The sequence below is a fragment of the Verrucomicrobiia bacterium genome, assembly GCA_036405135.1.
Classification (GTDB): Bacteria; Verrucomicrobiota; Verrucomicrobiia; order Limisphaerales; family JAEYXS01; genus JAEYXS01.
Genome location: DASWYF010000049.1, coordinates 115,344 through 173,014, shown reverse-complemented (window position 1 = coordinate 173,014; position 57,671 = coordinate 115,344). Strand labels below are relative to the sequence as shown.

At 55.2% G+C, this 57,671-nt stretch carries 45 protein-coding genes and 1 tRNA gene (1 of these 46 only partly in view); 21 read left to right on the top strand and 25 right to left on the bottom strand.

The features are described 5' to 3' along the window. Together VGH19_23760 and VGH19_23755 are read left to right on the top strand one after the other, a co-directional pair. On the top strand, position 1 holds a 1-nt sliver of the coding sequence (locus tag VGH19_23760) for a DUF2071 domain-containing protein (protein ID HEY1174402.1). 740 nt of this gene lie to the left of the window's left edge; just 1 of its 741 coding nucleotides falls inside the window; its start codon lies off the left edge, out of view; its stop codon straddles the left edge of the window (only 1 of its three bases is visible, at position 1). Positions 2 to 79: 78 nt separating this feature from the next. Next, positions 80 to 167 (top strand) — tRNA-Leu (locus tag VGH19_23755). Between the two features lie 107 nt (positions 168 to 274). On the opposite strand, the gene VGH19_23750 is transcribed toward VGH19_23755, so the two are convergent. From VGH19_23750 to VGH19_23720, 7 genes are all read right to left on the bottom strand, one after another. Beyond that, positions 275 to 1,120: a type II secretion system protein gene (locus VGH19_23750; protein HEY1174401.1), complete on the bottom strand. Its 846-nt coding sequence runs from the start codon at positions 1,118 to 1,120 to the stop codon at positions 275 to 277. Between the two features lie 57 nt (positions 1,121 to 1,177). After that, positions 1,178 to 1,651, bottom strand: coding sequence for a hypothetical protein (locus tag VGH19_23745; GenBank protein HEY1174400.1), 474 nt, complete (start codon positions 1,649 to 1,651; stop codon positions 1,178 to 1,180). Positions 1,652 to 1,672: 21 nt separating this feature from the next. Further along, positions 1,673 to 2,776 carry a hypothetical protein gene (locus VGH19_23740; GenBank protein ID HEY1174399.1) on the bottom strand — a complete coding sequence of 368 codons (1,104 nt, stop codon included), beginning with the start codon at positions 2,774 to 2,776 and terminating at the stop codon, positions 1,673 to 1,675. A 79-nt stretch (positions 2,777 to 2,855) separates the two neighbouring features. Further along, on the bottom strand, positions 2,856 to 3,932 hold the full coding sequence (locus VGH19_23735; GenBank protein HEY1174398.1) for a hypothetical protein: 1,077 nt from the start codon (positions 3,930 to 3,932) through the stop codon (positions 2,856 to 2,858). Continuing rightward, positions 3,929 to 5,332, bottom strand: coding sequence for a DUF1552 domain-containing protein (locus tag VGH19_23730; protein ID HEY1174397.1), 1,404 nt, complete (start codon positions 5,330 to 5,332; stop codon positions 3,929 to 3,931). Before VGH19_23730 ends, VGH19_23735 begins: the two co-directional genes overlap by 4 nt. 27 nt (positions 5,333 to 5,359) lie before the next feature. Beyond that, on the bottom strand, positions 5,360 to 7,708 hold the full coding sequence (locus VGH19_23725; GenBank protein HEY1174396.1) for a DUF1592 domain-containing protein: 2,349 nt from the start codon (positions 7,706 to 7,708) through the stop codon (positions 5,360 to 5,362). Between the two features lie 13 nt (positions 7,709 to 7,721). After that, complete coding sequence (locus tag VGH19_23720) at positions 7,722 to 8,195, bottom strand: hypothetical protein (protein ID HEY1174395.1); 474 nt, start codon at positions 8,193 to 8,195, stop codon at positions 7,722 to 7,724. Between VGH19_23720 and VGH19_23715 the strand changes: the two genes are divergently transcribed. Both VGH19_23715 and VGH19_23710 read left to right on the top strand, forming a co-directional pair. Next, positions 8,194 to 10,158, top strand: a complete 1,965-nt coding sequence (locus VGH19_23715; protein HEY1174394.1) for an ATP-binding protein — start codon at positions 8,194 to 8,196, stop codon at positions 10,156 to 10,158. The two genes, VGH19_23720 and VGH19_23715, sit on opposite strands and share 2 nt — an antisense overlap. Further along, positions 10,148 to 10,825: a response regulator transcription factor gene (locus VGH19_23710; GenBank protein ID HEY1174393.1), complete on the top strand. Its 678-nt coding sequence runs from the start codon at positions 10,148 to 10,150 to the stop codon at positions 10,823 to 10,825. Before VGH19_23715 ends, VGH19_23710 begins: the two co-directional genes overlap by 11 nt. A 58-nt stretch (positions 10,826 to 10,883) precedes the next feature. On the opposite strand, the gene VGH19_23705 is transcribed toward VGH19_23710, so the two are convergent. Further along, a complete protein-coding gene (locus VGH19_23705) occupies positions 10,884 to 12,257 on the bottom strand; it encodes an aconitase family protein (GenBank protein HEY1174392.1) in 1,374 nt (457 codons plus the stop codon). Between the two features lie 1,448 nt (positions 12,258 to 13,705). Here VGH19_23705 and VGH19_23700 point away from each other — a divergent pair. The 6 genes from VGH19_23700 to VGH19_23675 all read left to right on the top strand — a co-directional run bounded on the left by VGH19_23700 (position 13,706) and on the right by VGH19_23675 (position 22,873). Next, the gene (locus VGH19_23700) at positions 13,706 to 14,854 is read left to right on the top strand and encodes a DNA adenine methylase (protein ID HEY1174391.1); all 1,149 of its coding nucleotides are present in this window, start codon (positions 13,706 to 13,708) and stop codon (positions 14,852 to 14,854) included. A 5-nt stretch (positions 14,855 to 14,859) separates the two neighbouring features. Continuing rightward, on the top strand, positions 14,860 to 15,564 hold the full coding sequence (locus tag VGH19_23695; protein ID HEY1174390.1) for a hypothetical protein: 705 nt from the start codon (positions 14,860 to 14,862) through the stop codon (positions 15,562 to 15,564). Next, complete coding sequence (locus VGH19_23690) at positions 15,545 to 16,525, top strand: beta-ribofuranosylaminobenzene 5'-phosphate synthase family protein (protein HEY1174389.1); 981 nt, start codon at positions 15,545 to 15,547, stop codon at positions 16,523 to 16,525. Before VGH19_23695 ends, VGH19_23690 begins: the two co-directional genes overlap by 20 nt. After that, entirely contained in the window at positions 16,522 to 18,102 is a 1,581-nt protein-coding gene (locus tag VGH19_23685) for a non-canonical purine NTP pyrophosphatase (protein ID HEY1174388.1), read from the top strand. The genes VGH19_23690 and VGH19_23685 overlap by 4 nt, the downstream gene beginning before the upstream one ends. A 289-nt stretch (positions 18,103 to 18,391) precedes the next feature. Continuing rightward, positions 18,392 to 19,660: a class I SAM-dependent rRNA methyltransferase gene (locus VGH19_23680; GenBank protein HEY1174387.1), complete on the top strand. Its 1,269-nt coding sequence runs from the start codon at positions 18,392 to 18,394 to the stop codon at positions 19,658 to 19,660. 186 nt (positions 19,661 to 19,846) lie between these two features. Next, positions 19,847 to 22,873, top strand: coding sequence for a protein kinase (locus tag VGH19_23675; protein ID HEY1174386.1), 3,027 nt, complete (start codon positions 19,847 to 19,849; stop codon positions 22,871 to 22,873). A gap of 12 nt (positions 22,874 to 22,885) precedes the next feature. Here the strand turns inward: VGH19_23675 and VGH19_23670 are convergent, their stop codons facing one another. Beyond that, a complete protein-coding gene (locus VGH19_23670; protein ID HEY1174385.1) occupies positions 22,886 to 25,612 on the bottom strand; it encodes a right-handed parallel beta-helix repeat-containing protein in 2,727 nt (908 codons plus the stop codon). Positions 25,613 to 25,829: 217 nt separating this feature from the next. Next, the gene (locus VGH19_23665; GenBank protein ID HEY1174384.1) at positions 25,830 to 26,888 is read right to left on the bottom strand and encodes an HRDC domain-containing protein; all 1,059 of its coding nucleotides are present in this window, start codon (positions 26,886 to 26,888) and stop codon (positions 25,830 to 25,832) included. Positions 26,889 to 27,087: 199 nt separating this feature from the next. Here VGH19_23665 and VGH19_23660 point away from each other — a divergent pair, with 199 nt between their 5' ends. Continuing rightward, positions 27,088 to 27,543 (top strand): DUF2721 domain-containing protein, encoded by a 456-nt coding sequence (locus VGH19_23660; GenBank protein HEY1174383.1) that lies wholly within the window; start codon positions 27,088 to 27,090, stop codon positions 27,541 to 27,543. A 160-nt stretch (positions 27,544 to 27,703) separates the two neighbouring features. On the opposite strand, the gene VGH19_23655 is transcribed toward VGH19_23660, so the two are convergent. The 4 genes from VGH19_23655 to VGH19_23640 form a co-directional block, all read right to left on the bottom strand. Continuing rightward, positions 27,704 to 29,125, bottom strand: coding sequence for a DUF1501 domain-containing protein (locus tag VGH19_23655; protein HEY1174382.1), 1,422 nt, complete (start codon positions 29,123 to 29,125; stop codon positions 27,704 to 27,706). Positions 29,126 to 29,132: 7 nt separating this feature from the next. Further along, a complete protein-coding gene (locus VGH19_23650; protein HEY1174381.1) occupies positions 29,133 to 33,239 on the bottom strand; it encodes a DUF1553 domain-containing protein in 4,107 nt (1,368 codons plus the stop codon). After that, positions 33,236 to 34,057 carry an IclR family transcriptional regulator gene (locus VGH19_23645; GenBank protein ID HEY1174380.1) on the bottom strand — a complete coding sequence of 274 codons (822 nt, stop codon included), beginning with the start codon at positions 34,055 to 34,057 and terminating at the stop codon, positions 33,236 to 33,238. The genes VGH19_23650 and VGH19_23645 overlap by 4 nt, the downstream gene beginning before the upstream one ends. Positions 34,058 to 34,206: 149 nt before the next feature. Continuing rightward, positions 34,207 to 34,395, bottom strand: a complete 189-nt coding sequence (locus VGH19_23640; protein ID HEY1174379.1) for a hypothetical protein — start codon at positions 34,393 to 34,395, stop codon at positions 34,207 to 34,209. A 293-nt stretch (positions 34,396 to 34,688) separates the two neighbouring features. Here VGH19_23640 and VGH19_23635 point away from each other — a divergent pair, with 293 nt between their 5' ends. Continuing rightward, entirely contained in the window at positions 34,689 to 34,961 is a 273-nt protein-coding gene (locus VGH19_23635) for a zinc ribbon domain-containing protein (GenBank protein HEY1174378.1), read from the top strand. A gap of 122 nt (positions 34,962 to 35,083) precedes the next feature. Here VGH19_23635 and VGH19_23630 read toward each other — a convergent pair whose 3' ends face one another. From VGH19_23630 to VGH19_23585, 10 genes are all read right to left on the bottom strand, one after another. Beyond that, a complete protein-coding gene (locus VGH19_23630; protein HEY1174377.1) occupies positions 35,084 to 36,256 on the bottom strand; it encodes a hypothetical protein in 1,173 nt (390 codons plus the stop codon). A 140-nt stretch (positions 36,257 to 36,396) separates the two neighbouring features. Then, positions 36,397 to 37,278 (bottom strand): cycloisomerase, encoded by an 882-nt coding sequence (locus VGH19_23625; protein ID HEY1174376.1) that lies wholly within the window; start codon positions 37,276 to 37,278, stop codon positions 36,397 to 36,399. Between the two features lie 52 nt (positions 37,279 to 37,330). Next, complete coding sequence (locus VGH19_23620; protein HEY1174375.1) at positions 37,331 to 38,263, bottom strand: DUF4886 domain-containing protein; 933 nt, start codon at positions 38,261 to 38,263, stop codon at positions 37,331 to 37,333. Between the two features lie 61 nt (positions 38,264 to 38,324). Then, on the bottom strand, positions 38,325 to 38,786 hold the full coding sequence (locus tag VGH19_23615; protein ID HEY1174374.1) for a hypothetical protein: 462 nt from the start codon (positions 38,784 to 38,786) through the stop codon (positions 38,325 to 38,327). Between the two features lie 12 nt (positions 38,787 to 38,798). After that, entirely contained in the window at positions 38,799 to 39,974 is a 1,176-nt protein-coding gene (locus VGH19_23610; GenBank protein HEY1174373.1) for a sialidase family protein, read from the bottom strand. Between the two features lie 28 nt (positions 39,975 to 40,002). After that, positions 40,003 to 40,899, bottom strand: coding sequence for a GxxExxY protein (locus VGH19_23605; GenBank protein ID HEY1174372.1), 897 nt, complete (start codon positions 40,897 to 40,899; stop codon positions 40,003 to 40,005). A gap of 57 nt (positions 40,900 to 40,956) precedes the next feature. Then, positions 40,957 to 42,213, bottom strand: coding sequence for a hypothetical protein (locus tag VGH19_23600; GenBank protein ID HEY1174371.1), 1,257 nt, complete (start codon positions 42,211 to 42,213; stop codon positions 40,957 to 40,959). 141 nt (positions 42,214 to 42,354) lie between these two features. After that, positions 42,355 to 43,536 (bottom strand): sialidase family protein, encoded by a 1,182-nt coding sequence (locus VGH19_23595; GenBank protein ID HEY1174370.1) that lies wholly within the window; start codon positions 43,534 to 43,536, stop codon positions 42,355 to 42,357. Between the two features lie 17 nt (positions 43,537 to 43,553). Continuing rightward, positions 43,554 to 44,933, bottom strand: coding sequence for a sulfatase (locus VGH19_23590; GenBank protein HEY1174369.1), 1,380 nt, complete (start codon positions 44,931 to 44,933; stop codon positions 43,554 to 43,556). 311 nt (positions 44,934 to 45,244) lie between these two features. Then, positions 45,245 to 46,165 (bottom strand): sugar phosphate isomerase/epimerase family protein, encoded by a 921-nt coding sequence (locus tag VGH19_23585; GenBank protein HEY1174368.1) that lies wholly within the window; start codon positions 46,163 to 46,165, stop codon positions 45,245 to 45,247. Positions 46,166 to 46,368: 203 nt separating this feature from the next. On the opposite strand from VGH19_23585, the gene VGH19_23580 reads away from it, so the two are divergent. Both VGH19_23580 and VGH19_23575 read left to right on the top strand, forming a co-directional pair. Then, positions 46,369 to 46,839: a phosphoglycerate mutase family protein gene (locus VGH19_23580; protein HEY1174367.1), complete on the top strand. Its 471-nt coding sequence runs from the start codon at positions 46,369 to 46,371 to the stop codon at positions 46,837 to 46,839. Then, a complete protein-coding gene (locus VGH19_23575) occupies positions 46,836 to 47,168 on the top strand; it encodes a hypothetical protein (protein HEY1174366.1) in 333 nt (110 codons plus the stop codon). The genes VGH19_23580 and VGH19_23575 overlap by 4 nt, the downstream gene beginning before the upstream one ends. 55 nt (positions 47,169 to 47,223) lie before the next feature. On the opposite strand, the gene VGH19_23570 is transcribed toward VGH19_23575, so the two are convergent. Next, positions 47,224 to 48,216 carry a deoxyhypusine synthase family protein gene (locus tag VGH19_23570; GenBank protein HEY1174365.1) on the bottom strand — a complete coding sequence of 331 codons (993 nt, stop codon included), beginning with the start codon at positions 48,214 to 48,216 and terminating at the stop codon, positions 47,224 to 47,226. 164 nt (positions 48,217 to 48,380) lie between these two features. Here VGH19_23570 and VGH19_23565 point away from each other — a divergent pair, with 164 nt between their 5' ends. The 7 genes from VGH19_23565 (at position 48,381) to VGH19_23535 (ending at position 57,659) form a co-directional block, all read left to right on the top strand. Then, entirely contained in the window at positions 48,381 to 49,823 is a 1,443-nt protein-coding gene (locus VGH19_23565) for a trypsin-like peptidase domain-containing protein (protein HEY1174364.1), read from the top strand. Between the two features lie 20 nt (positions 49,824 to 49,843). Continuing rightward, positions 49,844 to 51,313: a serine protease gene (locus VGH19_23560; protein ID HEY1174363.1), complete on the top strand. Its 1,470-nt coding sequence runs from the start codon at positions 49,844 to 49,846 to the stop codon at positions 51,311 to 51,313. A 451-nt stretch (positions 51,314 to 51,764) separates the two neighbouring features. After that, a complete protein-coding gene (locus tag VGH19_23555; GenBank protein HEY1174362.1) occupies positions 51,765 to 52,391 on the top strand; it encodes a site-2 protease family protein in 627 nt (208 codons plus the stop codon). Between the two features lie 14 nt (positions 52,392 to 52,405). After that, on the top strand, positions 52,406 to 53,443 hold the full coding sequence (locus tag VGH19_23550) for an NAD-dependent epimerase/dehydratase family protein (protein HEY1174361.1): 1,038 nt from the start codon (positions 52,406 to 52,408) through the stop codon (positions 53,441 to 53,443). A 3-nt stretch (positions 53,444 to 53,446) separates the two neighbouring features. Then, the gene (locus VGH19_23545; GenBank protein ID HEY1174360.1) at positions 53,447 to 54,502 is read left to right on the top strand and encodes a dihydrodipicolinate synthase family protein; all 1,056 of its coding nucleotides are present in this window, start codon (positions 53,447 to 53,449) and stop codon (positions 54,500 to 54,502) included. A 288-nt stretch (positions 54,503 to 54,790) separates the two neighbouring features. Continuing rightward, positions 54,791 to 55,312: a hypothetical protein gene (locus VGH19_23540; GenBank protein ID HEY1174359.1), complete on the top strand. Its 522-nt coding sequence runs from the start codon at positions 54,791 to 54,793 to the stop codon at positions 55,310 to 55,312. A gap of 205 nt (positions 55,313 to 55,517) precedes the next feature. Then, the gene (locus VGH19_23535) at positions 55,518 to 57,659 is read left to right on the top strand and encodes a TonB-dependent receptor (GenBank protein HEY1174358.1); all 2,142 of its coding nucleotides are present in this window, start codon (positions 55,518 to 55,520) and stop codon (positions 57,657 to 57,659) included. The last annotated feature ends 12 nt before the right edge of the window (positions 57,660 to 57,671 follow it).

The following is a 57,671-nucleotide window of genomic DNA, read 5'->3' as shown; positions in this document are numbered from 1 at the left end:
ACGCTGAATCATTTTAATGGGTCGCTTGCACCCGTGCCTGACCTTCTGATAGTTTGCGTCCACATTTGCAGTTCACACCGCCAGTGTGGCGAAATGGCAGACGCACGGGACTTAAAATCCCGGGACCTTAAAAAGTCGTGCGGGTTCGAGTCCCGCCACTGGCACCAATGTTATTTTCTCCCCATACCCTAAAAGCACTAGCACCCAGATCACGCATCGAAGCATGCGTGAAGTGGGTGCATGGCCGGACCTCTGCCCCAGGAAAGATTCCGGATCAGAAACCATGGGCCAATCCCGAAGTGCGGCGCATGTAGTATTTCTCGTTTTGACCTTTCCAGAGCGGGGTTCCGGTCTTGCAATCGCCGAAATCACGCATGTCATTCCATGAAACTCCTGAAGTTCCGGTAGCAAATCCGCCCGCTGTTCCGATGCCCGCCGGCATATTGGTGACTTCAGGGATACGGACAAAGTCAGCATGACCATCGGCCAGGATGACGTTGGAGCCATCCAAGTGGCGCAGCAAAGCGCGAGTCTGACGGATGCTTGAGGTGGAGAGCGGATCGGTGCGCAGCACATTCATGCCCGCATAGTGCCAGTCATAGGCATTGGAAGTGCGGTCACCTTCCATGAGGATCACGTATTCCTCAGGTTTGTCGAGCTGAGAGGTATACATTGGGCGGCCGAAATTCTTTTTATTACGGAAGATGTAGCGGTTGATCATGAAGTCGACCGCGTAAGGGGTGTTCACATATTTGGTCGTCTGCTGTTGTGAGGGACAGGCGAGCGCGTTGGTATTGGAGATGTAGGGCATCAGTGTGAAATAGTATTGGCCGCGGTTGGTGCAATCGGCGTTGGAAGCCGGTACCGGTGAATAGGGATACATCTCCTTCCAGTCCGTAGCATACATAATCGAGGCAAGGCCGACCTGCCGGGAGTTCGAAAGGCATTTTGTCTGCTGAGCCTTCTGCCTGCCACGAGCCAAAGCTGGCAGAAGCATGCCAGCCAGGATGCCGATAATGGCGATCACGACCAACAGTTCGATCAGCGTGAAGCCATATGTCCGGGTGCGTCCGGCCCGCGAGGGCTGCGGGTCTGAGGTCATTGCATGGTCAAGTTTCATAATTGGGCGGGTTGGGGTTGATTGTTTCTTTGGAGATGCGGCGCTGCATTCATTGCGTTAGCGGGCGGCGACGAGTTCGAGAAGTCCGGTCTTCTGGTTCACGATCAATTTGGAGCCTTTCGGCGGGACGGGCATGAACATCAAGAATTTTTCCTGGACGAGTTGTTCGACGTCTTTCGGTATTTTCACTTTGCGGCCTTCTTCATCCGTGCCGTAGAGCGCCACGGCTTCGTTCAATGCGGCCAATGCTTCCGCATTCAGAGGTGCATACTTTGTAGTTCCCGTTTGTTCGGCGGGCGCTTCCGGTTCCACTGAAAGATGAGCACCGGGTGGAGGAGCAACCACGGAAACCGCATCCAAAGCGGTAATATCCGGTGCGATGCTGGGAGCCGGTGCAGGAGTTGCATCCGGTTCCGGCTCTGAACAGCCCAAGCAGCCGAGCATCAGACTCAGTGCCATCATGCCATGCAAGACAGGGCGAAACGACGCAGCCTCTGTTTTTCCAGTGTTGTAATGATTTGAGGTCTTCATATGAGTTTGGAGCTTTAAAAATCATTGGCGAGGAATGGGGAGCGCGAAAGGGAGTGTAAGCATAGGTTCTTTGGGCAGTCCGCCGATGTCCGGGAGATTGAACAGATCCCAAGGATAAAGGCGCTCCTCCCGTGGCAACTCATGCACCGGCCAGCCTTCCGCCCAGGCCCGCACTGAACGGCCTGGGCGAAAGCCTTCCAACATGACGCGCGCCTGACAGGTAAGTTTCACGATCTCTTCGCCCAGTGAATTCTTCGAGAGTTCCACTTTCTCCACATTGGCGGCCACCCGGTCCACGCCCTGGCCGTAGGTTCTCAGGCGCTCATCTGCTGCTGCGATGCAGATGAGTGAGCCTTCCTTGAACTGGGTGCGCAAGGAACTGTCAGCGCCAGCGTATAGTGTGATCTCAAGAGTGTTACGCGTGGTGGCACCAACCTGGGCAGGCAGACCGCGCAGGGTGAGGTAGCGTACGTAATTCGTCCGCGTCTGTTCGATCGCACGATCAATACTGGCGGTGCCCAGCCAGATCTCGGAGCATAGATTGGCGCCTTTGCTCTTCGGCTGGAAATTGATCTTCACTTCCTGCCCGGCTTGCAGGTCGTTCAACGTTCCTTTCTCTGTCCCCTTCCAGATAACGGTGTCGTTGTTGGCGGCGAATTCTGTTTGCCCTGAAGAAACGGTCAGCAAGGTTGTTTCACCACGTTTCACCTGTTCCAGGCGGCTGGACTGGTTCAAGCGGATTTGCTGAGCGAGGTCGTCCACGAGATGATAGACGCGGGTGATCTTCTTTTCTTCATCCCGCTGGATGAAAGCCAGCATGCGGGCTCCCACGGGCACGTAACGGATGTCTGTGTAGCCGCCGCGATACTGAACAGTGCCCTCAGGCAGCATGGCGAAGCGGTTGGTTTCACCGGTCGCCTCGACACGCAATCGACCGAGGCGGTTGACGCCGTCCACTTCCAGCATCTCCACCACTTGCAAAACCAGGTGGCGATCGGGTGCCAGACCTTTCGCCCATGCCTGAAGTTCTGCGCTCACCGCCTGCCCGCCAGCGGCAGGAAGAGGAGAACCTGACAGTGCAGGTGCGAGCATGCTCAGCAATAAATACGTGACGGCAACACGCATACTTCGGGTGGTTTCAGAAATTACTGTATAAAAATTTGTCCATCCGTCATCCCCCGAACTTTAGGGGGACGTTTGGTGCTTACGGAATCTTTGCTTCCACATCGTCCGCCTTATGCCAAACCACCCGCACGAATGTGCCTGGCTGGGCTGAAACGATCGTGCCAGTAACGTCGAAAATCATGCGGATACCACTGCTGCCATAACCCTCGACCGGCACGCTCTTGAGTTCGCGCACGTTGCTTACGGCGATGACCCGGCTGGGGCGCAAACGATCATCGGTTTTCACGAGTGATACCTCCTTGCCCGGCTTGAACTTATCGGTGACGAAGGTCTTGAAATCCTTCTTGGCATTAGAGAACAGCATGACGCTCAACTGGCCATCCTTGTTCTCTTCCACCCAGGCAGGAAGTCCTTCTTTCAGCATGGTCTCAGTCCGTTTCGACCATTGATCCAGGGTGACTCGAGCGTGCGTGTTCGTACCCACCCATATGTCGGTGCAGCGCGGTACACTGGCGGCGGTCTTGCCAGTCACGTTCATGAGCAACAGATCGCCCAGCACCAGGTCTTCCGGTTCGATGCGATCATCTTCCTTCCATATCTGGGTCTGCTCATCGATCAGCAGTTCGCTTTTACCGAGATCCAGCTGATTTTTTGAGAGCTTCTGCTTGGTGATGGAAATTTTCTTCGCCTTCAGGTCCACCGCATCCAGACGCTGGGTCCATCCGTGGCTGGCTAGGACGGTATACTCATCGATCATCTGGGAGACACGGTTCAGATTCCCCTGCCCGTCCTCATAAAGGAAAAACAGCATCTGTGTCCCTAGAGGAATATCACGGAGATCACATTCAGCATTCAGATATCGTGCCGTGCCGAAAGGCAGCATCGTGAAGTCCACGACTTCACCAGTCGTAGTCTTGCGAAACTGGCCAGAGCGGTTGGCAGCATCCATCTTGATAAGTTCGCCGGAGATGCGGCGATCCGAATGATCCGGTGGAAACTTGCCCGGAGTGATCTGATACCAGGCCAAATGGTCATTCGCCCAAGTCAGGCGATAGGGATAACGGGCGTCCAGCTTGGCGGCCGGTTTCGCAGCGGGTTCTGCTGCCATCAAGCCGATGGCCCCCAATTGAATCAATAAATACGTCAATGTTTTCAAGCGAGCACCTCAGAAATAGGGTTAATACTGTCAGCAAAACGGTCCGTGCGCACCCCCATGCGTTGCTGCATGGTGAGCAGCAAGTTGGACATGCGGGCCTTATCATCCATCGGCCTACGGCAAACGTGCAGATACGTGCTGTGATCGGTGAGATCGTATTTTTCGATCTTGGGCAGATTGTAATCGATGTGCTGCCCATGCTTGAGTCCGAGCGCCTGACCACCGGCAAAAATGGTCGGTATGTTGGCAGTCTGATGACTGTGCCCATAGCTCATACCACTGCCGTAGAGCACCATGGTGCGTTGGAGCAACGGCTCGTCCCCGTCTTTCACCGTCTGCAGCCGGTCCAAGAACCACGCGAACTGTTGCGATAGGAAGATGTCGCTCTTCGTCAACACTTCCATCACCGCTGGATCATTGTTGTGATGGGACAGTTCGTGGCGTGTGTGTTTAATGCCGATCTCGGGAATCGCCAACCCTTTGTTCTCGCTACCGGTCGCATACGTGACCACCCGCGTCGTGTCCGTGCGCAAGGCGAGCACGATAAGCTCAAACATCGTGCGGTAATAGTCACCGGCCTCGGCTTGCGTCACATTCCGTTGGAAGAACGCGATCTCTTTCTTGTCCAGAACCGGCTTGGGCACATTCAGCCAGGATTCGATGCGCTCTGTACGCTGCTCCACTTCACGCACAGCCTGCAGATATTCATCCAGCTTGGTCTGATCATCCTTGCCCAGCGTCATCCGCATAGACTTGGCATCTGATAGCACGGCATCCATCACGCTGCGTTGCTGCGCCAGACGCCGCCGTTGATCTTCCTTGCTAGTTCCGCCTTCCGCGCTGAAGAGCCGGTTGAAGACCACGCGCGGATTCTCTTCTGCCGGGAGGTGCACACCATCCCGGGAGAATGCGAGCGTGGTTGTTCCAAACGGTTTGCCGATGCCGGAAGAAACGGAAAGCTCCAGTGAAGGGATGCGCGTTTCCTTGCCCGTCAATTCGGCCATGACCTGATCGCAGGAGACGCTATTGCGATACACAGGTCCCAGGACTTGATTGATCCGGGCCGTCGTCAGCCAGGTATCAATGCAACTGTGCGCCTGCCCTGCGCCGTTCGGATGATGCAAGCCGCTGAAGATCGTGATGTTTTGCCGATGCTTCTCCAGCGGTTTCATGCCTTGGGAAAATTCGAAATCGCGGCCCGCCTTAGTGACTTGCCACGTCAATACATTTACCCCGTTCGGGATGTAAATGAACACGCTGCGTGCGGGTTTTGCCGTGGTGGCTGCTTTGGCATTCATCGGCACCATCGCGTCCAATAGCGGCAAAGCCACGGCGGCACCCATGCCGCGCAGGAAAGTGCGCCGGTCCAACAACCAATTTTGTCTGAGGATGTTACTCATGATACGTATAGGGGTTACTGCTGCGGTTCACCGTTTGCGGAAGAGGTCACTGAGGATCAGGCTCTCCACCATGTCCTGTAATTTGTAGCCATCCGCTTTTTCTTTGGCGGCGATCTGGGCCAGTTCAGCACGATCCGAAAAGGTCATGCTGCGACGCGTGGCATAGGTGGCGAGCTTTTGCGTAAAGACGATGGCAAACTGGTCCAAATCTTGGGCCATCAATTGTTTCAACTGCTCCGGTCCGCTGAACTTGCGACCATCCGGCAATTCACCACTGGCATCGATCGTCGGACTGACACCTTTACCATCGTTGATCCTCTCCACTGTGCGCCAGGCACCGACGGCGTCGAAGTTCTCGAATGTGAGGCCATACGGATCAATTTTTTGATGGCAACCGGCACAGGCGGCATCATTGCGATGCGCTTCCAATTTCTCACGTAACGAGCGTTTGGGTTGGTTTGCCGAAGCAGCTTCGATCTCGCCGACATTGGCAGGCGGTGGTGGTGGTGTTTTCCCAAGAATGGTTTCCATCACCCACTTGCCGCGATGCACCGGGCGTGTCCGCTGGCCATCGGAAGTCTGGCTTAGAATCGCCGCCTGCGTCAGCAATCCCCCACGTTGCGTTTCCGGCTTGAGAACCACCGGGCGAAACTCCTGCCCTTTCACGTCCTTAATGCCGTAATGGTCCGCCAAACGGTCATTCAGCATCGTCCAGTCAGACTTGAGGAAATCACGGATGCTCAGATTCTTTTGCAACACCTCCTGGAAGAAACCAGTCGTCTCATTCACCATGCATTTCTCCAGGTAATCCGTGTATTTCGGATAAAGTCCCTTATCTGGCGGGAACATGCCTACGTTCCGCAATTGCAGCCATTGGCGGGCAAATGAATCCGAGAAATGCTTCGCCTTGGGATCTTTCAGCATCCGTTGCGCTTCTGCCTTTAGCACATCGGGCTGGCTCAACTTCCCTGCCCTCGCGAGATCAAACAACTTATCATCCGGCATCGTGCTCCACAGGAAATAGGAGAGGCGTGAGGCCAGCTCCCAATCATTCAAACGGGTAGCTGTGTTCGCTGTAGAACCTTCCACCAGATAGAGGAAATCTTTCGAGCAAAGGACACTCATCAAGCCCAGCTTCACCGCATTCTCAAATGCTTCACCACGTTTCAACTCCTTCTCCACCACCTTGGCTATCAGTTCCACTTCGTTACCCTGCACCGGCCGCCGATAGGCTCGTTCCATGAACTTCTGCAGGATTCCCCGCGCATAGTTCATGTCTTTCGCGGTATTTTCATTGCCGTAAAAGATTCGCTGATACGCCACAGTTGGCCACGTCTCATACACTGGCCCTTCCCACTCCACATAATCCATCAACAACATGGGCACGACTGCTTGGTAATGGTCATCTGTCAGCTTGAGCTGCCACGGCGGACGTTTGTCGAAGCCCGTGAAGGCGAACGTCATGTGATCACCCGAAATGCGGGGCGACATCGCTGCGCCAGGGATCATGTTGTTGAATCCAACGCGATGCGCCCCCGCAGGCAAGTGGGCTTTGAACTCCAAGATGATCGGCTGGTCCTCCGCAGTATCCACGTCTGTCTCCAACAGCACGCGATCCAAATCCGCAAGATAGACTTGAAAACGTGGTGCCGGACCGCCCTTGGGCCGCAAGCCACTGAGCTTGATCCGTACATTGTAGATGCCCGCGCGCTTGATGAGGAGGTCCAAGGTGCCAGCGATGTTGCTGAGGGAGGTATTGCCCGGTTGGATATCTACGCGAACTTTATCCACATCTCCCCATTTAGTATGGGCTTTGCGCAACCGGTCACCCCACTTGGGGCGAAGATCAAATGGATCCCAACGCACCGTCTCGGAAACAGGCCTTTCACCAGAGACCATAGCCTCATCCAACACCACGGACGCCGCTTGCAGATACTTTTCCACATGCGTGGGCGAAATGCTGAGAACAGAACCGATACGCTCGAAGCCCTGCCAATCCGGCTCCTCTGGTAATCCTTGAGGTCCCTTGACCTCATAAGTCACGCCCAGCAAATCACGGATAGTATGGGCATACTCCTCTCGCGTCAGCCGACGGAAGACGACTTTTTCGGAACCTTTCGCATGTTGCGCAGCTTCTGCTTCATGAAGTTGAGCAGCGATCCATTCCACCACGCGATCGATGTCCTTGGCATCCGGCTTTGGCTCTTCCTTGGGCGGCATGTCCCCGGAATTGATCCGGTCCATGATCTCCGTCCAGCGGCTCACTTCGATCCCCGTGGAAAAACTTGTGGAAAGCGTATCCACCCGCAAGTCGCCCTTATGCTTCTTCTCCCCATGGCAACTGACGCAATGCTGGGCAAAAAAAGGTTTAACCACTTTTTCGAAATGATCAGCGGCGACGACAGCGTGAGATTGACTGCTGGTAAAGTTCAAGCCCGCAGCAATCACCGTGAGGCTTGCTGTCCGGCCAATGAATGACTCGATTGATGTGCGCATCAGCTGTGGTGGAATACATGATCAGCTTGCGGCAAATCGTCTGCAGCGTCATTCCCCGAGCTTTCGGGGTGAAGGCGCTTCCGGGCAAAACACCGCAATCCCGCAGTATCGTTGACAGGAAGAAGCCGCTAATCCCCGAACATTCGGGGGCGAGCATGCGAGCAAAAGTGTGGCCAAAGCACATGTGCTTGGTTACGCTTTCACGGTTGTCCCCCATGAAGTGCTTTGCAAAAGCCGTATACGTTGTCTTTGCGTACGCATGTCTTTTGCTTTTGCCCTCAGGAAATAAGGCTGGCGCCGAGACTCTGAGCGGAAGCAAGAATGGGATCGCAGCCGTACCGGCTCCACCCTGGATCGAGCGTTTCATGACAAGATTCAGCCAGGATCTTCAGACCATCCAGTCCGAGAGGGCAATGCTGTTGCAATGGTTGAACGCCCTTCCACCCGCTCCCAAGGCTCAACTCATGGAGCGGCTCGGGCATCACAGCGATTACTCGACGTCACCTGATTCTGTGGAATGGGTGGAACTGGATCTGGGCACAGAAGAACCAATCGATGCCGTAGTGTTGATCGCAGCGGCCGGAAACAGCGGCGGCAGTGTGCCGGTGGGTTACGGTTTTCCCGTGCGTTTCCAGGTGGAATTCGCAGGTGATCCGCAGAGCCGGCAAGAACACCGTCACCGTGTAGCGGAGTTTACCCGGGAAGATTTTCCGAATCCAAAAGCGCTGCCCGTTTACCTCGCAACGCAAAACCGAAGAGCACGGTTTGTCCGCATCACAGCCACTAAACTTTACCGTTCGGAAGGGCGCTATCTGTTCGCCCTGGGTGAGATCATGCTGTTGCAGAAAGGAAGGAACATCGCCAATCGTGTGAGTCTGACCAAGATCGTTTCCAACCGCTCTATGGGCACCATTCCATTGTGGGGACGGCAGAATTTAGTGGATGGATACACCGCTTTGGGAGCGCCTGTCGGCAAGCAGACCAGCCCTACGCTCGGCTATAAGAGCGCGGGCATCCGCTTTCCAGACAGACCCAGAACAACCCCGATGGCAGAGGCTTCCAATCCTGAGAAATGGGTGCAGGTGGATCTGGGTGATGCCTACGACGTCAGCGATGTCTCGTTGTTTCCGGCGAGAGCGCCGGAGTTCGCGCATCGGCCAGGATATGGTTTTCCATTGCGTTATCGGGTGGAACTGTCGTTGGACCCGGATTTCGAAGGCCACACCACCATCGGGCCTTTTTTTAGAGGCCCATTGGAGCCCAGCCGGGATGAGCCGAACCCTGGGGATTGTCCACTCTCATTTTATGCAGGTGGCAAGACGGCGCGTTATGTAAGGGTGACGGCCACAGAATTGCACAACAGCAATGGCGCGTACCTCTTCGCGCTCGCGGAACTCGAGGTCTGGTCCCATGGGCAGAACGTGGCGTATAAGAAGCCTGTTTCCGCATTAGATTCTACGGAGGCAAAGGGATGGTCGATGGCTTCGTTAGTGGACGGATACAACAGTGAAAGCAACATCCTAGAATGGCAGGGCTGGCTGGCAGGGCTCTCACGACGCCGCGAAGCCCTCTACAATCTGGCGATGCTGGACATGCGCAAGGGGCAGTTGCTGAGTCATTACCAAAGCAGGGCGAGCAAAGCAGGCGTGGGTTTCCTAATCTCGGTTTTTTTCGCGCTGTCGATCGTACTGATCCGCCAGCGCCAGCAGAAGCGGCAGGAGCTGGAAACTTTGCGCCTGCGCATTTCGCAAGACCTGCATGATGAGATCGGCAGCAGCTTGTGCAGCATCGCGCTCATCAGCCGTGAGGTGATGAACAACAAGGACAACGCGGGATTGGTGGCCGATGATGCGAATGAGATCCAAAAAATCGTGCGCAGCACAGCAGATTCCATGCACGACATCATCCAGCTCGTGCACTCTAACGCCTACGAGCGCGGAGACTTGCGCCAGCACCTGCAAGAGATCGCTGATCGTTTGCTGCGTTCCATTCCTCATACCTTGAATTACAAGGCCAATGCCATCCCCACTGGCACTCCGGTGGACAAGAAGCATGATCTCGTGCTGATGTTCAAAGAGACGTTGCACAACGTGGCCAAACATTCCCAGGCAAGCCAGGTGCAGATCGAATTCGCGCGGAACAACGGATCGATCGTCCTGTCCGTCAAAGATGACGGGTTGGGTTTCGAGCCTGCCACCGCACAAAATTCTGGCATGGGCCTGACCAATCTCCATCGGCGCGCCCGCAAGCATGGCGGGCAAGTGGACATCCATTCCACCCGCGGCAAAGGCACGCAAATCTCCATCAGCATCCCTGCGTATGACAAATGAAGCTGTCCTCAATCCCGTGACCGCCAGCACCATCACTGTGTGGCTGGTGGAAGATCATCGCACCTACGGCGCACGGTTGATGCAGGCGCTAAACCGCCTGCCGAACATCCATTGCACCCAGCGCTTCACCACCAGCGAGGATGCTGTGACGCACTTGAGAACGGATGATCCGCCCAAGGTCCTGCTCATGGATGTGGGATTGCCCGGTATGAGCGGCATCGATGCCATCCCTGCCCTGCGCAGTCACGCGCCGGAATCTTCCATCGTCATCCTCACGGTGTTCGAGGAGGAGGAGAAGATCTTCCGGGCCATCTGCGCGGGGGCGGCGGGTTACTTGCTGAAGACGTCTTCGCCGGAAGAGATCGCCCATGCGCTGCACACTGTGGCGAGTGGTGGATCGCCGATCAATCCCATCATCGCGCGGCGTGTGCTCTCCATGTTCTCGCGCGAACATTCGCCGCATCACGACTACGGCCTGAGCCCGCGTGAGAAGGAGATCCTGGATCTGCTCGTCAAAGGCAAGACCATCAAGGAAGCCGCTGGCATGCTGGGCATCGGCTACTACACGGCGGATGAATACATCCGCGGCGTGTATGAGAAACTGCACGTGACCAGCCGTGCCGGTGCCGTGGCGAAGGCGGTGAAGGAACGGATCGTGGCGCATTAAAAATCCCGCGCCAGTTTTGCCAGCGCGGGACTTCTTGAATCGATTCGCTTTCGCTTAATTAATTCGAGATATACTCGCGCGGATCCGTGATCTTGCCGGCGATGGCGCTCGCGGCGACCGTCGCGGGGCTGGCCAGGAACACCTGCGATTCCTTATCGCCCATGCGACCGGGGAAGTTGCGGTTCGTGGCGCTGATGCACTTCAGGCCCGCCTGATTGATGCGGCCGAACGTATCCACCGGACCGCCCAGGCACGCGGCGCAACCGGCGTTCTCCGTCATGCGCACACCCGCGTCCACCAGGATTTCCCAAATCGTCTTGCCGCCCCAACGCGTCGTTTGCAGCTCGTGCACGATCTGCGGCGTGGCGGGCACACCAAACGTATCGATGCTCACCTTGTGACCGCGCAACACGCGGGCGAACTCCACGAAATCGCTCGTCTTGCCGCCCGTGCAGGAGCCCACATACGCGCGATCCAGCTTCATGTTCATCTCCTTCGCCTTCTTGCGTTGGCCCGGATCAGGATGGCACGCCACCGTCGGCTCCAGCTTGCTGAGATCAACCGTGAGTTCGTAAACGAACTTCTGGTCCTTATCCGCGAACACCGGCTCGTAAGACTGCTTCGTGCCGTTCAAGTTCGTGCGGGCATCCACGTATTCCGCCGTGCGGGCGTCGAATGGGAAGATCGCGTTCTTGCCACCGGCCTCGATCGCCATGTTCGCGATCGTCATACGGTCATCCATCGAGAGGCTGTCCACGCCCGGTCCATCGAACTGCATCGCGCGATACGTCGCGCCGTCGAAGCCGATCTCACCGATCACGTGCAGGATGATATCCTTCGCCATCACGCCCGGCTGCATCTTGCCTTCCAGACGGAAATGCATCGACTCCGGCACCTTGATCAGCAGACGGCCCGTGCCCATCACGAACCCGGCGTCCGTGTTGCCGATGCCCGTTGCGAACTCATTGAAAGCACCCGCCATGCACGTGTGCGAATCCGTGCCGAACAGCACTTCGCCCGGACGCGTGTGACCTTTGGCTGGCAACGCCGCGTGGCAAACGCCCGCGTACTGGCTGCCGTATTGCCGCTTCAAGTTCCCCTTCGCGGCGTCATACTTCCACTCGCCGTTCGGGTCATCGATCACGTCATAGAAGTAAGGCAGGCCCTGCGCCTTCGAGAACTCGCGGAGGATGTCCACGTTGCGGTTCGACTTCGAGTCCGACGTGAAAATGTAGTGATCCGGGATGATGACCACGCGTTCGCGGTCCCAGACCTTGGCATCCTTGCCGAATTCGCGTTTGAACACGCCGATCGTCCCCGGGCCGCACACATCGTGCGTCATGAGGACATCGGCCTTCACCCAGATATTGTCCCCCGCCTGCACGGAGGCTTTCCCGGCGGCGCGGGCGAGCAGCTTTTCAGTCAACGTCATAATCAAACTCTATCAATAAAGAGACAGGTAGAGTAATGGACCGGAGCCCGTCCCGCAAGGGCCTTTCGGAGCCTTACAAGTGGCCCGCCTGTGCAACCGGCAGACACGAATTTCACCAATTAACACGAATTGAACCATCCCCCTCTCCGCCTCGACCGGGGAGAGGGCCGGGGTGAGGTGTCGATTTCTCTCCCCCTTTCTTAATTCTCCATTCTTAATTCCAAATTCCCTTGAAGCAGCTTCCATCCGATCCGTTCAATGCTCCCTCACACGATTGCATCCTGTCCTGCGGCACTCTAGCAATCAGTCCACATCTCCCGGCTCGCGACCCTCATCAGCCACTCCACAAAGAAATGCAAAAAACCTGATCATGGTAGGGCATTGTTGCCGCAATGCCCTGACCTTTTCCGTCAAGGCACTCACGAAAACTCAACCCACCATCCACCGAAGCCAACGCATCCACCACCCTCTCCGCCTCGATCGGGGAGAGGGCCGGGGTGAGGTGTCGATTTCCCTTTCGGATATCGTCCTTCAGCAGTCGAACTTCGACCGACCGGCCTTAGCATTCCCTTTCAGGGAACTATGTCAAAGAACACCAATGAAACCACCCGACCCCTGTGAGCAATCGCACCCAACCCTCCTACTTAAAGAAGTCGATTCGACGCCGAACTCCAAAGTTCACACTTCACACTACTTGGAAGCCGAACTTCGGCCTTCGACTGACGTTAGTCAGCACCCGGCTGGTTCCGCAGTGAGTACCATGTCCGAATTTCGCTTTTCCCCAATAGGGAAGTCGAACTTCGACTTGGGATTCCCCGATTGGCCATAAAATCCTACGCCAACCGACGTCCCTTTCCCCCTCCAGCTTACGAGCCCCGATCCAACGCCCGACACACCCACATATCCTAATTAACTACCGAGACCGGCCTTCCATTCCCCTCACTTCCCGATTAGGGAGGAGAGAGCCAGGGAGAGGAGGCACTGAAAACCTCTTTCCCCCATTGGGAAGCCGAACTTCGGCTGATGGTCCCATAAGGATTGCCAAAACGATTCCAATGAACCATTGGCTTGGGATTTCCGCCCTTCTCTTCTTTCGCCTTCCAGACTCGAAACTCGAACCTAGAAACCCGAAACGATTTGGGCTTCGCCCTTCCTTTACCAGCAACGAGTTGCCAGCACTTCTGAGAATGCCACAAATCCCGCAACCGTCCATAAAATTTTCTAAAGATTTTACCCAGCCAACCTAATCCATTTACACTCAAGCGATTACGGCCAAAGAAAATCCGACGGAAAAGCTAGTAGGCAAGCAAAACACGGGGGAACGAATAGGCGCAAAAGTCAGCATCAGATTTGTGGTCAAGGTTTGGCAACATTGAATTGTCGACCTCATGACTATCCTGTAAAACTATCCCCAAGGCTGGGCAGCATCAAAGAGAATACAAATACTTGTGGCACAACGTTCGAAGAACAGGTTCAAGACGACTGCATTTGCAAAACGTATTGCATCAAAGGGTAACGTCCCTGAGGCAACAGCATACGCAGGGATGCCGACGACACGCTATCAAGGAAGCAAACGCAAAATTCTCCCTTGGCTAGATGAAACATTTCAGAGACTCGAATTCGAGACGGTCCTAGATGTATTTGGTGGTACTGGTTCAGTAAGCTATCTCCTTAAAAGCATGGGGAAACGGGTAACGTACAATGATTACCTGCTTTGGAACCACGCAATCGGAACCGCGCTTATTGAAAACGACGGCATCAAACTAGATGAAAGGGAGATACAGTATTTAATCCAACCGGTTCACCCAGATACCCAAGGATTTGTCACACAGCATTTTAAAAATATTTATTTCACACACCGAGAGAATCAATGGATTGACACAATTACTACTAGAATCGAAACATTATTTCCCGACCCAAAAAAAGATCGCTACAAAAGAGCACTTGCCCGTTACTGTCTTTATCAAACCTGCCTAGTTAAGAGACCATTCAATCTTTTTCACCGGGCAAACCTCAGTTTGCGTCAAGCGGACGTTGAACGAAGTTTCGGCAACAAAACAACTTGGGATACATCCTTTGCCAAGCACTACGTCAATTTCGCAGAAGAAATTAATGAATCCATTATCAAAGGTAAACATCCGTGTAAGGCAATTCATCACGAAGCCACAGCAATTCCAGCAAGGAAGTATGATTTGATATATCTTGACCCTCCTTATTTAAGGACTGGCAAGGCACTCGAAACAGCTGACTACCATCGTTGCTACCATTTTCTTGAAGGCTTGGCACAATATGCCAATTGGGACAAAATGATAGACAGAGCAAGCAGCTTAAAGTTAATACAGCCGAAGTCCCAAAACCCATGGATTTCTACCGAGGCTAGCACAGAAGCACTGGAAACTTTGCTGGACAAATTCCAGAACAGCACCGTAGTGATATCTTACCGCAAATTTGGCTGTCCCTCTATCGACACTCTACGACGCATTCTTCAACGCCGTGGAAAAAAAGTGACCGTGCAAAGCAAACATTATAAATACGCCCTAAACCAACAAAATGGCTCTGCCGCACAAAACAGAGAATGCTTGGTTATCGGAAGATAGAATATATGAGCAATAAATTTGAAGATCAGTTCACAATTCGCTCGATACATATAATCACCTTCCTGCTTTTGATTGGCAGCATTATAAGTTTTATTCTTCTCAAAACCAACCCATCACCGATGGTCACAAACGTGGCTGCCGGCTTCTTTACGAGCTTTGTAATGATGTTTATTCAAACACTCATCGAATGGCGGACTTACTCTAAACTGGAGGCCCTAACAAAGCTCAAAATCAAACACGTCCTACATTCACGTGACAACAAAGCACACTATGAGCGACTTCTAACAAAAACAGCTAAAGAAGTACTCGTCTTGGGAACTACTGCATCCCGCTTCATTGAAGATTTCGCACACGCCACTAGGTCTGATTCTCAATCACTACTACCAGTACTCGCAAAGAATGTTCCCATCAAAATTCTTCTTCCGAAAAGTCATTTCTTGGAAGCGGACGACCGGTCTCGAGCTGAAATAGCAAGGAGAAGAATGTCCGAACTGAAATCCCAATATCCGAACTTTCAAGTGCGCTATTTCGAGCATCCAGCCACACACAGCCTTGTGAAGCTCGATGATGAATGTCTAGTAGGGCCGATTTTTCCAAAGGTGAAAAGCAAAGATAGCCCCACAATTCACACGTCAGCTGACAGTCCTTTCGTTCAAGAGTATCTAAACTACTTCCACCAAGAGTGGCAAAATGCATCTGAAGCCCCATGAAACAGTAACCATAACCGTCCATCCTAGACTGCACTTGACTCTGATAGGGATGAACGAGAATGGCCATAGAGTTAACGGCGGAGTCGGGTTTTCGGTCGCCAGCCCCACTGCGAACATCACAGTCCGCCGAGCTTCGCATTTATCCGTTATTGACCGGCGCCCATCTCCTTTGGAACCAATCGAAATCGAAAAGCTGATGGGAACAGTGAGGGGCATGGGGCTGGGTTCCTTCGAAGTCACAATCGAAGGCCATCTTCCGTCTCATTGTGGATTTGGGTCAGCCACGGCATTGCGATTGGCGACAATCGAAGGCGTTTCCGAGATCGCCGACACTAAAATCGACCGGCTAGAAGCTGTTCGCTTATCCGGGCGAGGAGGAACTTCAGGCATTGGCATCACCACATATTTTGATGGCGGCATTGTGTGTGACATCGGTGTCAGACACTCAGCCAACGTTCTTGCCCCCTCATCAGCGATTGAAGGAACTCGTCCTACACCCTATATACTCCATGCGAAGCCAATGCCAAGCTGGCCAATAGGAATATGTATACCAGGTAACATTGCCTCACTGAGCCTATTAGAAGAAACAGAGTTTTTTCAGAATTCCTGTCCAATCCCAACAAGCGAAGTTTACAGCACCCTATATGAAGTCATCTATGGTTTGATCGCAAGCGCTGCCGAGAACGATATTCATACTTTCTGCAATTCCATTAGGCAGATTCAGACATGCCGGTGGAAGGCTTTGGAACGAGATTTGTACGGTCCAACGCTTCTCTCTCTTGAGGAATCCATATACAAAGCAGGCGCGTTAGCAGTTGGCATGTCAAGCTTAGGCCCGGGTCTTTTTTTCTTGGCAGAAAACTTACCTTCTACAGTTGCAAATCTTAGAGAGCGTTTACCCTCACATACATGGATTGCAACGGCTTGCCACAACCTTGGCCGCAGTAAAGTTCACACATGAAGCCATTGCACTTCATCACCTCAAATCGCACGAAGCTCGAACATGCGCGCTACCTAGCTTTAAGGCATGGGATTCAGGTCAGGGGGAAAAGATACTATGGAATTGCGTATAGTGAGCCACGTTCTTCAAACAGAACAGACTTGCTCAAAAAGAGCTATGAAGATGCTTTAGCGAGATGGACCAGAACCTCAGGTGGTCGAGATGGTTTTTTTTTCATTGAAGACACTTCTGTAATCGTTCATGCGCTTAGCGAGAATGAGGAGGTTCCTGGGGTAGATGTGAAGTATTGGATGCAATCCACCTCCTTTCCAATGTTGGATTCGCTCCTGAAGCCTTCCGGCAACCGAGCTGTGACTGTGAGATCGGATGTCATCTTGCATATGCCTAAAGCATTTGCTGATGCCCACAATTTAGATCCCGTTCAGCAATTTACGGGTAAAACTACGGGTAGGATCGTTGAACGCGAAATCCCCATTGAAACTAATCTGCTTTACCCGTGGCTTGACGGAAAAACATTTAACAAATGGTTTATCCCCGATGGCCAAAGCTTACCTCTCAGTTGCCTCTCAATTGAAGAAGCTGACCGCTATGACATAAGAAAAGACTCCATTGGAGCAATGTACAATTTTCTACTCGAAAACAGGGCACTCGAGTTCGAAGTTTCCTCTAGACAGCCTAGAACAATTGGATTTCTGCCGGGCCTCTTTCCCCCAATTCTAGCAATCTGCGGCTTGCCTTGTGCCGGCAAAACTACTCTAGGCAAACATCTATCACTAAAACATGGATACTTTCACATTGAGGCGAGCGATTTCATGCGAAAAGCCTTTTACGAAAGGCATGGGCTTGATTCGACGCTTTCTATCGAAAGGTTTGCAGAAGAAGCTCTGAAAGCCACACCTGATATAGTAGCCAGCCAAATCATTGAAGAAGTGACTAAAAGTCACGTAGAGCGAATCATCATCACTGGGTTTCGCTCACCCGGCGAGCTTGTTTCATTTCGCAAACAATACTTTGGGCCCCTGCAGTTTGAATGCTGGTATATTTCATCGAATCAAGAGGTTCGCTTTGATCGGAGCATTAAACGGGCAAGAACTGATGCGGCAGAATCGTTTGCTGCCTTCAAAAAAAGAGATGCTGTTCAGAATAGAATGGGACTCGATAAAATTCGCAAAGATGCAAAATTAAAAACGATTGAAAACGTGAACACCATCAGAGACTTCATCAAAAAGTGTGAACGCGAATTTGATATCGGAACATTTCAACCAGTAACCTTGATAGAACAACCACCCGAGGAACGCCCAACCAGTCTTGAGGAAGCAATCCTCATCGGCATGCTTTTGGCCACTCGACAGGGGAAAAATGATTTATCAACTACTCAAATAGCGCACTTCTTGAACGAGTTATTTAAATCCCATTCGCAAACCAGCAAAAACAATGTTAGTCGCTATTTTAATTTTAAGTATAGTCCCTATTACAAACTCAGCAAGATTGATGGGGTGAATCGTTATGAGCTGTCAGCGACGGGCTACAGTAAAGCGATTGGGTTACTTAGAACAAAAGTTACACCACACCAGTAAGTAGCCTTTGAAATCCGGGCGATACGACAACTCTCTCTCAATCCCTCCCCCTGCTCGTGGCGGTAAGGTAAATGGTTTGGGGAATATGAATTAGTGGAAATTGGCGGAATTTGCGTCAAACTTTCCCCGAGATTTCCCTTCCCCTCCCCCCTCATTTCTGGCTTCATGCCCGCCCTCTGTTTCCGGGGGTGGCTTTTTTGCCCTGGGGATGTCAGAGTAGGCGCGGGTGTCGTTGTGACACCGCCTTGTTTACAAAAACGAACTGAATTAACTGAAAGCACTGTCTATTATGACGCCGAAACCTTCTTCTGCCGTGAATCCCCGTTCTGTGGCCTCCTCCATCCCCAAGCTGCCGGAGGATACGTTGCCGGTCGTCCTGTTGCGGCCCGGTGAGGCGGATCGCGTCTTGGCGGGGCATCCGTGGGTTTACGCCGCGTCCATCCTGCGCCTCACCAAGCCCGCTGAGCCGGGCGATGTGGTGCAGGTGAAGGATCATCGCCAGCGGTTCTTGGGCGTGGGCTTTTACAATCCCAAGTCCAAGATCAACGTGCGCCTGCTCTCCCATGAGCGCGAGGACATCAACCTCGCCTTCTTCGAGCGCCGCATCCGTGCCGCGCTGGCCATCCGCCAGAAGCACATGCCCAAGGCGACCTCCTTCCGCGTGGTGAATGCGGAGAGCGATTTCCTCAGCGGCCTGATCGTGGACAAGTATGAGGACGTGCTGGTGCTCCAGACTTCCTCGCTCGGCATGGACATGCGCAAGTCGGAGATCATCGCCGCGCTGCAACGCATCTTCTCCCCCCGCGCCATCGTGGAACGCAACGAGCTGGCCTCCCGCAAGTTCGAAGGTCTCGCGGACGCGAACGGCATCATCGCCGGCCATGTGGAAGGCGACATCGATGTGAAGCTCAACGGCCTGTCCTTCAAGACGAACCCCTTGGGCGGTCACAAGACGGGTCTCTACCTGGATCAACAGGCGAATTACCAGCGCGTGGCGGAGATGTCCAAGGGCGCGCACGTCCTGGATTGCTTCAGTTTCCTCGGCGGTTTCGCCATCCACGCCGCGAAGGAAGGCGCCGCGCACGTCCACGCGCTGGATCAAAGCGCCGACGCCATCAAGGCCGCCACGGCCAACGCCGCGACAAATGGTGTCGCGGATAAATGCGTCTTCGAAGAAGCGAACGTGTTCGATTGGCTCAAAGCGCAATCCACCGTGGGCCCGAACGAGAAGCTCTTGCCGAAGTTCGACGTGATCATCCTGGACCCGCCGTCCTTCACCCGCAGCCGTTCCACGGTGGAAGACGCCTTGCGCGGTTACAAAGAGATCCATCTGCGCGCGCTGAAACTCCTGAAGCCCGGTGGCACGCTCGCCACCTTCTGCTGCTCGCATCACGTGGACAGCACGCTCTTCATGGACGTGATCCTCGCCGCCGCGTTCGATGCCCACAAGATCCTGCGCCGCACGGACACCTTCAGCCAATCCCCCGACCACCCGATCATCCCGTCCATCGCCGAAACGGAATACTTGAAGGGGTATGCGTTCGAGCTAGTGCGGTAATGGTAGGGCGAGGCTCCCGACGAGCCGTTGCTAGTAGGCCTGTCCGTGCAACGGACGGTGTTATGCAGCACGAACTGATACAAACGGACTCGTGAGGACACTCGCCTCTACCAGCTTCGGCTGCAACGCTTGCGTACCGTCACGCACTCTGTTATCTCCTCCGCACAGCCGTAGCCAATTAGTCACATGTCGGAGGACGCATCATCACCGGGCACGCCGTCCGGGCCTTTAGCCCCGGGCCAATACCATGGTCAGGGCCGCTTTGAATTGGTCCGCAAACTTGGTGAAGGCGGCATGGGCCAAGTCTGGCTCGCGTGGGATCAACGCTTGAACGACAGCGTCGCCCTGAAATTCCTCCCGCCCGAGATCCGCAATGACGCCAGCTCCCTCGACGACATGCGGCGCGAGACCCTCAAGAGCCGCAAGCTCTCGCACCCGCACATCGTCCGCATCCACGACCTCTACGAGAGCCCCGGAGAACCGCCCTTCATCTCCATGGAATTCGTGGATGGCGATAACCTCGTCACCCTGCGCATCCACCATCCCGAGCGATGTTTCACCTGGGAACACCTGAAGCCTCTCGTCAAACAGCTCTGCGACGCCTTGGAATACGCTCACTCGGAAGGCGTCATCCATCGCGACCTGAAACCGGGCAACATGATGGTGGACCGCAAAGGACGGTTGAAGCTGGCAGATTTCGGCATCGCCGCTACCATCAGCGAATCCGCCAGCCGCATCTCTGTCAAACACCCAAACGCGGGCACGCTCGCCTACATGAGCCCGCAACACCTGCGCGGCGATCCCCCGAAAGCGACTGATGACATCTACGCCCTCGGCGCAACGCTCTACGAACTCCTCACCAGCACGCCACCGTATTGCCGCGGCGACATCATCCATCAGATCGAGTCCGTGCCCGCCAAGCCGCTGGAAGATCGCCTGTGGGAACTAAGCATCGAAAACCCCGTTCCACCCGATGTCTCCGCACTGATCCTTGCCTGCCTGTCCAAAGACCCCGCGCAACGTCCGCAAAGCGCACGCGCCGTCGCTGAATGGATCGGACTAGGCGGCACCACGGCTGGTCAACCGCGCACATTGCTGGAACACACCTCTGCTCGAGCGGGCGAAGTCATCGAAGCCGAAGCCCTGTCGGCAACCACCACTGCGGTGCCCAAACCAAAACGCACGGCGCTCTACACGGTCATCAGCATCGTCGCCCTGCTCACGATCCTCGCAGGCGTGTGGTTCGCGAAACAAAAATCACCTCCTGTCGAAGCGAACAAGCCCGTCGCGACTGAACCCGTGGACACGAACGATGTGTCCGAGCCCGCCCTTGAAGAACTCAAGACCGTGGCTGGTGCAAATATCGGTAGTGGCCGAATCGATCCCGCCTTCCGTCCCGGCACCGGCGCGAATGATTGGATCCAATCCGCCGCGCTGCAGCCTGATGGCAAAATCATCATCGCTGGCCGTTTCACCCAGTTCAACGGCAAGCCCCGCAAATACATTGCCCGCTTGCTCGCAGACGGTTCCGTGGATGAATCTTTCCATCCCGGCACCGGCCCGGACAAGGACATCTCTCAAGTCATCCTGCAACCCGATGGCAAGTTACTGATCGCCGGACCTTTCGATCGATTTAACAACCTCTCCCGCTCAGGCGTCGCCCGGCTCAATGCCGACGGTTCCCTCGACATGAGCTTTGATCCCGGCACCGGCGGAAACAAAGCCGGACGCCGCGTGCTCTTGCAAGCCGATGGAAAAATCATCCTCACCGGCTTCTTCAACAAGTTCAACGGAACATCGCGAAACTATCTCGTCCGTCTGAACACCGATGGCTCCGTCGATCCCGATTTCAACGCCACCGGCGGCCCGAACGACTCCGTGCTCTCACTCTGTCAGATGCCTGATGGTCGCATCTGGATCGGTGGTGAATTCACCAAAGTGAGCGGCAAGGAATCCAGGCACCTCGCCCTGCTGGGAACCAATGGCGCCCTCGCCGAAGTCTCCCAAGCTGAGGGACCGGTCATGGAGTTGCTCGCACTGCCCGATGGCATGGTGATGGCCGGTGGCGGCTTCAACCGCATCATCGGCGCAGACCGCAACAACCTGGCCCGTATCAAGCAGCCCAACGCACTCGACCGCGCGCACAAGCTGGGCAGTGGATTCGATGGCGTCGTCCGCTGCATGACTCTTCTCCCGGATGGAGGATTGCTCATCGGCGGCGAATTCAACCGCGTTGACACGCAAGCACGCCGTGGCATCGCCCGCATGAATGCGAATGGCAGCATCAATGAAACCATGGATGCCAAACTGGGCGGCACAGGAACAGTCCGCGCGATAGCATTGCAACCGGATGGCGGCGTGATCGTCGCCGGAGACTTCGCCTCATCCGACGGCACCAACACCACGCGCATCACCCGCATCTTGGGTGCCAGTCACGCACCCGGGAAAATCACCCGCTCCGTGGGCGGGAGTTTCCCCGCCACTTCTGGATGGCGTGACACTGGCGTAGACATGCAGAAAGGCTCCATCTACGAGATCGTGGTCACCGGCGAAGTGCAATTGAGCGATGGCTCATTCCTAAATCCCGATGGTCAAATGCTACGTCCCTACAAATCCGACCTCACCAATCAAGGCAAGCGCGGTTTTGATGTGGCTTTCCCTCCGGGCTGTCTTATCGGCCAGATCGGCGATCAAAAACTGACATTCTTCGTAGGCCGACATCTTCGTCTGATCGCTCCGGCCAGCGGCAGGCTCAAACTCCGCACTAATGCCAATCCTGCCGTTCCTCTGCGTTCCAACGGCCAGTTCGCCGTATGGATACGCGAATTGGATGATTTGCCTTTCACTGATCCCGATGGACGTTTCGAGGTATCAGCCAAGATCGACACCGCCGATGACCTGCATTTGAAACCTGGCGCACTGCACTGGGTTCATACCGGCGGCGGCTCTCTGCCCGGCCGCCGCGCCGGCAGCAATGTCCCCACCCTGATCAATGAAATTTCCTGGTGGCCGGAATGGAAAGGAAACACCTCCGCTCCCCTGCCATTTTCGGATCTGATGCGCGACAAAAAAACCATGACAGTCGTGGTGAAAATGATCAGTCGCGGCCAGATCACCGTGACTCAATCTGATCAGGCACTGACTGTCGTCCGTTTCGATGACAGCGGGAATACTGCCCAAACAATGCGTGCCATCATCGGCCCAAGCAATTGAGTCCAAAATCGATCAATTGGAAACCAGCGGCTTCTCGCGGGCACCTTCGGCTTCTTTGATGGGCCACGTAACACGTTGCGGGCTTTGGTAAGGGCCGATCTTCTCCACGGGTATCGGTTTGAAGCCGAGTTTGAAGGCAGGTGACTCCGGTTTCAGGCGATAGTCGTCTTTGGTGGCATCAACGAAGAGAGGATCGGCGACTTTGGAGTTTTTATCCATCCCCAAAGCAAGCCAGGACTGCCATTCATCCATGGTCTCCACTTCTACGAGGCTGACATCATCCACGAAGACGGTGCCGCTATCTTGACGGACATCGATTCGTATCTTGAAGGCTTTCATCGCGGCGTTGTAACCTCTCTCACCAGAAGCAGGAGTGCGGAAGCTGAAGCTCGCTTCCTGCCATTCAGTGCCAACCTTCACGTCATTCGGACTGCTGGCCCAGAAGTAAATTTTGTCCACGTAGGACTGGAGCATGAGACTCACTTTGGTATCGGGTTTGTCGGCTTTGAACTTCGCTTTGAGATGGTAGCTCTTGCCGGGATGCACCGTGGCCATGTCGGCACTCACGTAGTTCAAGAACAAACCGCGACCACTGGAATCCTTCACCGGCGGAGCGGAATCGATGCGCAAGGCCGCCTTGCCATTCGCGTGCTCGGCGGTGGTCCAAGTGGCCTTGGCACGCGGTGGCTGCACCTGCCACTTCCAGTTCCTGGGTGATTGGCCATCCGCGCCTTCTTCGAAATCACCATTCACCACAAGGTTGCCGCCGATCTCCTTGCCATTGCCGCGCTCGCCCGTGAGCAACGGCAGACCGTGATGCCAGAACACATTGTAATCATACGCATTGTGCGAGTAAGGCACACTGCCCATGCGATACAGCTTCGCCGCCGCATTCGTATAAGAAACAATGTTCCGCGCGAAGAGATTGCCCGTCTGTATCTTCCCATCCGCCAGCACCGCGTTCGTAGGATGCAGATTCATGTTCCGCATATTCTTCCACGCCGGTTCATTCATCACAGATTCGTAACCCGTGATCATCGTAGGCAGGTGATCTTTCCAGAACCGCGACGTGGAAACCCATCCGCTGTATTCCGCCTGATACAGCCCGTTGTCGATGAATACATTGTTCTCAATCCGGTTATCGCGACCATTGTGCAGATGCAATCCAGCCCGCGAACACCGTGCCACGATATTGCCGATCACATCGACGCCGCCCGTATTGTCATCCAGATAAACGCCCCACGCAAAGTGCGGCGATTTCCACACGCCATTTTCCTGACCGTAACCGAGGATGTCGTGGAAGTAATTATAACGGATCACCGTGCCGCGCGAGGAGATCCAATCGCGGCCACCCGTGTAAACCGCGCCCGTATCCTCTGTCTCCAGGTTCACATGACGGATCTCGTTATATTCCAGCACGAGATTGTTTCCGCTGAACATGATGCCCATGCGCGGCCCGTCATGTATGAGATTGTGCGATGCACGATTCCCCACGCCATACAAGCCGATACCCACGCCCTGCTTGTAGAACACGCCCACATGATGGATGTAATTGTTCTCCGCGTAATTCTCCGCCGAAGTCAGCTTCTTGCGATCACCGCCTGAGAGGAAGACACCCGTGCTGCCGATCTCCGAAATATCGCAGCCCACCACGCCATTCCGATAACCACCGCTCACTCCGATACCGGAACCATTATAGTCCCCCACATTGCGCACGATGCTCTTCGCGATCACACAATTCGTCGTGTTGCGCAACGAGATCGCCGTGCCTTCCGCGCATTCAAACGTGATTCCCTCGAACATCACATTGGATGCCCCATCTGCGATATCGAGAATCGTGCGCAAACGCGGCGCGACCACTGTCTTCCCTTCCAATGATGAAGGCGGCCAGAAATACAACGTCCAGGTTTGGCGATCCAGATACCACTCGCCCGGTGCATCCAATTCCTCGAACAGATTCTGGAAGTAATAACGATCCGATGGCCGGATAGCATACGACGCATCCGCCGTCAGCGTGACCTGTCGCGCCGCCCTGTCGATTGATGCGATGCGCACGATGTTGTTCCACCAGTTGTAACGCGGAAAAACGAACACCTCGCCTTCCTCCGGCTTCGCCCACGTGCGCGCATCCGTCGTTTTGAATTGGAAGGTGCGTTTGCTCTCGTTCGGCACATCCTGATACATCGGGATGTATTTGCCATCCGCATACGCCCAGCCGCCACCGTAGGGATTGCTCGCGTCGTAGTTCGGATACCGCGCCAGATGCTGGCGTTTGCCGTCGAAGATCAATTGCCGGAAGTAAACATTCTTGAAACCTTGCGCCCCGACATCCGCTTTCAAGATCGCGCCCTTATGTACTGTGAAGTTGGTGATGGCCGAACCGCCCACGAAGATCGGCTGCTCCTGCTGATACGCGCGATAAATGACCGGGGCATTCGTCGTGCCGAAATCTTCCTTGCTCAGTTTCAGCGTGTCCTTGAATTCATAAAGCCCGCCGCGCACATGCACCGTCTGCGCTTGGCCCGCTCCGCCGCCCTTCAACTCCGCTCGCACCACATCGCGCGCCTTCACTAACGTCGCCAGTGGCCCATCCGTTTTCGTCGCATTCGGCGCAGGTAACTTACCCGTCCACGCATCATTACCTTGCGGGCTGACATAGAAATCCGCCGCGCTTACCGTCGTCACAGCACCTAAAACCAAAGTGGCAAAAAGACTCCGTAAACACATACGCATCATCATCGTGACAAGATAGACGCCAAGCCACTGAATTTTCTTCGAGAACCTGTTGCACGGGCAGACAATCATGTGGAGCGTCGATTTCCGAATCGGCGAGAGTGCGTTGGGATGATTGTCCTCACGAGTCCGCGGCGAAGCAACTGCGCGTCCGATGTAGAGAAGCGCGAGGTTAGGTCAAAAGAAACTCGCCCTTACTTATTGGCCCGTCAGTGCAACTGACCTACAGCCCTAACAAATCCCGCTGCCACTTCATCATCTCCGGCAACGTCTTCTCCGGATCACGCGCCAGCGCCTCCAATGTCGCGCGACTCGCGATCAACGTCGGGTCCAGCTCCAGTTCCGCCGCTACCTTATCGCGCTTCTCCTGATACTGCGCCGCCTTCTGCTTCTGCTCCTCCGTCGCGGAAATGAACTTATGACGCGGCTTATCCGGCCACTCATTCTGCGGCACCGCGAGTCCCCGGCTTACCGCCGTACGGATTCCATCTCTCCTCCGCGGATGCAGCTTCGGCGAGAGAAACCCTTCCCACGGCTCCCCATTGATCGCCGCGAACGCGATCTCGTTCATCGTATCGTGGCTCAGGATGAAATACGGCGGGCGATTAGCCGCCGTCGCTTCCTTCTCTCGCCAGTAATACAGCTCGCGCGTGATCGCCAGACCTTGGCGCGGCAATTTGTTCGAGCCCTTCACCCGCCACACCGTGTTCGGATCGGAATCAAACGGCTGTGAGTAATCCTTGATCATCTGCGCGCACCATTCTTCCAGCCACGCGAGACGTCCCTTGCTGTTCAGCAGGTCCACGAAATGTTGACGGAGCTTGAAGAGATACTTCGTATCGTTCCGCGCATATTCCTCCATGCGCGGCGTAAGCGGGCGCTGCCCCCAATCCGCCTTCTGCGGCCCCTTATCCAGCTCCACGCCGATGATTGTCCGCACCAAATCCCCGAGCCCAAATTGCCGCATTCCCGAAAGCCGCGCCGCGAGCATCGTATCGAACAACCGTGCTGGCCGGAACTGGTAGCAATGGCACAGCATCTTCAGATCGTAATCCGATCCATGCAAAAGCAACTCCTTATCCGCCAAGACATTCCATAGCGGCGCAAGGTCCAGCTTGCTCAGCGGATCAACCAAGTCATCCGTCCCCGGCAGGCTGATCTGGATGAGGCAGACCTTCGCGGGATACGCGTGCAAGCTGTCCGCCTCCGTATCCAGCGCGATCACTTCATGCGGGCGAAGCGATTCTACCAGCCGATTCAATTGTTCCGGGTTGTTTATCAATGCTTTACCTAAGACGCCGTGGGATAACTGTCTGCTTCAAACGAAACTTGCACGTGTCGCTAACGTGAATAGCCGCCACCCGCCAATCGGGGCAACTCTTTTTCCAGAAAAATACGCATACATAGTTTCCCACACGTTGACCGCCTCCATAATACGCCTTAATTTGCCCTTGGGTAGTAAGACTTTGACGCCCAACGCCATGCCAGCCCACAACCTAGTCGATATCGTCCCACACCTCCAGGTCGCCATCGGCCCGGTCATCCTCATCTCCGGCGTCGGCCTCCTCCTGCTCACCATGACGAACCGCCTCGGCCGCACCATCGACCGCGCCCGCATCTTGGCCAAGGAATCCTCCACGACACCCTCTGACAAACAAGCCGCCCTCCACGAGCAAGTCACCATCATCTATCGCCGGGCGAAACTCCTCCGCCTCGCCATCGGACTCGCCGCCGGTTCTGCTTTGCTCGCCGGACTGCTCATCATCAGCCTCTTCATCGGTGCGTTGTTGGAAACAAACATCGTCCTCATCATCGAACTCCTCTTTGCCGGCAGCCTCCTCTCCCTCATCAGCTCGCTCGTCGTCTTCATGTTCGATATCAACCTCTCCCTCCAAGCCCTCCGCCTCGAACTAAACAGCAACAAACTCCTCGACTAGGAGCCCGTGTTGCCCGGCATCTTGCCGGCAGTAAGTTGCCTCACAAAACTAAGCCGCATTTCGTAATGAACCGGCTCGCATCCGTATCCCCCATCTGCGCTGATCTGCGTCCATCTGCGGTTAGCCCCCCTTTCCGTGTTCCATCCGTGAAATTCCGTGGCTAAGCCAAAATCGCCTTGATCACATGCCCATGCACATCCGTTAACCTAAAATCCCTCCCGCCGAACCGGTACGTCAGCTTCTCATGATCCATGCCCAGCAGATGCAGCACCGTCGCGTAAAAATCATACAGCTCCAGCTTGTTCTCCACCGCGTAATACCCCAGATCATCCGTCGCGCCATACACCGTCCCGCCCTTCACCCCGCCACCCGCCATCCACAAGCTGAACCCGAACGGATTATGATCCCGCCCATCGCTCCCCTGCGAAAACGGCGTCCTTCCGAACTCACCCGAAAAAATCACCAACGTCTCATCCAGCAATCCTCGCGCCTTCAAGTCCCGCACCAGCGCCGCGATCGGCTGATCCACCTGCCGCGCCATGTTCCCGTGCCCCACTTGTAATTCCCCGTGCTGATCCCAAGGGTTCGCCGATTGCCCCGCCCCGATCTGTTGCGGCAGGCAACTCAACTCCACAAACCTCACCCCGCGCTCGATCAATCGCCGTGCCACCAGCGCCTGCTTGCCGTAAGCTGCCGTCGGCGCGTGCTTGGACTCCAAGCCGTACATCCGTTTCGTTTCCTCCGTCTCGCCGCTCAGATCGCACAACTCCGGCACCGCCGTCTGCATCCGATACGCCGTCTCATAATTCTGGATCGCCGCTTCCACCGCCGTCTCCTGTGATGTCCGCGCGAACTGCTCATCCATTCCCTTGATAAAACTCAACCGCTGCCGCTGCAACAGATCGCTCTCTTTCGGTTTGATATTCGCCAGCGCGGGTGTTTCATCCACGCGGATGAAACTCGCCTGATGCTGCGCGGGCAAGTAACCGTTGCTGTAAATCCCCACGCCCCCATGCGGCGCACCCGCTCCCCCGCTCTGCAACACCACGAAGCCCGGCAAATTCTGATTCTCACTGCCGAGCCCATACGCGATCCACGCTCCCGCACTCGGATGTCCCATGAAGGGAAACCCCGTGTGAAAATAATAATTCCCCTGCGCGTGCTCGTTCACCTTGCTCGTCATCGAGCGGATCACCGCCATGTCATCCGCCAGTTCCGCGATCTTCGGGAACAGGTCCGTCATCATGATGCCGCTCTGCCCGCGCGCCTTCGCCGTCCACGGGCTCTGCATGATGTTCCCGTTGTTATTGAACATCGTCGGCTTCACCGGCACCGGCATCGGCTGTCCATGGCGCTTGATCAACTCCGGCTTCGGATCAAATGAATCCACATGCGACACCCCGCCGCTCATGTAACACAAGATGACATTCTTCGCCTTCGGCCGATAATGCGGCGCGATCACCGAGCCCGACGCAAACGCCTTGTCCGCCAGCAATGAACTCAGCGCGAGCGAGCCGAAGCCCAGCGAGCAACGCCGCAACATATCCCGCCGCGAAAGTTTGTTGTGTATAAACGGATTCATAATCACCTCACCGGATATAGATAAACTCCTTCAGATTGAACAACGACTGCGCGAAGTCCTGCCACACTGCCTCGCTCTTCAATCGTTCCGCCGCTGCCACATTCTTCTCCGCCCCCAATTGCGCCAGATACTCCGCACATTGCTTTAACTCAGCAGCCGAAGGCGTGCGTGCAAACGCCAGCTCAAACATCCGCCGCACCCGCGCCTCTTCTGTTTCATCGCGCGCGATCAATGCCTTTGCCCAACTCTGCGCCAACCCGATCACGAATGGATCATTCAACAGCGTCAACGATTGCGCCGGGACATTCGTCGCATCGCGCTGCCCCAACGTCGTGAACGGCTTCGGCGCATCGAACACTTCCAGGAACGGATTCAGATTCGTCCGCCGCACCGCCAAATAAACACTCCGTCGCGGATTCACATTATTAAAGACCGGCGGCCCGAACTGCTTCGCTTCCAGTTTCCCCGCCACCGCCAGGAGTGAATCCCGGATGCTCTCCGCCTCCAATCGCCGCACGCGATAATGCGAGAGCAAATCATTCGCCGCATCCAACTGCCTCGCTTTCTCGGATGGCTCACTGCTCTGCTGCCAAGCTTGTGAAAGCATTAATGTGCGGATCAGCTTCTTCTCCGACCAGCCACCCTTCACCAATTGCGTCGCCAGATGATCCAGCAACTCCGGATGCGTCGGCTCCGCCCCCAAGCGCCCGAAATTATCCACCGTCGCCACGATCCCGCGCCCGAATAGATGCTGCCAGATACGATTCGCCATCACCCGCGCCGTCAGCGGATTCTTCGCATCCGCGATCGACTCCGCCAATTCCAGCCGCCCTGTATGATGACTTTTATCTCCTTTAAAACCAAAGTCCGCCTTACCCAGCACTTGCAGAAACCCGCGCGGCACCAAGTCCCCCGGTTTCAGATGATCCCCGCGCGGCATCAACGGCGCATCCTCACCCACCGTTTCCAAGACACCCGGAGCCCTGCGTGCCACCGGCACTTCCGCCTCCAGCTTGCGATACGTCGCGATCAACGAAGCTCCATTGCTTCCAATCCCGTTCGCATCATTCGGCAACAACCCGCGCCGCACAAAATAATCCAGCAACGCCCGTTGCGGCTCCGTCATCGTATTGCTCTGCCACGCTTTGATCGCTGTTGTTAAAGCACTCTGATAAATCTTCACCAGCTCATCTGCACTCTTCGGCGCGGTCATCTCACTCAATCCCAAAGCCGGCATCACCTCATCTTTCGGCAACACATTGGAATTATGAAACACCACGTGTTCCACCCCGAACCAGGAACGCCCGTTCACCGGCGTATCTTTCGTCGCAAGTGGCCGCGTCAGATCATCAAATGTTCCGAACTCCAGATAAGCCCACGACCCCTTGCGATACGCCGTATCCAGCCGCACCCAGCCCGGCTCATCCTTGGTCAGGATCGCCTTCGGATAGATCGGGTTCATCGGCAGCGGATAATTATCCACGATCACCCGCACCATCGCGCCGCCACCGCCCAGCACCTTCACGCTGATGCTGTCCGTCTCGATCTTGAACCGCGGTGACGTGAATAGCGCCCCGTGCTTCTTGGTCAGCAGATGCGAATAAATTCCCGCTGGATAAATCCCATTCACCACCTCCACCCCATCTGCTTCCAAGGAAAACTCTCCCGCCTTCACTGCCTTGGCGGGCAAATTCTGTCCTTCGCGAAACCACTGTGCATCGTCACTTTTTGCCAGGTTCCATTTCGTGACGTAACCACTCGCATTCCCCTGCTGCCGCACCACCAGTTCAGCTTGTTGCTTCTGCATCCAATCCGTCCACTTATCTGCCAGCTCTTGGTCCTTCAACCCATTGAACTTCACCCACGCATACAGCGGATTAAACTCATTCCGTGTCGCCTCGTCGAAAGCCGCTCTCTGTCCCGCCTTGCTCGCCGCGATCGATTCCTGTTGCCGTTTCAGCTCCGCCAATTGCTTCGCGGCCTGCTGATACTCCGTCTTCTCCTGTGGCGTCATCACCGCCAGCAAATCCTCTTTGCTCACCCCGCCCGGCCCCGCTGAGAATGAAGCTCCCACTTCCTCCGCCGATAACGCACGATTGTATAAACGCCCCTCCTCAATCTCACCCGCAAGGAACGCCATTCCCCCGCCCGTATGCCGCCGCCCCAGCAACACATGCGCTTGCCCCGCTGTAAACATCGCCAGCTCTTCTTGCTTGGCCGCGAGCGAGTACGCCGCGCCATACGGTTTCCCATTCCGATAAAACGCGATGTTCCCATCTGCCGCATAAGTCACCGCCAGATGTATCGCCTCGTTCGGACTTGCCGTTTCCTGCGGTCCACCGAGCGTTTGCGAGCGCTTGAAATTATTGCTGCCCGGCACCCATTGCCTGCTCTCCTTCTCTGCGAACACCACCGCATCGAACACCCGCCCGCCGATGCTCTCCGTCGTGATCACGCCACCCGCGCGCTGTTGGAGATTGCTCAGATAAACCCATGCTTCGAGCGTCTTCTCTTTCAGATCCTGCTTGAGTGGCACCGATTCCATGAACGCATCCGTGCCATTCAAGATGAGTCGCCCATTCTTGATCACCGCACCGCCGCGCAGTTCTCCATTCAGGTTGCCTTTGGAATCTTTGGCATCGCCGTCAAAACTCCATTGCGCCAGCGGTTGTGCTAATTTTGCCACCGCTGGATTCTTCCCACGTGCCTCCCAAACACGAGCACTGGCCAACTGCTCATGCCATCTAACCAGCGAAGACAAATGCCCCATTTCTGGGGGCACTTCCATAAGCCCGCCATGATTCTTCTTCAGCTTCGCGGGCAATTCCTCGGCCACCGATTTCAGCCACGCCTCCGCCAACGCAGACTTCACTTGCGGCTTCAACGCCGCCAACTCCGCCTTGTTTTTGTTAAGCACCTCCGGCGCATCCACCATCACTTGAGCCGGACGCGAACTCGCCAGCACGCCATACATCGCATAAAAATCTTTTTGGCTGATCGGATCGAACTTGTGATCGTGACACCGCGCGCACGACACCGTCAGCCCTTGGAATGCCTTCGTCACCACATCGATCTGGTTTTCCACCGTCTTCACCTGCTCATCTAGCGTATCGATCGGCTGAAATCCGTGCTCGTTCAGGCGCAGGCTCGCAATGCCGATGCGCGATTCATTCAAGCCCTCGGCCGCATTGATGCGCGGTTTCGCCAGCAGATCCCCCGCGATGTGTTCCTTGATAAGCTGGTCATCGGGCACATCCGCATTGAATGCGCGGATGAGATAATCCCGATACCGCCAGGCATCGCGGATATCCGGATCGTTTTCGCTCCCGTGCGTCTCCGCATAACGCACCAGGTCCATCCAGTGCCTCGCCCATTGCTCGCCAAAAGAAGGCGAGGCCAGCAAGCGATCGACCACCTTCTCGAACGCTTTCGGTGAAGTATCCGCAATGAACGCGTTCACTTCCTCCGGCGTCGGCGGCAAACCCGTGAGCACAAACGTCGCGCGCCGGATCAAGGTCCGCTTGTCCGCCTGTTTCGCCGGTGCCAGTCCTTTCTCCTCCAACTTCGCGAGAATGAATTTATCCACCGGCTCGCTGGACCACTTCGCATCCTTCACCTTCGGCACCGCCGGTTCTTTCACCGGTTGAAAACTCCACCACTGTTTCCGCACCGTCATCACCTCATCCCACGAACCTGCCGCTACCTGCTCGCTGGGTGGATGGTCCCGTGGATCAGGCGCACCCTTGTTCACCCACGTGACGAGATCCTGAATCACCGCATCCGCAAGCTTCGCCCGCTTCTTGGGCATCTTCAGCTCGCTGTGCGTGTGCTGGATGGATTGGATGAAAAGACTCTTCGCCGCCTCGCCCGGAATGATGACCGGCCCCGATTCCCCACCCTTCATCCACCCCTCGCGATAATCCAGCCGCAACCCGCCCTTCGGCTTCTGCGCCCCGTGGCACTCGTAACATTCAGACACCAACACCGGTCTGATCTTCTTCTCAAAAAACTCCGCATCCGCCGCGCTCACCGCCGAATGTGCCACACCGGGCAACACCGCTCCCCAGGCCGCCAGCGCGACCGTCACCATCGGTAATAGCGTGCGCGTGTTCATTCCAAAAACTTTCTCGCCGCCTCATTCGCCGCCGCGATCATCACCGCGCCGAACTCTGCGAACCGGCTCGCCGGGATTCGCGAAGATGGTCCCGCGATCGTGATCGCCGCGATCGCATGTCCGTGATGATTCAGCAACGGTGCCGCCACACAATGGATGCCGTCAAAATGCTCGCCATGATCCACCGCATAACCATTCGCCCGGATGCGCTCCAGCTCGCCGCGCAATTCCTTGCGGCTCGTGATCGTGCGGTCCGTGTGTTTCTCCAGTTTAACCTGCGCAAGCAGCGGCGCCAGTTCATCTTCCGGCAGGAAAGCCATCATCGCCTTGCCCGGTGCTGCGCAGTGCAATGGCGCGCGCGACCCCAGATCCACGATGTATTTGAACGGATGCACCGAAGCGAGTTGATCGATCACCACGCACTGATCCTCCGCCAGGCAGCAAAGCTGTGTCGTTTCTCCCGTCGCCACCAGCACCTGACGCATCGACTCCACCGCACACTCCACCAGACTCCGCGAAGCCGCCTGGGGTTGCCCCAGTGAAAGCAGCTTCCGCGTCACAAAAAACTTTTTCGACCCCTCCTCACGCCGCAGATAACCCAGCTCCTCCAAAGCCGTCGCGATACGGAACGCCGAAGCCGCCGACACCTCCAACGCTGTCGTGATCTCCAGCAACGTCGCCCCCTGCGATTGCCGCCCGAGAAACTCCAACATCGCCAATCCCCGCTCCAAAGCCGGAACCCCAAGACTCTTCTCCTCAGCCTTCGCTGAAGATGAAGAGACAGGCACACGCCGCCCCGTTGGCAACTTCAATTTCATAGGTGAAAACGATTTCATATATGAAATCCATCCTAAACCCTCCTGTCAACCATGCATCTCCACTAAGTCCTGCTCGTCGTCTCCCCATCCTGTAGCCGTCGACATTAGTCGGCGCAAACTCTTCTCCTCTGAACGCTTGAAACTCTTGCTCATTCCGCAGCCAACGGCATTACCCTCTGCTCCACCCGCGCCTTTGATACTTCACTAGGACACGCCTGCTCCACCGCTCTCCTCATCTGCCCGAACCACCAGCTCGCCTGGCTGATCTTCCGATTCCGACGACTCACCGGACGGCATCCCACTTCCATCTTCAACTCGCTTTGTTCTGACAGTTTCATAATGAACCTTTTTGTTATCTTTCTGCGTCCACTATGCAGAGGGGGTAGGACAACGGCTGTCCATGCCTCCACTTTTTTGAAAATATTTAAAAACCTCCTAACTATTTGAAAATGAATGCGTTAAGTCTAAAATCCATCTATTAACCACAAAATCACCTCTCCCAATTCGCGAAGATTAGCGAAATTCGCGTCACCTCCTTCCCCCTATTCGTGCCAATTCGTGAAATTCGTGTCTTCTCCCTCTCCCAAATTCGTGTCTTCTCCTTTCCCCCTTCTTCATTCATCATTTCCCCATGCCCGCTCCCGAGACCTGCCCCAACTGCGGAGAAGACGTTCCGCGCAACGCCAAAGCCTGCCCTGAGTGTGGTGCCGACGAATCCAGCGGTTGGTCCGAGACCGCCTACGCCAGCAACCTCGACCTTCCCCTCTCCGACGAAGAATTCGACTACGAAGAATACAAAAAACGCGAATTCGGCCACGCCACCCGTCCCAACGGCCTCGCCTGGTATTGGTGGCTCACCGCCCTGATCCTGCTAATCCTGATAGCCTTCGCCTTCCTCCGCTAAAAATCGTCCTCGCTCTGAACCGTAGCCGCGGACGTTAGTCCGCGCTAACCTCCCTTCCGGTGTTCGAAGTTGGGCGTTGGATATTGCTGTTTCCCCGCCAGCCACAATCAACTATCCACCATCTACTTTTCACCTCGTTCCGCCACCATCAACTGCGTCCATTTCCCATTGTTCACATTGAAATAGATTCTCTTGTTATCCGCACTGAAGATCGGATGCGGATGCGACCTGCGCCACGACGTCGCCCCCTTCGATCCATCCACCTGATTGATCACCGCATGATTCGTCCCGCGCGCATCCATCACCACGATGCCCCATTCATTCGCTGGTCCCTTGAGCTTGTCCATCGTCACATCCGTCACGATCAATTTCGCATCCGGACTCGATGACGGATGCCCCGATCCCCAGCTCGGCAAGCCGGGGATCGTGCGACTCTTCCCCGTATCACTATCAATCATCATATTTCTGACTTCGACAATCGTCTTCGAATCCGGTGCCCAAGCCGGATGCCCCCAAACCTCGCTCACAAACAAAAATTTCTTCTCCGCCAGGTCATAACAGATCATCCCCTCCCGCTGACTCGCGCCACCACTGCGCGGATTCCCATTGCCCGGTGCCGCCATCTTGAAGAACACGCGTTTCAGATCCGGGCTCAATTCCGGGAAGAAAATGGAAACCGTCTTCTCGCCAAACTTCTTCTTGATCCAATCGCCGTACTTTTCTTTAACCGCTTCGATCTTCAGCACCTCCTTCGCCTCGCCCGTGTTCACATCCACCAGCTCCAGATTCTGATACCCGTTGATATCCCAGTGCAATCCATACACCGGTACCACATCCGCATACGGCTGGCTCCAGCTCGAGAGCCGGTTGCGCGCGATGATCTTCTCCACGCCCGTCTCGATATCCACCACCGCCACGATCCACTCGCCATTCCGCTCATCGTGAAACGCCACCTTCTTCCCCTTCGCCACCCATTGCTGGCACGCCGCCCGATGCGCATCCTCCGTGTTCACATTCCGCACCAACACCTTCTCCTCGCCACTCTGCCGGTTGCGTATGCAGATATCCCCCTTCTGCCCATTCGCCACCGTGGACGTGTAATACAAAACCCACTTCCCATCCGGACTCTCCGGGCAAGTATTGAAATACGAATGGATCACATGCCGATTCGTTTCACCTGACGCGGCAGAAATCTTCACTCCCGTCTTCCACCCGCTCAAAGGATCCTCCGCCGCTGAAGCACCCACCACTCCAGCACAAAGCGCCAGCAAAGCTAAAATTCGTCTCAAGGGCATACCTATCCCTACGCCGAGCCACGAAAGCGGGCAAGAAAACTCAATCGTGGAAATCACAATCGGTAACAAATGTTCTCCCTCTCCTCTCAACGAGGAGAGGGCCGGGGTGAGGAGTGAGCGAGCCAAGCGCCCTGTTACGCCTACCGAGAGACCTTCGACACAATCACTTCCTTCGTCTTCCGCGCGATGGAATAAAGAATGCCCGATTCTTTCTTGTCCCAATTGAACGCCTGTCCCTCCGCACTGATCGTCACTGTCCCCGTCCACTCCATCACCGAACCGCTCTTGGGAAATTCGAGAATATAAAGCTCCTTCGCATCATGCCCCGTGATGAACAGCTTTCCCTCTGGTCCGAACCCGCCACCGGAACTGCTGTAATCCCCGAACTTCTTGATCAACGCCTCCGGCAACGACCACTTCGCCAGCTCCTTCCACGCGTTATCGAACTGCACGATCCGCGTTTCCTCCGGCCCACGACCTGCCTCGCCGCCATTCTTCCGGTAATGCACAAAACACGCGATCCACCCTTCCCCCTTCCGGTCCAGCCACGTCAGCGACCCGATGTATCTCCCGAAATCATGCCGCCCGATGTGCTTCATCGTCGCCACATCCCAAATCTCCACCGAACTCACCATTGGCACCTTCGGAAAATTCGAATGCGCCCCATACAGCTTCCCCTCATGCACGAACCCCGCATTCAGATGGATGAAAGGCTCACCCTTTGCCGCAGTCCAACTGGCCACCTTCTCCCCCGTATCCTTCCGATACTTCCCGATCGCCTTGTTCGTGATCGCGTAGAAAAACTCCCCATCCACCGCCACCCCCTGATTCGCCTCCACCGCCGGAAACCGCCTCAATTCCTCATGCTTCCAATCTGTCTTCGCTTTCTCAGCAGACCATCCTGAAACCGCAGCCGCACAAAACACCCCCGCCATACCAAGCAACACCCGCCGCCGCGAAATCGGAGCGCCGATCTCCGATCCGGCGCGAATAACCGATCCTTTGGAATTTCTATAGCTCACAGATTACTCGTCTGATCTCCCCCTCCGACTTTCTCACCCTCTCACTTTCTTATCACTTCATCTGCTGCACCGCCTTATGCGCCGTCTCCTGCAGGAACTTCGCATACGCCGCATCCAGTTCCTTCGGCACGTATTTGTTCCCCACCACGCTCTCGCCGTAGAGCACCTCATACCACACGCACGCCCCGAGATACTCGCCCGCCAGATTCGCATGATGTCCGTCCATGCCCAGCGTCATCTTGTCATCCTTGCCCTTTGCCCACTTCCAGCCCACGTGCAATGAATGCGTCTGATCCGGCAGCTCCGGCGCAGTCGCCTTCTTCGAATCAAACTTCGTATCCGTCTTATAACCCCATTTCGTATCCGTATCCGCGATGAAAAACGCATCGCCTACTGGAATTCGTTTCGCACCCAGCTCCGCTGTGATCGTCTGGTATGCCTTGGCAAGCCCCTCATACATCTCCGCCTGCGTCTTCGGCTCGCCCGCCTTCGGTTTAGCCGCATTGAACCGCGGATCATCTACGCGATACGCCCACGTCTGATGCACCATCAACTGCGCCTGCGGTGCGTGCTGCTTGATGTAATCCTTCAACTGCCCCGCGAACGGTTGATACGTCTCCAAATTGTGGCTCTTGATGCTCGCCTGCTGGATCGTCACGTAATCCCACTTCTCCGCCAGCAGATGCTGCTTCAAGCTCTTCTTCCCGGAGTAATAGCCATTCGTCTTCGTGGAATCCGTCTCGAAATCTTGGAACTTCTTCGCGTGCAATTCCATCGACGCCCCACCTACCACGATCGGCTGATGGATCAACTTGTGTCCACCCGCCTCCACCAGATTCGTCAGATACCGCGTGGCATTGCGGGAAAAACTGTTCCCCACCGTGAGCAGCTTCACCGTCTTCCCCTCCGCCGCCTGCAACGACGACGGAACCACCGCGACAACCATCAACAACGCACCAACCAAAGCGATCAAACGAATTTTCATAGGTATTATTGAAAGCTTAAACAAACTATGGCCCTTTGCATCAGAATAAAATGAGCGAAAATCATTTCTTTTTAGCATTCATTTTCTGGAGAATCAGATCCAAATTCTGAATGACAAAAGGGTCTGCAAAGAGGCCATTTGTTTTGCATTCCAGCAGCCAAGAATGGAAAGGCTCCGCGTGATCACTAAGAAGCCGAAATTCTTGAATCGCGGATTTTCTCAAAGGATCGCTTGAATAGCTATTGGTGTGATGAATGAGCACTGTTTGCTGCAGAGTTAACCATTCTTTGATCTCTTTCGATGATGTCCGATCAAGCGTCGCATCGAGATCATTCCATATTGCTACAGCCTCGTATTCATTCGTGCTGGCGAGGAAAGATGCGATTTTTGAATTGAAGTTCATCGACGCAGCTTGCCTCGGTGATTTTTGCGGCTGTGACGGAGAACATCCAGCTCCTAGCTCTATGATCGCCAGACATAAAGCCAGTAGAGAAAGCTTATTCAAGAAGCGTTCTTCAATCATAAATGCCCCATATCACTCCAACCGCCCAAACATAATCCTCTCCTTCCGGCTCGCATCCGTATCCCCCTGCGTCACCGTCAGATAAATCCCGCCTTCATACTCATGAAACGCCGGATACTGAAATGACTTCTCCGTCTCGAAGCGATACTTCCGCTCCCACTGCTTCCCATCCCGCGACACATCGATATTGAACACGCTCCGGTGAGCGCCATTGATCTGCGTCGCCTCCTGCCAGCCGAGATAATAAACCCCTTTCACCTTCTCCAACGTCGGTTTGGAACTCGTTCCGTTCGCCACGAAATCCCGGTGCGCATTCGCCGACCATTTCACGCCATCCGCACTCGTCGCAAACGTGTAATTCTTGTTACCGCCCTCCTGACGGCAGATCGCCAGCCAAGTGCCATCCGGCAAGCGATGCGCCGCCGATTCTGTGAGCTTCATCGTGCCCGGCTCATTGAAATGTCCCACCACCTCAAACGTATCCAGCTCTTTGTTCACCGTCGCCAGCGCATTCTGCCCGCCCGGATAATTGTTCAGCGTCACATACGTCTTCCCATCGATGACCTTGAAAGAATCGAAGATGTAGAGCCCGTAATCCACTGGTGCGCGTTGAAATCCTTTCGCCTTCGCATCCGCATGAAAATGCTGGGGCTGCATATCAAACGTGCCAGCCGCCGTCTTGAGCTTCACCCTATGAATCGTGTTCGCGAACAAGCCGCGCTTCAGGTCGTAATCAATATACCACATCTGCGATTGCCGCTTCTTCGGCTCCTCGCTCGCGAAGTAGCAGCGCAACGTCCGTTCATCCTTCTGGATGATGCGCGGCACAAAACACGCGCCCACCGGCAGCTTCTCATTCGCGTAAACCGCCTCGCCATGCGCGAACTTCATGATGCGCTCCAGCTTCATCGTCTTGAGGTTCACGATGGAGAACGTCACATACACATACGGCCAATCCGGCGCCTCGCCGCCCTTCACATCATTCGCCTCCGCCACGATGTAAGCCTTTCCGCCCACGATCACGAACTCCGAATCATGCGCCCCTTTCACCTGCGCTCCCGAGGTATTGATCAACCCTTGTAGCACTTTATCTCCCGCCTCTTTGGCATTCCAACCAAGCGGCAGAATCTTAGCGGAATTTTGAGCCGTTATCGAACCGCAATACAGAAGCGTGATTACGGCAATCAAAGTTGTTTTAAAGAAGAAACGCATATTTTCAACCGAATGGGGTCAACAGAATAAGAGGATTGGGGTTGGTGACTGTCACAAACTGAACTGATGCATGGCATAGGTTTATCCATTGCATGGCTTTCAGTGATGTCATCCTTAACAAACTGCTGATATGCCGGTGATACTGTTCCGAACCATTGGTTAATGCGGTTACTATGAATCCGATACCTTCCGCATGGCTTTGGAACAGATGCGAGCCAAGAACTATCCCATCGCGCGAGACGGGAACACGCAGCACAGAACGTTCAGCACCGCCACACATATGCACAAGCACTTCTTCGTAAAGCCGTGTATCCAGAAACGCCCCCAAGTCATGGAGGACATCTACAGTTTGCTTTTTCAAGCTATCACACTGTGGAGACATCGCCTTCCATGCGGAGTAATCACATGAAATCTTACGCCGCCCTTCCAAGGTCAATGGGACATACTTCAGCTTTCCTTGTACGCGAGACGTGCGGAAATTGATCAGCTTGGCATGCGACACATTGCAAAACATCGCATAGTTTAGAGCTTGGTTGTCGTGGTCGCCTGTCAAAGCGGCTACTGTTTTAAGTTCATAAATCGCGTTATCCACCACCAGATCAAGTTTATAGGTCTTACTGAAATCTCCGATTACGATTGCCACCGGCACCTGTGAATAGACCTCTGGCAATCCCGCAGCCTTGATGCGGGCGACCATGTCATTCTCATAGACGCTCTCATCGCATAACCGCCCTAAATAATTTTGCGATTCATAAGCGCAACGCATCACGACACGGTCGCGCTCATCAAACTCAACCTTGGAAATGTTCCTTATAGGAATTTGACAGGAAATAGGCATATCGCACAAAAAACCACCCTCATCTCTTATTCGTTTGACCCCATTCGGTTGAAAAATTCCCATCAAATGACGCTCGGCTTGTGTGGTGTATTATGGGGCGATTCATCACAAGTAAGTAAGTCATTTGCCTTCCGGCTCAGGGATAAGATTTAGCGCCAGTTTTCGGAAATCGCGCACGCGATGGAACGTCGCGTAATCCGCATCATGCTGGTTCGGGGCGTTGATGCTGGAGCGCGCGATGATGGCCAGATCATTCCCATCAACGACTGGACGCGCATACATGAAGGATTGCGAAATCTTCCCCGCTTGCGCGACGCATCCCGCAGGCATCCAGTTCAGGCCATCCACACCGTAGAACAGCATAAGGAAACGCCGGTCATTGCCACCCATCGCACTGGAATAACTGAAGTTGCCGCGTTTCTCACCTTCTGCCCACCAGTCGAAAGCGCCTTGGCTGTCCACCACGAGATTCGCCGTGGCCCAGAACATCTGCGAAACCTCATCCCAGATGACGCAGAACTTCAACTGTCCGCCCGCCATGGGATGGAACTGCTTGAACTTGAGATCGAGTTTCTTTTGATCGTCATTCAGGTCCAGCACCGCGCAGAGGCTGGCCGTGGACTGGCGCTTGGGCTTCACCGTCATCAACACCCGTAGTTTGCCGCGCACATTCAGCACGTTCGGTTCCAAGTATTGGCTGGAGATTTTGAGGTCAGGATTGGTCAATGGCTCCGGCACCCCGGGAAAGGGCACTGGTTCCGAGAGACGCCACGACTTCGGGTCCATCAGGTCACCAGACAAATCACCAGCCAGCGCCCGTGGTCCGCGTTTGTTGCCAAGGCTCAAGTCATCCACTGCCCAATAGAGATGATTATCCCGCACCGCCATGCCCGTGTGACAATTCCAGAAATGCCCTTTGAACAAGGTCACCGGCTCGGACCACGTCACGCCGCCATCACGGCTGCGCAAGAGCAGCAGATCGTCATTGCGCATCTTCGTGCCGCCTTTGTTCGTGAAGAGATACAGCGCATCGTCATGCGTCCACGGTACCGCTGAGTAATATGGCAGCTTCGCGATCGGCTGCCAGGTCTTGCCACCGTCCTTGCTCTGGACGATGTGCGTCACGCTGCGTGTGGCCCGGCGTTCCGCGCTCCATTCATTCCGTGGTACGATAGGGACGATCGCTATCAATGCCCCATCAGCCAGCCGCACCAGTCCCGGCCCTTCCACATAATATTCCGGATCAGGATTGTGAAAGACCTTGGTGAACTGTTGCGCCAGAGGTTCAGCGGCGATCAAGCGAGACAGATCAAGCGCAGCAATACCGGCCATAGCTGTTAAACTGGTGAGGAACTGGCGACGATTAAACTTCAGCATGGTGCTTGAGTATAGAAGCTATCATGAACTTCGGTGGAGAAAAGCGGGGTAAGAAAGTTCGAGGATACAGCACCCTCGCCCCTCGGAGGGGAGAGGGCCGGGGTGAGGGGTGCCCGCTCTCGGCAAGTAAGCTAACATAAATCACTTCAACGGCGGCAGCTTCGCCCCGTAATACACGGCACGATGCCGGTTATCATCGAAGGCAAAGTGCAACCACTGTTTGTCCTTGCTCACGAAACCATCGGGATAATTCATCCGCCCTTTCGGCCCATCGACGGACTCCGCTTGTAGCACGCGCTTATACGGCCACGTCTTCATACCATCGAAGCTGATCCACAACGCCATCGGGCTGCGATGCTTCGGATTCGGATTATGCAAGATCGCCACGTTATCACCGCCGAGCGAATAGAGCGTCGCCTTTGAGCCGGGGTTCGGAATTTCCGTCTTCGTTGCGAACTCTGGCCACGTTTTGCCGCCGTCCTTTGATTCCGCATAGAACAGCACACCACCCAAGCGATCTGCGCGGATGATCATCCCGATGCGACCATCAGCCAGCTCAACGATATTATTCTCCGCCCAGCCGTGATAGCGGTCATCCGTGGTGATGCGGATGCTGCCATGCTCCGACCACGTCTTGCCGCCATCGCTGCTCATCAGCACGCCATTGCGTGGATTGCTCACGTAGTGAAACAGCGTCTTATGCCACGGCTTCTCCTCAGCCTCAGGCGGCGGCGTGCCTGCGGGTGGCCCTTCATAGTGCTGATAGGGGAGGAGGATGCGTCCATCCTTCGTCACGATGTGATTGCGGATGAAGGTGAAGTTCGCCAGTCGACCCGGCATCGGCTCCGGCTTGCCCCAGGTCTTGCCGGAATCTTCGCTGTGCATCATCCATGATTTCCAGTCCTTGCCCCACGTCTGCGAATGCGTGGAGAAAAACAGCGTAGCGCGCCCCTTATAGATCATCAGCTCCGTCGGCCCTTGCCCGATCGTTTTGCCCTCGCGCGGGAAACCCACATCGAACTGTTGCAGCGGCGACCACGTCTTGCCCTGATCTGTACTGCGCGTGACGCCGGTGTAATTCTCCGGTGACGGCTCGAAATCCCCGCCCGCCAGCATGAACAGCACCCACGAACCATCCGGCATCTCGCGGAGAGTCGTATCGCACACCATCTTGTTCGGCGTCTTGCCGTCGTAAGGGATATTCGTGCGATCCTGCTTGGCGTCTTCGAGCGCCTGTTTCTCCCAATCCGTTGCAGATGCAGAAAGGACACACGCCACGCTGACGCAGAGGACAGCGGCAAATGATGAAGGTTTGAACAGCATAGGAATAAATTTTTGAATTACTTGGCAGCCTTGGCTGGATGCTCCGGCCGTGATGGATCGTATTTCGGATTCTTCGTCGGCATCTGCGCGCCCACATCTTTGCGCCAGGCATGCAGACGTTCGCGCAGTTGCGTCACTTTTTCGGGCATCGCTTTGGCCAGATTGGTTTTCTCTCCGAGATCGTCCTTCAGATTGTAAAGTTCGACCCGCATATCGTCAAAAAATTCAATCAATTTGAAATCCCCTTCACGGATTGCTCCGTAAGGCGTCGTGCCGCCCTGTTGATAATGTTGGTAATGCGGGTAATGCCAGAAGAGTTCGTCACGTTTAATCGTTCCGTTTCCTCGTAATAGCGGCACCAAGCTCACCCCATCCACAGTCGGAGCGCCGGTCTCCGACCCGGCTCGATTGGAAATCCCACAAGCCTCCAGCAACGTCGGATAATAATCCATACTGATCACTGGCACCTCGCTCACGGAACCGGGCTTCGTCACACCGGGCCAGGAGATGATGAAGGGCACGCGCGTGCCACCTTCATAGCACGAGCCTTTCCCCACACGCAGGGGATGATTCGAAGTCGTCGGCACCCGCCCGCCATTGTCCGATGTGAAAATCACAATCGTATTCTCGGTGATCTTCAACTCCTCCAGCTTCTGGCGAATCTGGCCGACCGTTGCATCCACGCTTTCCACCATCGCCGCATAGACCGCGTTGCTATGCGTAAGCCCGTTGCGCTTCATCGCGCGATACTTTTCCACGATATCCGGCCTGCCTTGGATCGGCGTATGCACTCCGAAATGCGGCACATAGAGAAAGAACGGCTTCGCCTGGTTCTGCTCGATGAACTTCACCGCCTCCGTCCCGATTCGATCCGTGAGATAATCGCCCGCGGTTCCCTCCGTCAGATTCGTGATATTCCACGGCGCATAATACGTCGGTGGTGCAGGTTTGTCCGTACCCGCGATGTTCACATCGAAACCCTGTTTCTGCGGGTAAAATTCTTCGCCGCCCAAATGCCATTTGCCGATGCTCGCGGTCGTATAGCCTGCCGCCTTGAACACCTTGCCGAGATTCGCTTCTTCACGCGGCAGATATTTCGTCCACTCCGGCACCAGCAGCTTTGGATTCTCTGGCGGCAACCCTGGAATCCAGTCCGTGATGTGCGTTCGCGCGGGGTATTTACCCGTAAGGATCGCTGCCCGTGTGGGTGAACAAACCGTACATGCTGAATAGTGCTGCGTGAACTTCATCCCGTCCTTGGCCAGCTTGTCGAGGTTCGGCGATTGGTAAAGGTCGCTGCCGAAACATTTCAGATCCGTCCAGCCGAGATCGTCCGCGAGGATGAGCACGACGTTAGGCTTGGCAGCAACATAAGCGCTGGCTGAACTCAAAGCCATCAATGCAATGAGCAATGACCAAATCCGAATGACGAAAGAATGACCAAATGTCCAATCTCGAAGGTGCGACACGGCGGAGAATTGATTTCGCGTGCTGGACATACGGGCATGATGAACATATTCCGTCCGTTTGTCAGCACGCATTGCGAATCATTCAATGCCCACATGCTATTCGCGGCTTTCCGAGTCGCAGTAGCGGCCACAGGCAGATGGGGGCAAGTCCCCCTGCGCAAACCTCACCCAAGGCTTTTGACTATCAGGAAACCTCCTTGATTTGGAACCTGTTGGGACCACGGAGAGTCGAGTTGTATTTATCCCAGCCACTGCTTCAGGACCTGCAGATCCTTCTTCATATGCACCATCATCTCTTTCATATCGCCCATCTCGTATTCGTGGTGCTGGGAGATCGGGCCGCTGTAGCTGGATTTCTTGAGCGTATCGAAGAAATTCTTGCTGACCAGGCCTTCGCCTAGCGGGGCCCACGTCATCTTCCACACGCCTTTGTCATCTTTCTTCCAGAAGAAATCTTTCACGAAAACCGCCGTATAAAATGGCTCCATCAATCTCGCTTCCAACGGCCAGGAAAGACCGCCTTCAATCGTCGCGTGACCGATGTCAAAGCACATGCCCATGTGCTTCGGATCGAGATCCTTGATGATGCTGAAAACATCCCAGACCGGAGCACCTACGTAATCTTTGCCTGAATGGTTTTGGAAACCCGCCTGGATGCCCAGATCTTTGCACGCGGCTGCGATGTCTTTCAATTGCGCGCCCACTTCCTTCAATTGATCCGCTGGATTCTTGTCCTTAGCATATTTCCAGAAACCCATGCGGATGCGTTTGATGCCCAGCTTGGATGCCGTGCGCAGAACGGTTTCCGTATGCGGCGTCTGCATGGACGTGATGGCCGTGGTGAGGATGTAGACATCCAGCTTCTGCTTGCGGAATGTTTCGACGAACTTCGGCAATTCGTCCGGTGCCTTTTCCGGCTCGATCTGTCCTTTAGGCCGCACCGGACATTCGATGCCTTCCCAACCGACCTCAGCCACAAAATCGGCCGTCTCTTTCGCGTTCAATTGTTGGAACGGTTTGGAGAAGGCGATGATCGGATACTTACCTTTCGCCGCAGTTTGCGCCGTAAGGGAACTGGCACCGATACTGAGAGCGCCAGCGGCCATGGCGGATTGAAACAAAAACTCGCGACGAGAGAGGGGAGATTGCGGGCGGATCATGGGGATAAGATTGGCCAGTCGTGGAAGAAATTCAATGCTGCTTTCAAAAGAATGACCAATGCCCAAGCACGAATGATGAAGGAATGCCAAATGACCAATGAAACATTTGGACATTGCGCATTCCTTGGTCATTCGGATTTCGTCATTGGTCATTTACGACAGGATTTTCTGGAGATTCTCAACAAGCCCTTTTAGGATGAGCCATGCGTCTTTACTTCCTCCGACATGCCGATGCGTTGCCTGGTGCGGATGACGATATGCGCCCGCTTTCTAAGCTGGGCCAGCGCCAGTCTCAGGCCGTGGCGAATCTGCTCCTGAATGCCGGTATCGAGTTTGACGCAGCGTATTCCAGTCCGCTCGTGCGTGCGCGTGAAACGGCTGAGATCGTTTTGCCCGTCACCAACAAGGACAGACGCATCATCTTGGAATTGACCGGTGCCCTCCGTAATGAAGAGAGAAATTTCGGTGGCTGGCTCAAGAAAATCCAAGAAGGGAAAAACATCCTGCTCGTAGGTCATAATCCTTCCATGTCGGAGAACATCGCACGATTGGCCAAATTGCCGGTGAACGATTTTGAGATGTCCAAAGGGATGCTCGCGTGTCTGCGCACGGAAGATCGTCAGAATTTTTCTCTCAAGCTGCTGATCGGCCCGAAGATGATGGGCGTCAAATGAACGGGAACAGCACGAAACTCATCCTGCCTGCGTGTGCGGTCGCCTCCAGTTTCTTCGCTGTAGCGATCATCCGTTATTCCATGGGGCTGTTTTTTGCGGCATTCGGAAAGCAGACGGATGTGCTGCCCCATATCGTAAAGCTGGCTTGGGGCATTCATGACTGGCGCTGGTTATTGCTGATTTTAGGAACGGGTGGATTTGCTTTTGCCTGCTGGCGTTCCAAATCAGAAATGCAGAGCAATCTCTACAGCGGTTTTTACATGCTCTTCTGGTTCGTGCTCTGTTTCTTTGTCCAGTTCTGCCTGGTGTTCGGATTGAACAGCCGATGAAAACAAAAACGCCGAAGACCTTGTGGCCTTCGGCGTTGTTTGAAATCAGTTTCTCTTAGTGTCCCAGGACGTAGGAGAATAGTAGCGGAGCCACGATGGTGGCATCGGACTCGATGATATACTTCGGCGTATCCACACCGAGCTTGCCCCACGTGATCTTCTCGTTCGGCACAGCGCCGGAGTAGGAGCCGTAGCTCGTGGTGGAATCGCTGATCTGGCAGAAGTAACCCCAGAGCGGCACACCCGTGCGGCGGAGGTCTTGATGGAGCATCGGGACGACGCAGATCGGGAAGTCACCGGCGATACCGCCACCGACCTGGAAGAAGCCGATGCTCCCGCCCTTGCCGATTTTCTTGGAATTCTTCGTGTACCACTCCGCGAGTTCCATCATGTACTCGATACCCGTGCGGACGGTGTGTACTTTCTTCACATCACCGCTGATCACGTGGCCAGCATACATGTTGCCCAGCGTGGCATCTTCCCAGCCGGGGACGAACATCGGCAGATTCTTCTCGCACGCGGCGAGAAGCCAGGAATCTTTCGGATCGATCTGGTAAGACTTCTTGAGCTTGCCGCCACGGAGGATCTTATACATGAACTCGTGCGGGAAATAGCGTTCGCCCTTCTGGTCAGCGGCCACCCATTCCTCCAGCACCACGTTCTCGATGCGGCGCATGGCTTCCATCTCCGGGATGCACGTATCCGTCACACGGTTCATGTGCTTCTTCAGGAGCTTCACCTCGTCCTTCGGAGTGAGGTCGCGGTAATTCGGCACGCGCTCGTAGAAATCATGGGCCACGAGGTTGAACACGTCTTCCTCGAGGTTCGCACCGGTGCAGCAGATGGCGTGCACTTTGTCCTGACGGATCATCTCGGCGAGCGTGATGCCCAGCTCAGCCGTGGACATGGCGCCCGCGAGCGTGACGAACATCTTGCCGCCCTGTTTCAGGTGCGCTTCGTAACCTTCGGCGGCATCCACCAACGCGGCGGCGTTGAAGTGCCGGTAATTATGCTTAATGAACTGACTGATCGGACCCTTTTTCTTCATGCGGCGGATTCTAGGGAGCGAAAGTCGAAATGCAACAGGGGAGAACGTTGGAAGGAAGATTTTGCGGTGCAATCATTGTTTGAATGTATTTCAACCGAACCGGTCCAAGTTGCACGGTAATGGCTTGACCCGGTTAGCCAAGCCCGGAAACCTTGATATTTAACATGAAGCGATTCCTCGCCTGTCTGTTGCTCGGCGTCAGCCTGTCCCTGACAGCTCACGCCGCCGAACCGGAGAAATCCGTCGTCCAAGTCATGACCTTCAGCCAGTCGCCCGACTGGATCGCTCCATGGCGCTTCAGCCAAGTGGGTCGTGGGACGGGCACCGGCTTTGTGGTGAACGGCAAGAAGATCATGACGAATGCCCACGTCATCGGGTGGGGCAAGCAGATTTTGGTGAAACGTTACCAAGACCCGCGCCCTTATCGTGCAAAAGTCGCATTTGTCGCCCACGAATGCGACTTGGCGCTTTTGGAAGTCGAAGACAAAGATTTCTTCAGCGGCATGGAGGCATTGCAGATCGGTGACCTGCCGGAAGTGCGTTCCACTGTCACGACGATGGGCTATCCCGCTGGTGGCGAACAGATATCTTTCACTCGCGGTGTGGTGTCACGCATCGAGATGCAAGGGTATGTCCACATGGGCAATCGCGCATTTCTCACCGTGCAAACCGATGCCGCCATCAACCCCGGCAACAGTGGTGGCCCAGTGATCCAGGATGACAAAGTGGTGGGCGTAGCCTTTCAAGGCACGCCCGGCTTGGAAAACACCGGCTTCTTCATCCCTCCGCCAGTCATCAATCACTTCCTGAAAGATATCGAAGACGGCAAGTATGACGGCTTCCCCCGCGCAGGCATCAGCATCATGCCGATGCAAAACCCGGCCTTCCGGAAGCTCGCCGGTTTGCCAGACAATGATGTAGGCGCCCGGGTGGACAACATCCTGCCAATCGAGAGCACCCGCAAAGCCTTGAAGGTGGATGACGTTTTGCTCGAAGTCGGCGGCTATCGCGTGGGCAGTGATGCGACGATACTCTACAAAGGGAACCGGGTATCGCTCTCCGTCGCCTTCCAAGAACCGCAGAATGGAGAATCCATCCCCGTGAAGCTCTGGCGCGAGGGCAAGGAGGTATCCACCAAACTGCCACTCTTTGTAGACAACGAAGACCTGCCCACTGGCAGCCAATATGATGTGCTGCCCCGCTACTATGTATATGGCGGCATGGTGTTCACCCCTTTGAGCATGGATTATCTGCGCCGCCTGCCCCGTGCCGGTTCCACGGCTGCGATGCTGTATGAACTGAACTATCGTCGCCGCGAAAAACCCGAAACAGTCCGCGAAGAACCTATTGTCCTCAGCACCGTGATGGCCCACCCCGTGAACGCGAACCTGCAAGTGCGCGGGGCCGTGCTGGTGGACAAGATCAACGGCATCAAGATCAACAAACTGGAGGATGTGATCCGAGCTTTCGCCGAGGCGAAGACGGACCAGCATATCATGGAATTCCTGCCTAAAGGCGGTTTCGAATGCATCGAGCGGAAGGACGCCGATGCGGCAAATGCCGAAATCATGAAAACCTATAACATCTCCAGCGACCGCCGCCTGTAAGCCATCAAGACTGACCAGTTATGAAAAAATTTCTGTTTCTCTGCCTGACATTCTTGTGCGCGCTCACGGGACAAAGCCAGCTCTCACACAATCCTTGGGAGGATTCCATCGTGACGGTGGAGATCACCCGCCAGCGTTATGACATGGGCCAGCCATGGACCCGCCAGACGGCCACGGACGTCAAGAACGCCATCGTGATCGAAGGAAAAGAGATACTGACGACCGCGGAATTCTTCAATGACGTGACACTTATCCGCGTGCAACGCAACGGACGCGGCCGGTGGTGGACCGCCAAGCTCAAGTGGGCAGATTACCATGCGAACGTAGCTTTGCTCTCCGTGGAAGAAGCAGAGTTCTGGCCAGGCTTGAAGGCGGCAAAGTTCGCCACAGATTTCAAGGATCTCAGCATGGTACAAGTAGTGCGCTGGCGAAATGGCAACTTGGAAAGCCGCAAGGCGGAGTTCAACGAGTTCACAGTCCGCGAAGGCAAGGTCAGCTTCGTTCCCTCCACCCAGATCATCTTCAGCTCGGAGATCGAAGGCCTCGGCTGGGCGGAAGCGGTGGTGAACAATGGGAAACTGGTGGGCCTCACAACCTCTTCTGACGGCCGTAAATTCAATGTCATGCCCGTGCAGTTTTTCCGACGCGTGCTGGATGCCCGTGCAAAAGGCAAGTTCACGGGCATGGGGTACTTTGCGTTCACCTGGCAGCAAACCTTGAATCCAGATGCACACAAGTTCCTCGGCTGGAAAACAGATCCGAAAGGCGTCGTGATCATAGACATTCCCGATCATGAGAAGAAACCGGACGGATTGAAGGAGCGTGACCTGATTTTGAAAGTGGACGGGTTCGATATCGACATCCAGGGCGACTACGTGGACCCGGAATACGGGCATCTGATGCTGGAGACGCTCAGCAGCCGTCGCCACTGGGCAGGGGATACGATTAAAATAGTCGTCTGGCGCGATGCCAAAGAAGTGACGGTTGATTACACCCTGCCCAAGGCGGATTACGCCACGGACCTGATCCCAAAAGAGGTTTTTGATAAAGAACCTGAGTATCTGATGGTCGGTGGTTTGCTATTCCAGCCGCTGGACGGGCCGTTCTTGAAGCGTTGGGGAGGCGATTGGAAACAACGCGCTCCTTTCCGCCTGGCTTACTATGATAACCAGTCCAAAAGCGAGGAGCGCGCCGGGCTGGTGTTGCTATCCGCCATATTGCCCGATCCGGTAAACATCGGATACCAAGACTACCGGTTTATCGTGCTGGACAAAGTGAACGGAAAGGCGATCAGCAATCTGATGGAGCTTGCTGCAGCCCTGCAGACGCCCAAGGACGGGTTTCATATCCTTGAGTTCATGGAGGGCAGCAGTATCCAGAAGATGGTGCTGGATGCCAGCCAGGCCAGCCAGGCCAGTGCGCGAATCCAGAGCAACTACGGAATTCGTGGAGACAGGAATATTCTAGCGGGAAAAACACTCGCCAAATGACTCCCCTCAACGCAATATTTGACAAATACTGAACAAACCTTGGGCAGGCAGACCTGCCCTGGTTTGTTTAATATACGGCAAATGACGGGAGGAACAAAGATTGCTTCCCAAAAGCCACGAATGGTTTTGGTCACGCGAACTTGCAGTCGATGTGGGAGGACGTTGCGATCGGGTTCAACCCGGTGCGCAGCGTGCAATATCAATTTGTATCGGCGCACCCCGCGCCTGATCTTGGGGTTTACCCTAGTCATTCTGTTTTTCCTTTTTTGCGGGGTTATATACTATCTGGCCACCCGGAATGGGGGACGGCTGCTGGCATTGATTCCTCCGGTATTAGCTTGCCCTGCCTTAGTCCAAATCCTGTAGCCTCAAGGAACGAGCAGAATTCCACCCGTAGTCATTGGCAGGCGGCTGAAAAGCTGTTACGTCTCTGCCCATGTTTCAGTTTAACATGATGGGGTTTCCGGTCGGGGTCCAATGGTTCTTCTGGATCATGGCCGTGTTCGTAAGCGGGGGGCTTTGGTCCGAGACACGAAGTGAATGGATCAATGTGGCACTGCGGGTTCCTGTCGTCTTCTTTGGCATTTTGATCCACGAACTGGGACACGCTCTCGCCGCCCGCCAATGTGGCTATCACTCATCTATCGTTCTTCATGGTTTTGGTGGCGTGACCATCATACCTCATGCCCAATTCAGCCGGGGGCAGAGCATATGGGTGAGCGCCGCAGGACCACTGGCCGGTTTTTTGCTCGCCGGGATCACCATCTTGGCCAACCTGTTCGTAAAAACCGAATATGAAGGCTTCTATACCATCATCGAGATGTCCCTGTTCGTTAACATCGGCTGGACATTGATGAACCTTTTGCCCGTGCTTCCATTGGATGGGGGGCAGATATTCCGGGAATTGCTCGGACCGAAACGGTTGCAGACAGCCTGTTTTGTCAGCGGCCTCGTGGCGGTGCTTGTGGCCGCATATGCCCTGAAAAATCAACGCATATATATGGCTTTCCTGTTTGGTTATTTTGCATGGGTCAATTTCACCAACAGCTCTGCTGAAGGTGGTGTGATGAAGGGGTGAACTCAAAAACGGTCATGATCCCTCTGCCAGAATTCATCACCTCCGAAGCCCAGCTAGATGATCTGCTGAGCGAGCCGTCATCCGCCGTCATCGAGACATTCAAGCGCATCCCGGGAGACATCCTGCTTCTGGGGGTGGCGGGCAAGATGGGGTTGACACTCGCACTCATGGCCAAACGGGCTGCTGACATTGCAGGCACGCCGCGCCGCATCATCGGCGTATCACGCTTTTCTTCAACAGGGGCATTGCAGTGGTTGAATGAACGGGGTATCGAAACCATTTCCGGCGATCTGCTCGATGGCCAGTTTCTCACCTCGCTACCTGCTGCGCCAAACATCATTTATCTCGCCGGAATGAAGTTTGGCTCCACCGGACAGGAGGCTCAGACCTGGGCGGTGAACACCTGGCTGCCCGCTCAAGCGGCACAACGCTTTCGCCACAGTCGCATCGTGGCGCTTTCCACGGGAAACGTATATGGGTTGGTGTCGGCTACGAGCAAAGGCTCAGTGGAGACGGATACGCCCAATCCCGTGGGGGAGTATGCCATGAGCTGCCTGGGGCGCGAGCGCATGTTCGAGCATTTCAGCCGGGTGAATGAAACCAAGACCGCGCTGATCCGGCTGAATTACGCATGCGAGCTGCGCTACGGTGTGCTGACGGACATAGCCCAGAAAGTTTGGGCAGAGCAGCCGGTGGATCTGCGCATGGGATGGTTCAACACCATCTGGCAGGCGGATGCGAATGCCGTCACTCTGGCCGCCTTGGCGGATGCGAAAAGCCCTCCTAGCATCATCAACCTTACAGGTGCGGACAAATTGCGCATCCGTGAAGTGGCATGGGAATTCGGACGTCTTTTTGAAAAGCCCGTGACGTTCAGCGGGGGTGAGCAAAGCTCGGCCTTGCTTAATGATGCTTCGACTACTCTTCGGCGTTATGGCCCGGAGCGCGTGCGTGTCCCGCTGCTGATGAAATGGATCGCACACTGGGTGAAAAAAGGCGGAGCCACGCTGAACAAGCCGACCCACTTCGAATCGCGTGATGGGAAGTTTTAAATCATGAACCCCGCCATACGTTCCGCTCTTCAGCGCGGCCTCGTCATCCCTGCCCTGCCTCTCGCCCTGAATGCAAATCGCAAGTGGGATGAACGGCGTCAGCGGGCGTTGCTGCGATATTATTTTGCCGCAAGTGCGGGTGGAGTGGCGGTGGGTGTCCATACGACGCAATTCACCATTCGTGATCCGCACATAGGATTGTTTCAGCCGCTGCTAAAGCTCGCCAGCGAAGAATTTTCACGGGCCGATGTCACGCGTGGCGAGCCTTTGGTACGAGTTTGCGGCATCTGTGGACCAACGGCACAGGCGACGGGGGAAGCGCATTTTGCGGCGGAGGCTGGTTACCACGCGGGCTTGCTCAGTCTGGCGGCGTTAAAGAGCGCGACGGATGACGAACTCATCGCACATTGTCGCGCGGTGGCGGAGGTGATCCCGGTCATCGGTTTTTACCTGCAACCATCTGTCGGTGGTCGTGCCCTGCCCTATTCTTTCTGGCGACGCTTTGCGGAGATAGAAAATGTCGTGGCTATCAAGATGGCGCCGTTTAATCGCTACCAGACACTTGATGTCGTGCGGGCGATTTTGGAATCAGGCCGCGAGGACATCGCTCTCTACACGGGCAATGATGATAACATCGTCATTGATCTGCTCACGCCGTTCCGCTTCCAGGTGGATGGAGAGTGGCGCACTCGCCGGATTGTCGGTGGCCTGCTCGGGCATTGGGCGGTGTGGACGCAGAAGGCAGCAGAACTGCTAAATCAATGCCACATGTTGACATTGAAGAACCAGCCGGTGGACCAAGACATCCTCACGCTCGCACAACAGGTCACCGATTCCAACGCCGCCTTCTTCGATGCGGCAAACGGTTATCATGGATGCATCGCTGGTATCCATGAAGTATTACGCCGGCAAGGTTTGCTGGAAGGAATTTGGTGTCTGGATCCTCACGAATCACTCAGCCATGGGCAGCAGAAAGAGATCGATCGGGTTTACGCAGCTTATCCGCAGTTGAACGACGATGAATTTGTGCGGGAGAACTTGGGCAAGTGGCAGGCATAGAACCTCTCCCCTGCAAGTGCCCCAGACCAACGGATGGCGGGTGAAACCCACAGATTCCAGCATATTTACCGTGTTTCACACAGTGACTCAAGGAATCGCTCCATTCATAGCATCAAGCATCATCGCCTGACGCATTGCCTGTCACCTCTTCAAACGTGGATTCCATCCAATCCCCCCGCTGCCTACGGCACGAACCTGAAGCAGCTGGGACAGGCAGATTTCAAAGACTTTGCTCGCTATAACTTGCCGACACCTGTAAATCCTACAACTTTATAGGGAATGAGGCCAATGCGATCATGGATTGCTGGTTACCTGATTCTGTGTTTGGCATTGGCAGGCGCAGTGGGTCTGAGTCCATTTTTGCATCAACTCATCGAGCACGGTGGGCATGGCGAGTGGCACACGCATTCGCATGATGTGGGTTCCAAACACTACACTTTTGATTCCGCTGCGGCGTTGGCGCAAGTGGATTCCCTGTCACAGGTGGAGAAGAAAGCAAAACCTGTCTTCACGCGCAATCATCGCCCCTTTAAACTGCCTACGGCTCCAATCGTAAAGCTGGTGGGAGCGATGGCTGATCTGCTGGGCAGCCCTGAAAAGAACTCCAATCCCTCAGCTGAAGGCCACGAACATCACAGCCTGGCGCAATTGCTGGCAAGCGGTTTGCTGGACCAGCATGTTGATATTCCAGTAATACCACATTTTGTTCCCAAGGGCAGTTATCAAATACTTTCTCCTGATGAACTGTTGCTGGCTTCCATCTGGAATGCTCAGACGCCGGATCGCGGCCCGCCTGCCTGCGTGAGCTAGCTGGTTTTCAAGCGTCGGTGCAGTTCGCGCTTTTGTCCCGATATTTGAGAGCCTTCCGCTGGCTCCCTTCTTCCACCGGTATTCCTTGCCCGTGAGCTTCTGCATTGTGCTGTCTTGGCGCGATGCGTGGAGGGCATCCCAAGCCATTAGAAATTGCTGACTTTGGCTGTGGGCAAATGCTCGTAACCCAAAACATACAATTACCATGTCCTTAAAAGTTAACCGCAATCCATCTAGGCGGCGTTGTTTCAATGCTGCCGCTTTTGCGCTGGCCTGTTCCATCATGAGCAGTGCGCAGGCGCAAAACACCTCCACCAATCAACCCGTGCAGTTGAAAGAAGTGCTCATCATCGGTCGTGACACGAGTCTGCTGGAGCAGGCGTCTTCCGCTTCCGAAGGCACAGTGGGCCAGCCGCAGCTCTCGCTGCGACCTTTGCTTCGCACGGGTGAAATCCTGGAAACGGTTCCCGGCCTCATCATCACGCAACACAGCGGTGGTGGTAAGGCGAACCAGTTCTTCCTGCGCGGCTTCAACCTCGATCACGGCACGGACTTCGGCGTGAGTTTCGAGGGCATGCCGATCAATCTGCCCACGCACGGCCATGGGCAAGGTTATACCGATCTGAACTGGCTCATCCCTGAGTTGGTGGAAGGCATCGACTTCCGGAAAGGCCCGTATCACGCCGAAGCAGGAGATTTTTCTTCCGCCGGTAGTGCGAACATCCGTTATGCGGATGAATTGCCGCAATCGTTGCTCAAGCTCGAAGGCGGCAGCTTCAACTATGGTCGCGGCCTTTGGGCCTCTTCGCCCAAGCTGGGTGAGGGCACCTTGCTCTATGCCATCGATCTCTCTCACTACGATGGTCCATGGGACAGCGGCGACAACTTCAAGAAGGGCAACGCACTGGTGCGCTACACCCAAGGTGAAGACAATACACGCTGGGGCCTCACGCTGATGGCTTACCAGGGCTATTGGGATGCGACGGATCAATTGGCCAAGCGCGCGGTGGAGTCCGGGGCGGTAGATCGCTTCGGTTCTCTGGACCCTAGCACAGGTGGTGAATCCCGCCGTATCGGTGCGATGCTGAATTGGGAGCAGGAATATGCCAACGGCATCGGCAAGGCGATGGTCTACAGTTATTACTATGACCTCGACCTGTTCTCGAACTTCACCTACTTCCTGAACGATCCTACGGATACCACGCCGGACCAGTTCCAACAGGCAGATCGCCGTTGGGTGAACGGTCTGGTGGCGAGCCGTCAATGGGATGGCACCATGGTCGGTTTTGAATCGCGTAATACACTTGGCGCACAAATCCGCAGTAATGTCATTGAAAACGGTCTCTATAGCAGCGTAGCGCGTGATACCACGGGTATCGTGCGACAAGATGAAGTGTGGCAGGCGAGTGTCGGCACGTTCTTCGAGAATCGTATCCAATGGGCGGAGAAGTTCCGCACGACCGTCGGTTTGCGCGGCGATTTCTATCGCTGGGATGTGGAGAGCAATCAGGCGGCGAACTCCGGTCAACGATCGGACTTCACTACGAGTCCCAAAGCGGGCTTCGTGCTCGGGCCTTGGTCCAAGACGGAGTTCTACGGCAACATCGGCATGGGTTTCCACAGCAATGACGGTCGTGGTGTGATGACCAACGTGGACCCGGTCACGGGCTTGCCCGTGGATGCCGGCGGCAATCCCATCCAACCGGCAGAACCGCTGGTGACCACAGTGGGTGCAGAGATCGGCATCCGCACGGAGATCGTTCCCAAGCTGCACAGCAGCGTCTCGCTCTGGTGGCTGAATGTGGACTCGGAACTTCTCTTCGTAGGCGATGCTGGTGCGACTGAAGCCAGCCGTCCCAGCCGCCGTTACGGTGTGGAGTTCGCGAACTATTACACGCCCACCGATTGGCTGACGTTTGATGCGGATGTCTCGCTCTCCCATGCACGCTTCCGTAATGACGATCCGGCGGGCAATCACATCCCGGGTTCAGTGGCCTCTGTGGTTGCCGCCGGTATCACGGTACATGACCTGGACGGTTTCTTCGGTGGTTTGCGTGCGCGTTACTTCGGACCACGCGCATTGGTCGAAGATAACTCTGCGCGTTCATCCACCACGTTCATGCTGAACGGCTACATCGGTTATGAGTTTCGCAAGAACTGGACGGTGCAGGTGGAGGTGTTCAACATCCTCGACCGTCGCGACAGCGATATCGAATATTACTACGAGTCCCGCTTGGCCGGTGAACCGATCAACCCGGACCCGACGTTGAACGGCGGTTACAATGACGTCCACCTCCATCCCTCGGAGCCGCGAATGCTACGCGTTAGCCTGACGGCGAAGTTCTAAACAAATCAATTA

Bases quoted from the DNA above. Each gene is read 5' to 3' on its own strand.
- VGH19_23750 (HEY1174401.1), bottom strand. From the start codon at position 1,120: ATGAAACTTGACCATGCAATGACCTCAGACCCGCAGCCCTCGCGGGCC.
- VGH19_23745 (HEY1174400.1), bottom strand. From the start codon at position 1,651: ATGAAGACCTCAAATCATTACAACACTGGAAAAACAGAGGCTGCGTCG.
- VGH19_23740 (HEY1174399.1), bottom strand. From the start codon at position 2,776: ATGCGTGTTGCCGTCACGTATTTATTGCTGAGCATGCTCGCACCTGCA.
- VGH19_23730 (HEY1174397.1), bottom strand. From the start codon at position 5,332: ATGAGTAACATCCTCAGACAAAATTGGTTGTTGGACCGGCGCACTTTC.
- VGH19_23715 (HEY1174394.1), top strand. From the start codon at position 8,194: ATGACAAGATTCAGCCAGGATCTTCAGACCATCCAGTCCGAGAGGGCA.
- VGH19_23720 (HEY1174395.1), bottom strand. From the start codon at position 8,195: ATGAAACGCTCGATCCAGGGTGGAGCCGGTACGGCTGCGATCCCATTC.
- VGH19_23710 (HEY1174393.1), top strand. From the start codon at position 10,148: ATGACAAATGAAGCTGTCCTCAATCCCGTGACCGCCAGCACCATCACT.
- VGH19_23705 (HEY1174392.1), bottom strand. From the start codon at position 12,257: ATGACGTTGACTGAAAAGCTGCTCGCCCGCGCCGCCGGGAAAGCCTCC.
- VGH19_23695 (HEY1174390.1), top strand. From the start codon at position 14,860: ATGAGCAATAAATTTGAAGATCAGTTCACAATTCGCTCGATACATATA.
- VGH19_23690 (HEY1174389.1), top strand. From the start codon at position 15,545: ATGCATCTGAAGCCCCATGAAACAGTAACCATAACCGTCCATCCTAGA.
- VGH19_23685 (HEY1174388.1), top strand. From the start codon at position 16,522: ATGAAGCCATTGCACTTCATCACCTCAAATCGCACGAAGCTCGAACAT.
- VGH19_23680 (HEY1174387.1), top strand. From the start codon at position 18,392: ATGACGCCGAAACCTTCTTCTGCCGTGAATCCCCGTTCTGTGGCCTCC.
- VGH19_23675 (HEY1174386.1), top strand. From the start codon at position 19,847: ATGTCGGAGGACGCATCATCACCGGGCACGCCGTCCGGGCCTTTAGCC.
- VGH19_23670 (HEY1174385.1), bottom strand. From the start codon at position 25,612: ATGATGATGCGTATGTGTTTACGGAGTCTTTTTGCCACTTTGGTTTTA.
- VGH19_23660 (HEY1174383.1), top strand. From the start codon at position 27,088: ATGCCAGCCCACAACCTAGTCGATATCGTCCCACACCTCCAGGTCGCC.
- VGH19_23655 (HEY1174382.1), bottom strand. From the start codon at position 29,125: ATGAATCCGTTTATACACAACAAACTTTCGCGGCGGGATATGTTGCGG.
- VGH19_23650 (HEY1174381.1), bottom strand. From the start codon at position 33,239: ATGAACACGCGCACGCTATTACCGATGGTGACGGTCGCGCTGGCGGCC.
- VGH19_23645 (HEY1174380.1), bottom strand. From the start codon at position 34,057: ATGAAATTGAAGTTGCCAACGGGGCGGCGTGTGCCTGTCTCTTCATCT.
- VGH19_23640 (HEY1174379.1), bottom strand. From the start codon at position 34,395: ATGAAACTGTCAGAACAAAGCGAGTTGAAGATGGAAGTGGGATGCCGT.
- VGH19_23635 (HEY1174378.1), top strand. From the start codon at position 34,689: ATGCCCGCTCCCGAGACCTGCCCCAACTGCGGAGAAGACGTTCCGCGC.
- VGH19_23630 (HEY1174377.1), bottom strand. From the start codon at position 36,256: ATGCCCTTGAGACGAATTTTAGCTTTGCTGGCGCTTTGTGCTGGAGTG.
- VGH19_23620 (HEY1174375.1), bottom strand. From the start codon at position 38,263: ATGAAAATTCGTTTGATCGCTTTGGTTGGTGCGTTGTTGATGGTTGTC.
- VGH19_23615 (HEY1174374.1), bottom strand. From the start codon at position 38,786: ATGATTGAAGAACGCTTCTTGAATAAGCTTTCTCTACTGGCTTTATGT.
- VGH19_23605 (HEY1174372.1), bottom strand. From the start codon at position 40,899: ATGGGAATTTTTCAACCGAATGGGGTCAAACGAATAAGAGATGAGGGT.
- VGH19_23600 (HEY1174371.1), bottom strand. From the start codon at position 42,213: ATGCTGAAGTTTAATCGTCGCCAGTTCCTCACCAGTTTAACAGCTATG.
- VGH19_23595 (HEY1174370.1), bottom strand. From the start codon at position 43,536: ATGCTGTTCAAACCTTCATCATTTGCCGCTGTCCTCTGCGTCAGCGTG.
- VGH19_23590 (HEY1174369.1), bottom strand. From the start codon at position 44,933: ATGGCTTTGAGTTCAGCCAGCGCTTATGTTGCTGCCAAGCCTAACGTC.
- VGH19_23585 (HEY1174368.1), bottom strand. From the start codon at position 46,165: ATGATCCGCCCGCAATCTCCCCTCTCTCGTCGCGAGTTTTTGTTTCAA.
- VGH19_23580 (HEY1174367.1), top strand. From the start codon at position 46,369: ATGCGTCTTTACTTCCTCCGACATGCCGATGCGTTGCCTGGTGCGGAT.
- VGH19_23575 (HEY1174366.1), top strand. From the start codon at position 46,836: ATGAACGGGAACAGCACGAAACTCATCCTGCCTGCGTGTGCGGTCGCC.
- VGH19_23570 (HEY1174365.1), bottom strand. From the start codon at position 48,216: ATGAAGAAAAAGGGTCCGATCAGTCAGTTCATTAAGCATAATTACCGG.
- VGH19_23565 (HEY1174364.1), top strand. From the start codon at position 48,381: ATGAAGCGATTCCTCGCCTGTCTGTTGCTCGGCGTCAGCCTGTCCCTG.
- VGH19_23560 (HEY1174363.1), top strand. From the start codon at position 49,844: ATGAAAAAATTTCTGTTTCTCTGCCTGACATTCTTGTGCGCGCTCACG.
- VGH19_23555 (HEY1174362.1), top strand. From the start codon at position 51,765: ATGATGGGGTTTCCGGTCGGGGTCCAATGGTTCTTCTGGATCATGGCC.
- VGH19_23550 (HEY1174361.1), top strand. From the start codon at position 52,406: ATGATCCCTCTGCCAGAATTCATCACCTCCGAAGCCCAGCTAGATGAT.
- VGH19_23545 (HEY1174360.1), top strand. From the start codon at position 53,447: ATGAACCCCGCCATACGTTCCGCTCTTCAGCGCGGCCTCGTCATCCCT.
- VGH19_23540 (HEY1174359.1), top strand. From the start codon at position 54,791: ATGCGATCATGGATTGCTGGTTACCTGATTCTGTGTTTGGCATTGGCA.
- VGH19_23535 (HEY1174358.1), top strand. From the start codon at position 55,518: ATGTCCTTAAAAGTTAACCGCAATCCATCTAGGCGGCGTTGTTTCAAT.